Source organism: Bradyrhizobium manausense (assembly GCF_018129685.1).
In the GTDB taxonomy this organism is placed as follows: Bacteria; Pseudomonadota; Alphaproteobacteria; order Rhizobiales; family Xanthobacteraceae; genus Bradyrhizobium; species Bradyrhizobium manausense_D.
The window spans coordinates 168,006-225,676 of record NZ_JAFCLG010000003.1 but is presented as its reverse complement, the minus strand read 5'-3'; the positions used below and the strand labels follow the sequence as shown (position 1 = coordinate 225,676).

Annotated in this window: 44 protein-coding genes and 1 pseudogene (2 of these 45 cut by a window edge); 23 read left to right on the top strand and 22 right to left on the bottom strand. The window is 64.5% G+C overall.

The genetic code is table 11. The annotated features are described in order from the left end of the window. A protein-coding gene (locus JQ621_RS11375; protein ID WP_212234696.1) for an HAD family hydrolase crosses the window boundary here: on the top strand, window positions 1–241 show its 3' portion. It extends 572 nt beyond the left edge of the window; 241 of the gene's 813 nt are visible here — the last part of the coding sequence; the start codon falls outside the window, past its left edge; it ends in the stop codon at window positions 239–241. A gap of 92 nt (window positions 242–333) precedes the next feature. On the opposite strand, the gene JQ621_RS11370 is transcribed toward JQ621_RS11375, so the two are convergent. Together JQ621_RS11370 and malQ are read right to left on the bottom strand one after the other, a co-directional pair. Continuing rightward, the gene (locus tag JQ621_RS11370; RefSeq protein ID WP_212234694.1) at window positions 334–2,136 is read right to left on the bottom strand and encodes a glycoside hydrolase family 15 protein; all 1,803 of its coding nucleotides are present in this window, start codon (window positions 2,134–2,136) and stop codon (window positions 334–336) included. A gap of 30 nt (window positions 2,137–2,166) precedes the next feature. Next, window positions 2,167–4,143: a 4-alpha-glucanotransferase gene (gene malQ / locus JQ621_RS11365; RefSeq protein WP_212234692.1), complete on the bottom strand. Its 1,977-nt coding sequence runs from the start codon at window positions 4,141–4,143 to the stop codon at window positions 2,167–2,169. Window positions 4,144–4,345: 202 nt separating this feature from the next. Between malQ and JQ621_RS11360 the strand changes: the two genes are divergently transcribed. The 6 genes from JQ621_RS11360 to treY are packed head-to-tail and all read left to right on the top strand — an operon-like array spanning window position 4,346 to window position 18,355. Continuing rightward, complete coding sequence (locus JQ621_RS11360) at window positions 4,346–6,292, top strand: maltotransferase domain-containing protein (RefSeq protein ID WP_212234690.1); 1,947 nt, start codon at window positions 4,346–4,348, stop codon at window positions 6,290–6,292. 11 nt (window positions 6,293–6,303) lie between these two features. Then, entirely contained in the window at window positions 6,304–9,597 is a 3,294-nt protein-coding gene (treS, locus tag JQ621_RS11355; protein ID WP_212234689.1) for a maltose alpha-D-glucosyltransferase, read from the top strand. Then, on the top strand, window positions 9,590–11,737 hold the full coding sequence (gene glgB / locus JQ621_RS11350; protein ID WP_249125177.1) for a 1,4-alpha-glucan branching protein GlgB: 2,148 nt from the start codon (window positions 9,590–9,592) through the stop codon (window positions 11,735–11,737). Before treS ends, glgB begins: the two co-directional genes overlap by 8 nt. Window positions 11,738–11,740: 3 nt before the next feature. Next, the gene (gene glgX, locus JQ621_RS11345; protein ID WP_212234684.1) at window positions 11,741–13,819 is read left to right on the top strand and encodes a glycogen debranching protein GlgX; all 2,079 of its coding nucleotides are present in this window, start codon (window positions 11,741–11,743) and stop codon (window positions 13,817–13,819) included. Further along, the gene (gene treZ / locus JQ621_RS11340) at window positions 13,816–15,570 is read left to right on the top strand and encodes a malto-oligosyltrehalose trehalohydrolase (protein ID WP_212234682.1); all 1,755 of its coding nucleotides are present in this window, start codon (window positions 13,816–13,818) and stop codon (window positions 15,568–15,570) included. Before glgX ends, treZ begins: the two co-directional genes overlap by 4 nt. A gap of 1 nt (window position 15,571) precedes the next feature. After that, complete coding sequence (gene treY / locus JQ621_RS11335) at window positions 15,572–18,355, top strand: malto-oligosyltrehalose synthase (RefSeq protein ID WP_212234680.1); 2,784 nt, start codon at window positions 15,572–15,574, stop codon at window positions 18,353–18,355. A gap of 2 nt (window positions 18,356–18,357) precedes the next feature. On the opposite strand, the gene JQ621_RS11330 is transcribed toward treY, so the two are convergent. After that, window positions 18,358–18,675: a polyhydroxyalkanoic acid system family protein gene (locus JQ621_RS11330; protein WP_212234678.1), complete on the bottom strand. Its 318-nt coding sequence runs from the start codon at window positions 18,673–18,675 to the stop codon at window positions 18,358–18,360. A 180-nt stretch (window positions 18,676–18,855) separates the two neighbouring features. Between JQ621_RS11330 and JQ621_RS11325 the strand changes: the two genes are divergently transcribed. Continuing rightward, a complete protein-coding gene (locus JQ621_RS11325) occupies window positions 18,856–19,020 on the top strand; it encodes a DUF3309 family protein (RefSeq protein WP_211384334.1) in 165 nt (54 codons plus the stop codon). Window positions 19,021–19,116: 96 nt separating this feature from the next. Here the strand turns inward: JQ621_RS11325 and ligD are convergent, their stop codons facing one another. Further along, window positions 19,117–21,786: a DNA ligase D gene (gene ligD / locus JQ621_RS11320; protein ID WP_212234676.1), complete on the bottom strand. Its 2,670-nt coding sequence runs from the start codon at window positions 21,784–21,786 to the stop codon at window positions 19,117–19,119. A 115-nt stretch (window positions 21,787–21,901) separates the two neighbouring features. Here ligD and ku point away from each other — a divergent pair, with 115 nt between their 5' ends. After that, the gene (gene ku / locus JQ621_RS11315; protein WP_212234674.1) at window positions 21,902–22,783 is read left to right on the top strand and encodes a non-homologous end joining protein Ku; all 882 of its coding nucleotides are present in this window, start codon (window positions 21,902–21,904) and stop codon (window positions 22,781–22,783) included. 116 nt (window positions 22,784–22,899) lie between these two features. On the opposite strand, the gene JQ621_RS11310 is transcribed toward ku, so the two are convergent. The 6 genes from JQ621_RS11310 to JQ621_RS11285 form a co-directional block, all read right to left on the bottom strand. After that, window positions 22,900–23,589: a response regulator gene (locus JQ621_RS11310; RefSeq protein ID WP_212234672.1), complete on the bottom strand. Its 690-nt coding sequence runs from the start codon at window positions 23,587–23,589 to the stop codon at window positions 22,900–22,902. Then, on the bottom strand, window positions 23,586–26,309 hold the full coding sequence (locus JQ621_RS11305) for a sensor histidine kinase (RefSeq protein WP_212234670.1): 2,724 nt from the start codon (window positions 26,307–26,309) through the stop codon (window positions 23,586–23,588). Before JQ621_RS11305 ends, JQ621_RS11310 begins: the two co-directional genes overlap by 4 nt. A gap of 40 nt (window positions 26,310–26,349) precedes the next feature. Then, on the bottom strand, window positions 26,350–26,955 hold the full coding sequence (locus JQ621_RS11300) for a K(+)-transporting ATPase subunit C (RefSeq protein WP_212234668.1): 606 nt from the start codon (window positions 26,953–26,955) through the stop codon (window positions 26,350–26,352). A 139-nt stretch (window positions 26,956–27,094) separates the two neighbouring features. After that, complete coding sequence (gene kdpB, locus JQ621_RS11295; RefSeq protein WP_212234666.1) at window positions 27,095–29,209, bottom strand: potassium-transporting ATPase subunit KdpB; 2,115 nt, start codon at window positions 29,207–29,209, stop codon at window positions 27,095–27,097. Window positions 29,210–29,226: 17 nt separating this feature from the next. Beyond that, the gene (gene kdpA, locus JQ621_RS11290; protein WP_212234664.1) at window positions 29,227–30,930 is read right to left on the bottom strand and encodes a potassium-transporting ATPase subunit KdpA; all 1,704 of its coding nucleotides are present in this window, start codon (window positions 30,928–30,930) and stop codon (window positions 29,227–29,229) included. A 113-nt stretch (window positions 30,931–31,043) separates the two neighbouring features. Then, entirely contained in the window at window positions 31,044–31,133 is a 90-nt protein-coding gene (locus JQ621_RS11285) for a K(+)-transporting ATPase subunit F (RefSeq protein ID WP_212234662.1), read from the bottom strand. Between the two features lie 444 nt (window positions 31,134–31,577). On the opposite strand from JQ621_RS11285, the gene JQ621_RS11280 reads away from it, so the two are divergent. The 8 genes from JQ621_RS11280 (at window position 31,578) to JQ621_RS11250 (ending at window position 36,701) form a co-directional block, all read left to right on the top strand. After that, window positions 31,578–32,045 carry a hypothetical protein gene (locus JQ621_RS11280; RefSeq protein WP_212234661.1) on the top strand — a complete coding sequence of 156 codons (468 nt, stop codon included), beginning with the start codon at window positions 31,578–31,580 and terminating at the stop codon, window positions 32,043–32,045. A gap of 150 nt (window positions 32,046–32,195) precedes the next feature. After that, window positions 32,196–32,444, top strand: a complete 249-nt coding sequence (locus JQ621_RS11275) for a hypothetical protein (protein ID WP_212234659.1) — start codon at window positions 32,196–32,198, stop codon at window positions 32,442–32,444. Window positions 32,445–32,468: 24 nt separating this feature from the next. After that, on the top strand, window positions 32,469–33,386 hold the full coding sequence (gene dapA / locus JQ621_RS11270; protein ID WP_212234657.1) for a 4-hydroxy-tetrahydrodipicolinate synthase: 918 nt from the start codon (window positions 32,469–32,471) through the stop codon (window positions 33,384–33,386). Window positions 33,387–33,513: 127 nt separating this feature from the next. After that, complete coding sequence (locus JQ621_RS11265; RefSeq protein WP_212234655.1) at window positions 33,514–33,705, top strand: hypothetical protein; 192 nt, start codon at window positions 33,514–33,516, stop codon at window positions 33,703–33,705. Between the two features lie 40 nt (window positions 33,706–33,745). Next, a complete protein-coding gene (locus JQ621_RS11260; protein WP_409334219.1) occupies window positions 33,746–34,105 on the top strand; it encodes a hypothetical protein in 360 nt (119 codons plus the stop codon). An 81-nt stretch (window positions 34,106–34,186) separates the two neighbouring features. After that, window positions 34,187–34,321 (top strand): hypothetical protein, encoded by a 135-nt coding sequence (locus tag JQ621_RS35770; RefSeq protein WP_283813178.1) that lies wholly within the window; start codon window positions 34,187–34,189, stop codon window positions 34,319–34,321. A gap of 142 nt (window positions 34,322–34,463) precedes the next feature. Further along, complete coding sequence (gene upp, locus JQ621_RS11255) at window positions 34,464–35,099, top strand: uracil phosphoribosyltransferase (protein WP_212234645.1); 636 nt, start codon at window positions 34,464–34,466, stop codon at window positions 35,097–35,099. Window positions 35,100–35,132: 33 nt separating this feature from the next. Further along, window positions 35,133–36,701 carry an AMP-binding protein gene (locus tag JQ621_RS11250; RefSeq protein WP_212234643.1) on the top strand — a complete coding sequence of 523 codons (1,569 nt, stop codon included), beginning with the start codon at window positions 35,133–35,135 and terminating at the stop codon, window positions 36,699–36,701. Between the two features lie 6 nt (window positions 36,702–36,707). On the opposite strand, the gene JQ621_RS11245 is transcribed toward JQ621_RS11250, so the two are convergent. Next, window positions 36,708–37,874: an acyl-CoA dehydrogenase family protein gene (locus JQ621_RS11245; protein WP_212234641.1), complete on the bottom strand. Its 1,167-nt coding sequence runs from the start codon at window positions 37,872–37,874 to the stop codon at window positions 36,708–36,710. A 189-nt stretch (window positions 37,875–38,063) separates the two neighbouring features. Between JQ621_RS11245 and JQ621_RS11240 the strand changes: the two genes are divergently transcribed. After that, a complete protein-coding gene (locus JQ621_RS11240) occupies window positions 38,064–38,915 on the top strand; it encodes an HpcH/HpaI aldolase/citrate lyase family protein (protein ID WP_212234639.1) in 852 nt (283 codons plus the stop codon). A gap of 9 nt (window positions 38,916–38,924) precedes the next feature. Here JQ621_RS11240 and JQ621_RS11235 read toward each other — a convergent pair whose 3' ends face one another. Continuing rightward, the gene (locus JQ621_RS11235; RefSeq protein WP_212235022.1) at window positions 38,925–40,226 is read right to left on the bottom strand and encodes an MFS transporter; all 1,302 of its coding nucleotides are present in this window, start codon (window positions 40,224–40,226) and stop codon (window positions 38,925–38,927) included. Window positions 40,227–40,580: 354 nt separating this feature from the next. Between JQ621_RS11235 and JQ621_RS11230 the strand changes: the two genes are divergently transcribed. The 3 genes from JQ621_RS11230 to JQ621_RS11220 are packed head-to-tail and all read left to right on the top strand — an operon-like array spanning window position 40,581 to window position 44,351. Beyond that, window positions 40,581–41,795 (top strand): ABC transporter substrate-binding protein, encoded by a 1,215-nt coding sequence (locus tag JQ621_RS11230; protein WP_212234637.1) that lies wholly within the window; start codon window positions 40,581–40,583, stop codon window positions 41,793–41,795. Window positions 41,796–41,802: 7 nt separating this feature from the next. After that, window positions 41,803–43,536, top strand: a complete 1,734-nt coding sequence (locus tag JQ621_RS11225; protein ID WP_212234635.1) for an FAD-dependent oxidoreductase — start codon at window positions 41,803–41,805, stop codon at window positions 43,534–43,536. A 20-nt stretch (window positions 43,537–43,556) separates the two neighbouring features. Continuing rightward, entirely contained in the window at window positions 43,557–44,351 is a 795-nt protein-coding gene (locus JQ621_RS11220; protein WP_212234633.1) for an IclR family transcriptional regulator, read from the top strand. Window positions 44,352–44,507: 156 nt separating this feature from the next. Here the strand turns inward: JQ621_RS11220 and JQ621_RS11215 are convergent, their stop codons facing one another. Genes JQ621_RS11215 through JQ621_RS11205 form a run of 3 tightly spaced genes read right to left on the bottom strand, consistent with a single transcriptional unit; the run spans window position 44,508 to window position 48,241 of the window. Continuing rightward, window positions 44,508–45,287, bottom strand: a complete 780-nt coding sequence (locus tag JQ621_RS11215) for an SDR family NAD(P)-dependent oxidoreductase (protein ID WP_212234631.1) — start codon at window positions 45,285–45,287, stop codon at window positions 44,508–44,510. Between the two features lie 23 nt (window positions 45,288–45,310). Then, window positions 45,311–46,576, bottom strand: coding sequence for an NAD(P)/FAD-dependent oxidoreductase (locus JQ621_RS11210; RefSeq protein WP_212234629.1), 1,266 nt, complete (start codon window positions 46,574–46,576; stop codon window positions 45,311–45,313). Between the two features lie 3 nt (window positions 46,577–46,579). Further along, on the bottom strand, window positions 46,580–48,241 hold the full coding sequence (locus tag JQ621_RS11205) for a thiamine pyrophosphate-binding protein (protein ID WP_212234627.1): 1,662 nt from the start codon (window positions 48,239–48,241) through the stop codon (window positions 46,580–46,582). Window positions 48,242–48,564: 323 nt separating this feature from the next. Here JQ621_RS11205 and JQ621_RS11200 point away from each other — a divergent pair, with 323 nt between their 5' ends. Next, window positions 48,565–49,881, top strand: coding sequence for an MFS transporter (locus JQ621_RS11200; RefSeq protein WP_212235021.1), 1,317 nt, complete (start codon window positions 48,565–48,567; stop codon window positions 49,879–49,881). Between the two features lie 13 nt (window positions 49,882–49,894). Here the strand turns inward: JQ621_RS11200 and JQ621_RS11195 are convergent, their stop codons facing one another. The 3 genes from JQ621_RS11195 to JQ621_RS11185 all read right to left on the bottom strand — a co-directional run bounded on the left by JQ621_RS11195 (window position 49,895) and on the right by JQ621_RS11185 (window position 53,051). After that, the gene (locus JQ621_RS11195) at window positions 49,895–50,053 is read right to left on the bottom strand and encodes a hypothetical protein (RefSeq protein WP_212234619.1); all 159 of its coding nucleotides are present in this window, start codon (window positions 50,051–50,053) and stop codon (window positions 49,895–49,897) included. A 144-nt stretch (window positions 50,054–50,197) separates the two neighbouring features. After that, entirely contained in the window at window positions 50,198–51,691 is a 1,494-nt protein-coding gene (locus JQ621_RS11190; protein ID WP_212234617.1) for a carboxylesterase/lipase family protein, read from the bottom strand. 22 nt (window positions 51,692–51,713) lie between these two features. Further along, window positions 51,714–53,051, bottom strand: a complete 1,338-nt coding sequence (locus tag JQ621_RS11185; RefSeq protein ID WP_212234615.1) for an MFS transporter — start codon at window positions 53,049–53,051, stop codon at window positions 51,714–51,716. A gap of 213 nt (window positions 53,052–53,264) precedes the next feature. On the opposite strand from JQ621_RS11185, the gene JQ621_RS11180 reads away from it, so the two are divergent. Continuing rightward, window positions 53,265–53,915, top strand: coding sequence for a TetR/AcrR family transcriptional regulator (locus tag JQ621_RS11180; RefSeq protein ID WP_212234612.1), 651 nt, complete (start codon window positions 53,265–53,267; stop codon window positions 53,913–53,915). A gap of 151 nt (window positions 53,916–54,066) precedes the next feature. On the opposite strand, the pseudogene JQ621_RS11175 reads toward JQ621_RS11180, so the two are convergent. From JQ621_RS11175 to JQ621_RS11160, 4 genes and pseudogenes are all read right to left on the bottom strand, one after another. Continuing rightward, window positions 54,067–54,249 (bottom strand): annotated as a pseudogene (locus JQ621_RS11175) (ABC transporter permease); the annotation flags it as partial. A 179-nt stretch (window positions 54,250–54,428) separates the two neighbouring features. Next, window positions 54,429–55,616 carry a mannonate dehydratase gene (gene uxuA, locus JQ621_RS11170; RefSeq protein WP_212235020.1) on the bottom strand — a complete coding sequence of 396 codons (1,188 nt, stop codon included), beginning with the start codon at window positions 55,614–55,616 and terminating at the stop codon, window positions 54,429–54,431. A gap of 18 nt (window positions 55,617–55,634) precedes the next feature. Beyond that, complete coding sequence (locus JQ621_RS11165) at window positions 55,635–56,684, bottom strand: L-idonate 5-dehydrogenase (protein WP_212234610.1); 1,050 nt, start codon at window positions 56,682–56,684, stop codon at window positions 55,635–55,637. Further along, on the bottom strand, window positions 56,681–57,671 hold the 3' portion of the coding sequence (locus JQ621_RS11160; protein WP_212234608.1) for a TRAP transporter large permease. It continues 416 nt past the right edge of the window; 991 of the gene's 1,407 nt are visible here — the last part of the coding sequence; the start codon falls outside the window, past its right edge; the stop codon is at window positions 56,681–56,683. Before JQ621_RS11160 ends, JQ621_RS11165 begins: the two co-directional genes overlap by 4 nt.

Here is a 57,671-nt window from a genome sequence, read left to right as displayed (position 1 = left end):
CGACAAGGGCACCTTCGTGCAGGCGATGGCCAAGCGCCTCGACATTTCCCTGGATGCGGTCGCCACCATCGGCGACATGCAGAACGATCTTGCGATGTTCCGCGTCAGCGGCACCTCGATCGCCATGGGCAACGCCACCGACAGCGTCAAGGACCAGGCCACCAACGTCACCGCGAGCAACGAGCAGGATGGTTTTGCCGAGGCGATGGAGATGATTTTGAAGCGGAATGGGGTGGGTTAGCTAGCGCCAGAAGGCTTTCGCCCGCCGCGCGTTGTTCACCTCTCCCCGGCGGCGAGAGGTGAAGCCCGCCGGGCACCGATCAACCTCGCGTCTCATGACTTCGACCGCTGCATCGCCGGCTTGTCGCTGGCATGCCTTGCCGCTGAGAGATTATGCGCGGTGTTGATCAGCGCGATGTGGGTCAGCGCTTGCGGGAAGTTTCCGGTCTGCCGGCGCGCGATGGAGTCGTATTCCTCGGCCAATAGCCCGACATCGTTCGCAAGCGCTGCGACGCGATCGAACAGCGCCTGCGCCTTGTCAAGGTCGCCTGAAAGCACGTGGGCGTCGGCAAGCCACAGGGTGCAGGCCAGGAACGCGCCCTCGATCGGCTGCTTCTCCTCGGAGATCTCCCGGGGATCGTGCCTGAGCACGAAGCCATCACGCATCATGTGTCTTTCGACCGCCGCGATGGTGCCGCGGATGCGCGGGTCGTCGGCCGCCAGGAAGCCGACCGCCGGCAACAGCAGGAGGCTGGCATCGCACAGTTTCGAGCCATAGGACTCGAGGAAGGCACCCTCATCCGCGTCAAAGCCCTTGCTACAGACGTCGCGGTGGATGGCCTCGCGCAAGGCGCGCCACTGCAATAGTGGCGCCTTGAAGCCAAAGGTCTCGGCGCTCTTGATGGCGCGGTCGAAAGCGACCCAGGTCATCACCTTGGAGAAGACGTAGTGCCTGGGCTGCCCTCGCCGCTCCCAGATGCCATGATCGGGCCGGTCCCAGACTTCGGCGAGATGATCGAGCACCGCGCGTTCCAGCGCCCAGGTCTCGTCGTCGAGCTTGAGCCTGGCCATGCGCGACTGATGGAAGGCGTCGATCAATTCGCCGTAGACGTCGAGCTGAAGCTGCGCATGCGCGGCATTGCCGACGCGCACCGGCTTGGCACCCTCATAGCCATCGAGCCAGCCCGCCTCCCATTCCAGCAGCCGCCGCTGTCCCCAGATGCCGTACATGATCTGCATATTGGCGGGCGACCCGGCTGCCGCACGCAGGAGCCAATTGTGCCAGGCCGAGGCTTCCTCGGTGTAACCCGAATTCATCAGCGCCAGCAGCGTGAAAGTGGCATCGCGCAGCCAGCAGAAGCGGTAGTCCCAGTTCCTGGCACCGCCGAGCTTTTCCGGCAAGGACGCGGTCGGTGCGGCGACGATGCCGCCGGTCGGGCCAAAGGTGAGCGCCTTGAGCGTGATTAGCGAGCGCATGACGAGGTCGCGATATTCGCCGTCATGCGTGGAGCGGCTGGACCATTCCTGCCAGAACTTCTCCGTCTCCTGCAGCGCGATCTCCGGGTCGATCGCCTCAGGGGGATCGAGATGCGATGGGCCGTAGGTCAGCACGAACGGCACGGTCTCGCCGGCCTTCACCTCGAACTCGGCGACCGTCGTCAGATCCTCGCCACGCGTCTCGACCGGCGTGCGCAGCACGGTCATATCCTGGCCGGCGACCGCGAGGAGCGAATGATCGATCCGCCGCACCCAGGGAATGTCGACGCCGAAGCCGAAACGGATCACGAGTTCCATCCGCATCTTCACCGTGCCGCGGATTCCGCGCACCAGGCGAACGATGTCGGAGGCTTTGCCGCGCGGCGGCATGAAATCGATCAGCGCGACGATTCCGTTCCCGGTCTCAAAACGCGTTTCGAGGATGAGGGTGTCGCCGAGATAGCGGCGTGAGATGCAGGTCACGTCCTCGCCCGGCGCGACGAGCCAGCGGCCGTTCCTGTGCGTACCCAGGATCGCAGCAAAGCAGGCGTCGGAATCGAAGGCCGGCCAGCACAGCCAGTCGATCGAGCCGTTACGTCCGACCAGCGCTGCGGTCTCGCAGTCGCCGATCAGCGCATAGTCCTCGATCTTCTCTGACAATGGTTTGCGAGCCTGAAAAATACCCGCGCATCAACTCCCGCCGGCCAGCGAACGTTCCCGCGTCGCCGCCTTCAAAGCCGGAAGATCGACCTTGGAGGCGATCTTGTCGAGCGTCACAGGCAGGCGCTGGCGCCAGTTCGGATGCTCGTCGATCGTTCCGGGAATGTTGGGCTGGTCGATCACGCCGAGCAGATCTTCCATCGACACCGCAAGCAGCCGCGATGGCGTCCGCGACAGGAAGCCGAGCACCGAATAGAGATCGTTGGTGGTGATGCCATTCTGGCGCAGGATCTGGTCGAGCGCGCCGAGCGCGTCCCAGCGCGCCTGCTCGTTCTCGCCGGGATCGAGGCCGAGCGAGAGCTTCATCCTGAGATCGCTGAACGAGCGCCAGCCGGCATAGGTGCAGAGGTCATGCGTGTTCAGCGTCACCAGCGCGTTCGGCCGATAGTGGTCGATGTTGCGGAAATGGCCGGCATCGTCGCGCTCGAACATCATGACGAGATAGGACCAGATGCCGAAATCCTGCATGGTCTCGCGAAAGCCTTCCGGCACGGTGCCGAGGTCTTCGCCGATCACGATGCATTTGTGCGTGACGCTCTCACGCACGACCGCGGCCAGCAGCGCTTCGAGCGGCATCTGCACATAGGCGCCGTTGTCGGGCTTGAAGCCGCGCGGCACCAGATAAAGCCGCTTCAGCCCGAGCACGTGATCGAGCCTGATCGCGCCGGCATGGCGCATCGAGGCGGCCACCATGTCGGCGAACGGCACGAAGGATTGCGCCTCCAGGCCACCTGCATTGAAACCGGCGAGGCCCCAATCCTGCCCGACGGTGTTGAGCACGTCGGGCGGCGCGCCGACTGCGAGATGGCGCGAAATCGCCGCCTGCTCGTTCCAGGCATCGAAACCATTGGACTGCACACCGACGGCGACATCGAGATAGAGCCCGACGCGCATGCCGAGCTCGGCGGAGAGCTCCTTGGCCGCGTGCAATTGACTATCCGCCGTCCACTGCACGAATTCGACGAACTCGATGTCGTGCCTGTCGGGGCCACTGCGCAAGCTCGCGCATTTGGCATCGTCCGGCTGCTGCCATTCCAACGGCCATTCCCACCACGGCGACACGAAGCGGTGGCGCAACACCTCGAAACAGGCAAAGCGCGACAACAACGGCCCGCGGTCCGCGCGGAAGGCATCGAACTGGTTGCGACGAACGCCGGTCGCGGTCTTCACGAAACTGTCAAAGGCGGCACGGAGGCCCTGCCATTTGAGCGCCGCCATATCGGCATAGGGAACACGATCGCCTTCACGCAGCCGCGCGGCAGTCGCGGCCGCATCAGGGATGAGGCCGGCCGAGAATTCCGGGATGGCCTCGACGTCGATATAGAGCGGATTGAGAAACAGCCGGCTGTTCGGCGAATAGGGGCTGCAGTCGGCCGGATGGTCGTCGAACAGGACATGCAGCGGATTAAGCCCGACGCCGTCGGCGCCAAGTTGCTTGGCGAGCCTGACGAGGCCCGAAAGATCGGTGAAATCGCCGATGCCCCAATTGCGATCGGAGCGGACGCTGTAGAGTTGCACGGCGAGCAGCCAGCCGCGGTCGAAATCGCCGCCAAAGGCCCGCTCGGGTGCCACGATCATCGGCACCTCCTCGCTCGCGCCTGCCGCGTCGGTCAGGGTCAGCCGGTGATAGCCGAACGGCAGGCCGGCGGGCCAGGCAATCACCGGCTCACGCGTCTCGCCTTGCCCGATCACATCAGGTTCGCCGATTTGGCCGCTGCCGGTGATTTTCCATTGCAGCGGCGGTGTGCCGATAGCCGCAAGCTCGGTGCGCGGATGACCTAGCGCGCGAACCACGACCGGCCCGCTGACGAAGCGATAGACCCGCTTCTCGGGCAGCGCGTCGAGGATGGATTTGAGCGCCTCGGGCGCGGTGACCCGCAGCTTTCCAAGGGCATCGACGAATTCGGACTGAACGCCCTTGGTCCGGGCTTGAGCTAAAAGATCCATTCGGCACGCAGCTTGCAAGCCTTCATCAGGCCGGGGTCATTGATTTTAACGAGGCAGCGTAAGAGGTTAGCAAAGGATAACTCGCAAGCCGCACCTCCCGTTCCCATGGGAACCAATGCCACACAAGCGGCTTTCTATAGTGCTACCAAGTAGGTTCCCGACAAGGGAAACGGGCCCCTGCACTCTTGTCAATGGCATCACCGTGAACAAGACAATTCAAACTGTCGAAAGTGCCGCTTCCGGCAGCGCTTTCCTCATCGAAAATATCTTTCCGTTGATCGATGGCGGCCGCTTCGCCGTGAAGCGGATCGCGGGCGATCGGGTCGAGGTATGGGCCGACATCTATCGCGATGGCGATGCCACCATCAGCGCCGCGCTGATCTGGCGCGGCGAGCAGGACCGCGAATGGCGCCGTGAGCTCATGACGCATCATGGCGATGACCGCTGGTCCGGCGCGTTCACGCCGGCGGAACCAGGTCAATATGTCTATGCCATCGAAGCCTGGACCGATGAATTCGCCACCTGGCGTCACGGGCTCGAGCGCAAGCATCTCTCCGGCGGAGACGTCACGCTCGACGCGATCGAGGGCGCAGGCCTGCTGACGAAGGCGCATGGCGCGGGTCAGGACGCGGCGGCCGTGATCGTCAGGAAGTGTGAGGACTATCTCGGCAGCGGCGACATCGCTCCGCTGCTTGCGGCCGAACTCGGCGAGGCCATGGCCGAAAGCCAGGCGCGGCCCGACCTGACCCGTTCGCCGAACTTCCCGCTTGTTATCGACCGCGACAAAGCGCGCTTCGGTGCCTGGTATCAGATGATGCCGCGCAGCCAGAGCGCGGTTGCCGGCCAGCACGGCACACTCCGCGACTGCATCGTTCGCGTGCCCGACATCGCCGCGATGGGCTTTGACGTGCTGTATTTCACACCGATCCACCCGATCGGCGAGACCCGCCGCAAAGGCCGCAACAATGCTGCCGTCGCGGCCCAAGGCGAACCCGGCTCACCCTATGCGATCGGCTCTGCCGAGGGCGGGCACGATGCGCTGCATCCCGAGCTCGGCAGCATCGAGGATTTCCGCGCGCTGGTCGCGACCTGCCTGGAATACGGCCTCGAACTCGCACTCGATTTCGCCGTGCAATGCTCGCCGGATCATCCCTGGCTGACGCAGCATCCGGAATGGTTCAAATGGCGGCCGGACCGCTCGGTGCGGACGGCGGAGGGGCCCTACTCCGACATCGTCATCCCCGACTTCGCCTCGGTCGACCGGGTCGGGCTGTGGAACGCGTTCCGCGACGCCATGTTGTTCTGGATCGACCATGGCGTCACCATTTTCGCGATCGACAATCACGACACGGCGCCGCTGCCATTCTGGGAGTGGCTGATCCACGAGGTTCGCCAGCGGCATCCCGAGGTGATCCTGTTCTCCAAGACGTTTGCGCGGCCAAAGCTGATGAAGGGCCTCGCCAAGCTCGGCTTCGCGCAGTCCTTCAGCTATTTCCCGTGGCGCACGGGGAAGTGGGAGCTGGAGCAATATCTCGGCGAGCTCACGCGCTATCCCGAGCGGGACTTCTATCGACCGAACCTGTTCGTCAACACACTGGACCTGCTGCCCTACCATCTCCAGAGCGGCGAGGCCTGGATGTTCAAGTCGCGTATCGCGCTGGCGGCAATGCTGTCGGGCAATTACGGCCTCTACAGCGGGTTCGAGCTGCTGGAGCATGAGGCCGTCCCCGGTCACGAAGAGTACCAGGATTCCGAGAAATACCAGATCCGCCAGCGCGACTGGGACAAGCCCGGCAACATCAAGCCCTATATCACTGCGCTCAATCGCATCCGCAACGACAATTCGGCGCTTCAGCAGACCAACAATCTGCGCTTCCTTGCCGTCGACGACGGCGAGACCATCGCCTTCGCCAAGGAGGCGGCTGAACCCGTCAATACAATCGTGGCGGCCATCGCACTTTCGCGCCATGCGCGCGAGTTCTGGCTGCCGCTCGGCGACCTCACCATCGACGTCGGCGGCGAGCGCCGCCCCGTCACCGCTCTCGAAAATCTCATGACAGGCGAACAGTCCCGCATCGAATGGGGCGGGATCAAATTGCGTATCGATCCCGACCGCGATCCGGCGCTGCTGTTCCGCTGCCTGGCGTAAGGGATCACGCCATGAATGTCTTGTCTTCCGTCGACACCAAGAAGGCCGAGGCTGCCGAGGTCGTGGATGAGCTATGGTACAAGGACGCCATCATCTACCAGCTCCATGTCAAGGCCTTCGCCGACAGCAACAATGACGGCATCGGAGATTTCGCGGGCCTGACCGAGAAGCTGCCCTACCTGCAGGATCTCGGCGTCACCGCGCTGTGGCTGCTGCCATTCTATCCCTCGCCTGGCCGCGACGACGGCTACGACATCGCCGATTACGGCACGGTCAATCCCGATTTCGGGACCATGAAGGACTTCAAGCGCTTCATCCAGGAAGCGCAGAAGCGCGGCCTGCGCGTCATCACCGAGCTCGTCGTCAACCACACCTCCGACCAGCATGACTGGTTCAAGCGCGCGCGCCGCAGCCCCGCGGGCTCGAGTGCCCGCGACTGGTATGTCTGGAGCGACACCGACCAGAAATACCAGGGCACGCGGATCATCTTCACCGACACCGAGAAGTCGAACTGGACCTGGGATCCCGAGGCCGGTGCGTTCTACTGGCATCGCTTCTTCTCGCATCAGCCCGATCTCAATTTCGACAATCCACGCGTCGTCAGCGCCATCATCCAGGTGATGAAGCGCTGGCTGGATGCCGGTGTCGATGGCTTCCGGCTCGATGCCATCCCCTATCTGTGCGAGCGCGAGGGCACCTCGAACGAGAACCTCCCGGAGACACATGCGATCATCAAGCGCCTGCGACAGGAGCTCGATGCCTATTCCAAGGGAAAGCTGCTGCTGGCCGAAGCCAATCAATGGCCGGAGGATGTGCAGGAATATTTCGGCCGCGGCGACGAATGCCACATGGCCTACCACTTCCCGCTGATGCCGCGCATCTACATGGCGATCGCGCAGGAGGACCGCTTCCCGATCACCGACATCCTGCGCCAGACGCCTGATATCCCGGCAAGCTGCCAATGGGCGCTGTTCCTGCGCAATCATGACGAGCTGACACTCGAGATGGTCACCGACGTCGAGCGCGACTATCTCTGGACCACCTACGCCAACGATCCCCGCGCCCGCATCAATGTCGGCATCCGCCGGCGGCTCGCGCCGCTGATGGACAATGACCGGCGCAAGATCGAGCTGATGAACTCGCTGCTGCTGTCCTTCCCCGGCACGCCGATCATCTATTACGGCGACGAGATCGGGATGGGCGACAATATCTATCTCGGCGACCGCAACGGCGTGCGTACGCCGATGCAGTGGAGCCCGGACCGTAATGGCGGCTTCTCCCGCGCCGATCCCGCACGCCTCTACGCGCCGCCGATCATGGACCCCGTCTACGGCTATGAATCTGTCAACGTGGAAGCGCAGTCGCGCAGCTTGTCCTCACAGCTCAACGCCACCAAGCGGCTGATCTCGGTGCGCAAGTCGACGCTGGCCTTCGGCCGCGGCACCATGACCTTCATCCGCCCGGCCAACCGCTCCGTGCTCGCCTATGTCCGGCAGTATCGCGACGAAGTCATCCTCTGCGTCGCCAATCTGTCGCGCGCGGCACAGGCGACCGAGCTCGACCTGTCGCCCTGGAAGGACCGCATCCCGCAGGAAATGCTCGGTCGCAGCCGCTTCCCGGCGATCGGCGAATTACCCTACATGATCACGCTGGGGCCCTACGGCTTCTATTGGTTCCAGCTCCAGGAGCGCGACAAGTCCGAGCCGGTGACGCCGAGCGCAGTGCCGGAATTCGAGACGCTGGTGGTCCCGGTCAATTCGAACTGGGTGTCGCTGGCGCGCGAGCGCGGCGTGTTCGAGCGCGACGTGCTGCCGGGCTTCCTGTCGCGGACGCGCTGGTATCCCGAGCACAATCCCAAGCGCATCCAGGCTACGCTGACCTCGGCGGTGCCGTTCAGCGACATCGGCGACAACAGGCCCTGGATCGCGTTCTTCGAGACGACGCAGGACGACAAAACGGCGCGCTACGTGCTGCCGATGCAAATCGAGTGGGTCCGCTTCGACCGCGAACGCTTCAATCCGAAGGCGCTCGCAGCTGTGCGCCAGGGTGCGCGCGAAGGCACACTGCTCGACGTCGCCACCGACCAGATCTTCATCGGGCTTTTCCTGCGAGGCCTGTCGCAGAAGCTGGTGGTAGAGGAGAACAATCTGCGGCTCGAGTTCAAGCCGACCAGCCTGTTCGCCGATTACACCGTCAAGGAGCCCGCGCGCATCCGTGCGGTTGAGCAGTCGAACAGCACCGCGCTGGTCGACAACCAGTATGTCGCCAAGATTTATCGCCGGCTCGAATGCGGCGTCAGCCCCGAGATCGAGATCGGCCATTATCTCACCGAGGTCGCCCGCTTTGCCCATGCGCCGGCGCTGCTCGGCAGCGTCGAGCTGGCCGAAGGCGACAATCGCAGCGCGATCGGCGTCCTGCACGCCTATGTCGAGAACCAGGGTGATGGTTGGGCCGTCACCACGGGCTATCTCGACCGCTATGTCGACGAGCAGCGGGTGCTCCCGCCGGGCGAGATGCACCCGCGGACCCAGGAGCAGGCGCCCTATCTGCACTTCATGGCCCAGATCGGCCGGCGGCTCGCAGAGCTGCACATGGCGCTCGCCGCGGCCAAGCCCGCCAATCTCGCCCCCGAGCCGATCGGCGCCGCGCACGTCAAGCGCTGGACCTCGGACCTCAAGGCGCGCGCCGAACGGGTGTTCGAGCGCCTCGCTGACATCAGGGATGGCCTGCGCGAGGCCGACCGTCCGCTGATCGATCAACTGGCCGCGGCATGGGCAGCCCTGTCCGACCGCCTCAATGCGCTCTTGCCATCCGACATCGGCGGGTTGAACATCCGTCATCATGGCGACTTCCGCCTCGGGCAAACTCTGATCGTGAAGGATGACATCTTCATCATCGATTTCGACGGCGATCCGCGGCTGCCGCTGGCCGACAAGCGGCGCAAACTGCCCGCCGCGCGCGACGTCGCGGGCCTGGTCCGCTCGATTGATCTTTCGGTTAACGCGGCCCTTAACCGGGCGCTCTCAGGCGGCAGTGACGAGCACGACCGGCTTGCCGCCGCGCTCGGCGAGTGGCGTGAACACGCTACGGCGAGCTTCCTGTCCGCCTATCGCGAGGCCATGACCGATCATCGGCTCTGGCCGAAGGACAAGCATTCGGCGGAAAGCATGTTAAGGTTTTTCCTGCTTGATCAAGCGTTCGACGAGGTAGAGTACGAGCTGTCGCACCGACCGGAGGGGCTCCATGCGCCGCTGACCGGCCTGCTTCGCATTCTGTCCAATGCCGAGAGCGAAGCCCATGCCTAAACTGCCAGCCGAAGCCTACGCCATCATCGAGGGCCGCCACTCCGACCCCTTCCACTATCTCGGCCTGCATCCCGAGGGCGACAAGAGCGTGGTCCGCGCCTTCCTGCCCGATGCCTCTGATGTCGAGGCGGTCGGTGAGCATGGCGAGGTCGCCCGGCTCGACCGCGTTCACGCGTCGGGCCTGTTCGTCGGCGCGCTGCCGAACGGCTCGCAGCGTTACCAGCTCCGCGCCAAATTCGGCGACAACGTCGTCGAGTTCGAGGACGCCTATCGCTTTCCCCCGATCCTGACGGATTTCGACCTCTATCTGCTCGGCGAAGGCACCCATCAGCGCCTCTATGACAAGCTCGGCGCGCATCCGATGCGGCTGGAGGGCATCGATGGCATCGGCTTCGTCGTGCTGGCGCCGAATGCGCGGCGCGTATCCGTGGTCGGCGATTTCAATTTCTGGGACGGGCGGCGGCACCCCATGCGGGTGCGAGGCGCCGGCTATTGGGAATTGTTCATCCCGAACGCCAAGGCTGGCGACCATTACAAATTCGAGATCATCGGGCCACACGGCCATTTGCTGCCGCTGAAATCCGATCCGATGGCGTTTGCCAGCGAAGTCAGGCCGAAGACCGCCTCCATCGTGTTCGACGAAGCGCAGCTGCCGCGCCCGCGCCCGGCGCCGGATGGCATCAACGCGCTGTCGGCGCCGATGTCGATCTACGAGGTTCATCTCGGCTCATGGCGGCGCAAGGACGGCAATGAATGGCTGACCTATCGCGAACTCGCCGAGCAACTGCCGGCCTATGCCCGCGACTTGGGTTTTACCCATCTCGAATTCCTGCCCGTCAGCGAGCATCCATTCGACGGCTCCTGGGGCTATCAGCCGACCGGGCTCTACGCACCGACCAGCCGCTTCGGCACGCCGGAAGACTTTGCCGCGCTGATCGATGCCTGTCATCGCGAAGGCATCGGCGTGCTGCTCGACTGGGTGCCCGGCCACTTCCCCGATGACCCGCACGGGCTCGGCAGCTTTGACGGAACGGCGCTGTACGAGCACGCCAATCCGCTGCAGGGTCGCCACCTGGACTGGGGCACGCTGATCTATAATTACGGCCGCACCGAAGTGACGAACTTCCTGGTCTCGAACGCGCTGTTCTGGCTGGAACGCTACGCCATCGACGGGCTGCGCGTCGATGCGGTCGCGTCGATGCTCTATCTCGACTACAGCCGCCCGCCCGGCGCCTGGATTCCGAATCAGTATGGCGGCCGCGAGAACATCGAGGCGATCAACTTCCTGCGCCGCTTCAACACCGAGCTGTTCGCACGCTTCCCGCAGGCGACCACGGCGGCGGAAGAATCCACCGCATGGCCGCAGGTCTCGCGTCCGGTCGAATTCGGCGGGCTCGGCTTCGGCTATAAGTGGAACATGGGCTGGATGCACGACACGCTGAACTACATCAGCAAGGATCCCATCCACCGCAAGCATCATCACGGCGAGATCCTGTTTGGCCTGCACTACGCCTTCTCGGAAAACTTCATCCTGCCGCTGTCGCATGACGAGGTCGTTCACGGCAAACGTTCGCTGCTCGGCCGCATGCCCGGCGACGAATGGCAGCGCTTCGCCAATCTGCGTGCCTATTACAGCTTCATGTTCGGCCATCCCGGCAAGAAGCTGCTGTTCATGGGCGGCGAGATCGCGCAAAGCCGCGAATGGAATCACGACCAGTCGCTCGACTGGCACCTGCTCGAATACAAGTATCATTCCGGCGTCCAGGCGCTGATCCGCGACCTCAACCGGCTGTATCGTGCCGTACCTGCGCTGCACCAGATGGACTGCGACCCAGCCGGCTTCGAATGGCTGATCACCAATGATGCCAACCGCAACGTGTTCGCCTGGCTGCGCAAGGGTCTTGACGAGAACGCGCGATGTCTTGTGGTGATCAATTTCTCGCCCAATGTCTACAGCGACTACCGCGTCCCCGTGCCCTTTGCCGGCAAATGGAAAGAGGTGCTCAACTCCGACTCCGCCCATTATGGCGGAACCAATGTCGGGAACATCGGCGAAGTGCAGACCATCGATGGCAAGGCACCCGAGCTCCGCCTCACCCTCCCACCGCTCGCTGCGATCTTCCTTGTTCCGGAAAGCTGACCGATGCGCCTGACTGCTGGATCGCCCGCACGGCTCGGTGCAAGCTGGGACGGACGCGGCACCAACTTTGCGCTGTTTTCCGCTCATGCCGAAAGGATCGAGCTGTGCCTCTTCGACAGCCAGGGCCGCCGTGAGCTCGAGCGCATCGAGCTACCGGAGCGAACCGAGGACGTCTGGCACGGCTATCTCAACGACGTGTCACCGGGACAGCTCTACGGCTATCGCGTGCACGGCCCGTACGAGCCTGAACACGGCCACCGCTTCAATGCCAACAAGCTGCTGCTTGACCCCTATGCCAAGCGGCTTGCCGGCCGGCTGGTCTGGAGCGATGCGCATTTCGCCTATCGCACCGGCTCAGCGCGCGAGGATCTGTCTTTCGACCGGCGCGACAATGCGCGCGGCATGCCAAAGGGCGTCGTGGTCGATGAGACCTTCAACTGGGGCCGGCGCGAGATCCGGCCCAACATCCCCTGGGAAGACACGATTATCTACGAGGCCCACGTCAAGGGCCTGACGCAGAAGCGCGACGACGTGCCGCCGAATTTGCGCGGCACCTATGGCGGGCTGTCGTCACCGGCGATGATCGAGCACCTGAAGAAGCTCGGTGTGACGACCGTCGAGCTGCTGCCGATCCACAGCTTCGTCGACGACCGCGTGCTGGTTGAGAAGAAGCTCGTCAATTACTGGGGCTACAACACGCTCTCGTTCTTCGCGCCGGAGCAGCGCTACGCCCAGGACAATGCCCTCGATTCCTTCCGCACCACCGTCGCGCGTCTGCACGATGCCGGCATCGAGGTGATGCTGGATGTCGTCTATAACCACACCGCCGAGGGCAATCACCTCGGTCCGACGCTGTGCTATCGCGGCATCGACAACGCTTCCTATTACTGGCTGAACCGCGAGAACCCCCGCTATTACGACGACTTCACCGGCTGTGGCTCGTCGGTGAATCTGACACATCCGCGCGTGCTGCAGATGGTGATGGACAGCTTGCGCTACTGGGTCGAGGTCTGCCATGTCGACGGCTTCCGCTTCGACCTCGCCACCACTCTCGCGCGCGGCCCGAACGGTTTTGAACGCGGCAGCTCGTTTCTCACCGCGATCCGGCAGGATCCGGTGCTCGCCACCGTCAAGCTGGTCGCTGAACCCTGGGACCTCGGCCTGGGCGGCTACCAGGTCGGCGCATTCCCTTCGCAATGGTCGGAGTGGAACGATCGCTATCGCAGCGCCATGCGCCGCTACTGGAGCGGCGAAGGCAGCCTGATCGGCGACATCTCCAGCCGCATGACGGCCTCATCCGACCTGTTCAACCACGACGGGCGGCGGCCGCGCGCCAGCATCAACCACATCACCGTCCATGACGGGTTCACGCTGGCCGACCTCTTCAGCTACAACGAGAAGCACAATGAGGCCAACGGCGAGGACAATCGCGACGGCTCCAGCGACAACCACAGCAACAATTGCGGTGTCGAAGGTCCGACCGACGATCCTAAAATCCTCGCCTTGCGCCGCCAGCTTCGCAAGAACGTGCTGGCTTGCCTGATGCTGGCGCAGGGCGTTCCGCTGCTCCTTGCCGGCGACGAGGTCGGCAACACGCAATCCGGCAACAACAACGCCTATTGTCAGGACAACGAGGTCGGCTGGGTCGGCTGGGACAATCTCGGCAAGGACGGCGACGACATGGTCGATTTCGTCTCTGGTCTCGCCGAGATCCGCCGGAAATTCTCGCAGCTGCGCAGCCATCGCTGGCTCGACGGCCGGCCGAAGGACGGCATCTCCTACGGCGCGCTATGGCTGACGCCTGACGGCAACGAGATGACGGAGAGCGACTGGACATTCCCGGATGGGCGGTTCCTCTCTTATGTGATGGGGCCAATGGAACCGGGCAGCGCCGCGATCTTTATTGTCTTGAACGCCGCCCCCGAAGAGATCGCATTCAAATTGCCCAAAATGCCCGAATACAAGAGCTGGCAGCAGATCCTGAACACGACGGATGCCAAGCTGAACAACGTTGATTTCCAGTCGGGAAGCGACAGCAAGGCGCCACCACGCTCCGTGCTCGCCTTCGCGGGGGCACCATGAGGCCATCGTTCGGCGCGAAGCCGACCAGGGACGGCGTGTCATTCCGCTTGTGGGCGCCCGGTGCGCGCCGCGTCGATCTGCTGCTCGAAAGACGACACGCCATGCAGCGCCGGCAGGATGGCTGGTATGTCGCCGACATCGCCGGCCTGCCGGTCGGAAGCACCTACAGGTTCCGCATCGACGACGAGATCGACGTACCCGATCCGGCTTCGGCGTTCCAGCCGGAGGATGTGTTCGGCCCCAGCGAGGTGATCGATCACGACGCTTTTGATTGGCGCGCGAGAGACTGGCGTGGCCGCCCCTGGGAAGAGACGGTGCTGATCGAGACCCATGTCGGCACCTTCACCAACGATGGCACCTACCGCGCGATGATCGACAAACTCGATCATCTCGTCTCGACCGGCATAACCGCACTGGAGCTGATGCCGCTGGCCGATTTCGCCGGCCGTCGCGGCTGGGGCTATGACGGCGTGCTGTGGTACGCGCCCGACAGCGCCTATGGCCGGCCTGATGAGCTGAAGACGCTGATCGACGAAGCGCATCTGCGCGGGCTGATGGTGTTCCTCGACGTCGTCTACAATCACTTCGGCCCCGAAGGAAATTATCTCGGCCGCTATGCGCCAAGCTTCTTCACCGACGCGCACACGCCCTGGGGCAGCACGATCGATTATCGCGTGCCGCAGGTGCGTGCTTTCGCGGTCGAGAACGCGCTGTCCTGGCTCACCGACTATCGCTTCGACGGCTTAAGACTCGATGCCGCCAACCACATCATGGCGATCCCCGGCGAGCAATCGATGCTGCACGACCTCAGCGTCGCTGCCGGTGAGCTCGCCAAGGCCACGGGGCGGCACATCCATCTGGTGCTGGAGAATGGCGACAACCGTGCCAGCGTGCTCGATTCCGCGCAGGAGCCGCCCAACGGCAAATATCGCGCACAATGGAACGATGATTACCACCACGTCTGGCACGTGATGCTGACCGGCGAGCACGCCGGCTATTACGGCGACTACCAGACGCCGCGCATGGACCTCGCACGCGCGCTCGCCTCGGGCTTCGTCTACCAGGGCGAGATTTCGGAGTTCTGGGGCAAGAAACCGCGCGGCGAGCCGAGCGGCGAGCTGCCACCGGCGACCTTCGTCAACTTCCTGCAGAACCACGACCAGATCGGCAATCGGCCACTCGGCGACCGGCTGGAGCATCTGGTACCTCCACGGCAGATCGAAGCTGCGCTTGCCGTGACGCTGCTCGCGCCGATGGTGCCGATGCTGTTTCAAGGCGAGGAATGGGGCTCGAAGGCGCCCTTCCCGTTCTTCTGCGATTTTCAGGGTGGCCTCGCCGAGGCCGTGCGCGAAGGCCGCAAACGAGAATACGCCTGGGCCTACGACGTCTACGGCGACGACGTGCCGGATCCGCTTGATCCCGCGACACCACAATCGGCGGTGCTCGACTGGACCGGTCGCTCGCCGGAGCAGGACGCGCGGCTTGCGCTGGTGCGCGAGTTGCTCGCGCTTCGCCGCAAGGAGATCATGTCGCGGTTGAAGGGCGCGCGATTCGGCAATGCCGAGGCTGAAGACAACGGCTTGCTCACGGCGCACTGGCGCATGGGCGACGGCACCACACTGGGCCTGATTGCCAATCTATCGGACAAAGACATCACCCATCCCAACGATATTGCGGGCACGCCGATCTGGGGCGACGTGGCCGGCGGCCGACTTCCGCCCTGGTCGGTGGTCTGGCATATCGGAGGTTGATATGACTTCCGCGATCCCTCTGGCGACCTACCGGCTCCAGCTCACCGCGGATTTCGACTTCGACAAGGCGGCCTCGGTCGTGCCTTACCTCAAGGCGCTCGGGATCACGCATCTCTACGCCTCGCCGGTGATGAAGGCCCGCAAGGGCTCGACCCACGGCTATGACACCGTCGATCACAGCCAATTCAATCCCGAACTCGGTGGCGAGGCCGGCTTTGCCCGGCTGAGCGAGGCGCTGAAGGCGCACGACCTCGGCCTCATCATCGATTTCGTGCCGAACCATGTCGGCGTGCACTTTGCCGACAATCCGTGGTGGCTGGACGTGCTGGAGTGGGGACAGGCCTCGCCGCACGCGGTCTCCTTCGACATCGACTGGGATCAATTGCCCCACCGCGCCCGCGTCGGCGTGCTGCTGCCGATTCTCGGCGCATCCTATGGCGAGTCGCTCGAGCGCGGCGAGATCGAGCTGCGCTACGATCCCGACGAGGGCAGCTTTTCCGCCTGGTACTTCGAGCACCGCCTGCCGATCGCGCCCGAGCGCTATGGCGAGATCTTGCGGATGATGGTGAAGGAGGCGGACGCCGCCGATACCGTGGCCGGCAAACGCTTGCTCTCGCTCGCCGCCCGCTACAAGGGCCTGCGCCAGCCCAGCCGCAAGGACGCTCCCGCCTTCAAGGCCGAGCTGAAGGAAATCGCGGGCGCTGCGGACATCATCGCGCACGGCCTCGACGCCTATCGCGCGGCAAAAGATCGTCCGGCGCAGACATTGGCGCTGCATCATCTGCTGGAGCGGCAGAACTACAAGCTCGGCCACTGGCGGCTCGCCTCCAGCGACATCAATTATCGCCGCTTCTTCGACGTCAACGGGCTCGCCGGCCTGCGCGTCGAGGACGCCAGCACATTCGCCGCCACGCACCGGCTGGTGAAACAACTCGTCACCGAGGGCAAACTGCAAGGCATCCGCCTCGACCATATCGACGGCTTGCGCGATCCCGCGCAATATTGCCAGCGGCTGCGCCGGCTGGTGCGCGATGCGCAAGGCGCAACAAGACCGTTCTACACGGTGATCGAGAAGATCCTGTGCGAGCAGGAGAAGCTGCCGCATTTTGCCGGGGTTCAGGGCACCACCGGCTATGAATGGATGAACGCGATCACCCAGGTGCTGGTCGAGCCGAAGGGGCTGGAGGCGCTGGACGAGACCTGGCGGCAGATCAGCAACCGGCCGCCGCGGCTTGCGCCCTACGTCAAGGAGGCCAAACGGCGCGTGCTGGAGACGCTGCTGACCAGCGAGTTCATCGTGCTGACGCGCCTGCTCGCACGCATCGCCAACGGGCACTACTCCACCCGCGATTTCTCCGCCGACAGCCTGCGGCAGGCGCTCGAACTCTACGTGCTTCACTTCCCGGTCTATCGCACCTATCTGACGCATAGCGGCCCGACCGCGCTCGACCGAAAACTGATCGACGACACCATCGCGCGCGCGCGCGCGGAATGGTTCGCCGCCGATGAAGGCATTTTCGACTTCCTGCGCGATGCGCTGACGATGGACCTGCTCAAGCCCGGCCGCCCGCCGCACGGCGCCCCGCGCGTGCGCCGCTTTGCGCTGAAGGTGCAGCAGTTCACCGGGCCGATGATGGCCAAATCGCTCGAGGACACAGCGTTCTACCAATACCACCGGCTGCTCGCGTTGAACGAGGTCGGCGGCGATCCCGCGAGCAAAGGCCTCGCCATTCCCGCCTTCCACGAAGCGATGCGGGCCCGCGCCCGGGAATGGCCGCAAGGCATGACGGCGACCGCCACCCACGACACCAAGCGCGGCGAGGACGCCCGTGCACGGATCGCGGCGCTGAGCGAAGTTCCCGGCGAATGGGCGAGCTCCGTGGCGCGCTGGAAAGTGCTGAATGCGCCGCATCTTGCGCTCAACGGCAATCTGCGCGCGCCGTCGACAACGTTCGAGTACATGCTCTACCAGACCCTGATCGGCGCCTGGCCTCACGAGGAACCGGATGCCGGTTTCGCCGAGCGAATCCAGGCTTATGCGCTGAAGGCCGCGCGCGAAGGCAAGGAAGAGACAAGCTGGCTCAATCCGCATCAGGCGTATGAGGACGGCATCAGCAGCTTCATCGAGAAGATTCTCGATCCCACACGGTCAGGGGAATTCCTGGAGGGGCTTCAGGCGCTCGCCCGCCGCATCGCGTTACTCGGGGCGCTGAACTCGCTCAGCCAACTGACGCTGAAGGCGACACTGCCTGGCGTACCCGACTTTTATCAGGGGACCGAGTTCTGGGACCTGTCGCTGGTTGATCCCGACAACCGCCGCCCGGTGGATTTTGTCGCGCGCCAGGCAGCGCTGAATTCGCTGGAAACATCGGATTGGCGGAACCTGATCAATACCTGGCCGGACGGACGGCTCAAACTGGCCTGGACGCGACATCTGCTGAAGCTTCGTACCGAGCTCGCCGGCGTCTTTGCGCGGGGCGAGTATCAGCCGCTCGACGTCCGCGGCGCGCACGCCGATCATGTCATCGCGTTTGTCCGCCGCCATGGCCGCGAAGCCGCGATCGTCGTGGTTGGACGCCAGTTCGCGCCGCTCACGCAAGCTGGCCGGCAATGGCCTGTGCCGGAGGGACTTGACGCGACCGTCGACATTTCCGGCTATGCCGCGCCGGACCTTGCGGGCAACGAACTGCCGGTTGCCCAGGCGTTCCGTGACCTTCCTGCGGCAGTCATCCCAGCCCGCACGGCAAGCGCCGTCCGGCCTGCGCGGCATCGCGTCGGCGCGTGAGGCTACTTGCCACCGTCCTTCGTCAGCAGCAGCTGTCCGCGCTTGCGGATCATCGTCTGTGCCATCTCGGCAAAGCGCTGCAATAGCCACGGCAGCACCACCTCGACCTTCACATGATCATCGGCGACATCGACCCGGCCGCTCGCAATCTGTCCCATTGCGCGGATGCGGAAATTCATGGTGTCGCCGCTCCAGCGCTCCTCCTCGACCTGGATCACGGGGATGCTCGCCGCGGCGCGGCCGAGCCCGGTCTTGAGCCGGCGCACGGCCTCTTCGCGGCCCAGGCGGTGCGGAATGGAAACGACAAGCGGTGCTGACATGGCCCTGCCCTGTGCTGACTGATCCTCACATAGTCATGCCGGGCAGGGCTGCAAAGGTTCCATGCAAGTTGGGACCTGTCGTCCCGTTTCAAATTCGGAACTTTCAAACCTGCGGCAAGTTGCCCTCCCGCAACGGACAGGTGCAAACGACCCTTTCGAGAAGGGCTGGAGGAGATTCGCATGTCTATCGGTACCATCATTCTGATCATCTTGGTCATCGCGCTGCTCGGCGGCTTTAGCGGCATCGGCGGCGGCCCGTTCTACGGCACCGGCTATTACGGCGGCGGCGGTCTCGGGCTCATCATCGTCATTCTGCTGATATTGCTGCTGATGGGGCGGATCTGACGACGCTGTCGTAGGGTGGGTTAGCGAAGCATAACCCACCTCTTCGGCCTCAGCGGATACAAACAATGGTGGGTTACGCCTTCGGGCTAACCCACCCTACTTCTGTTTCGCAGCAAGCTTCTTCATCGCCGCCTTGATCGACGAGGCCGCATCATCATAGCCATCCCACGCCTTCGATCGCGACAATAGCCCCGGCACGGTTCTCACCGTGAACTTGTTCGGATCAAGATCGCTCTTCACCTGTGCCCAGGTCACCGGCATCGACACCGTCGCGCCATCGCGGGCACGCGGCGACAGCGGAGCCACGGCCGTCGACATCCGATCGTTGCGCAAATAGTCGAGAAAGATCTTCCCGCTGCGCAGCTTCTTCGACATGTTGAGCAAATAGCGCTCGGGATCGTCATCCGCCATCCACTGGCAGACGCCTTGCGCAAACGCCTTGGCTTCCTTCCAGCTCACTTTGTCACGCGCGCCATGGAGAAGCGGCACCACCACGTGCAGGCCCTTGCCGCCCGTGGTCTTGCAAAAGCTCTCCATTCCGACATCGCCAAGCCGCTGCCGCATCTCCTTGGCCGCCTCGACGACGTCGGCAAACTTCACGTCCGGCGCGGGATCGAGATCGAACACCAGCCGGCCCGGCGTGTCATAGGCGCCAGGCGCGCAATTCCAGGGATGCAGCTCGACACCGCCGATCTGCGCCACTGCGGTAAGGCCCTCAACGCGATCGATCTGCAAGTAAGGCTTGCGATCGCCGGAGACTTTTGCGAGCTCGAGCAGGTTCGAAGTCCCTTGCATCGCATGACGCTGGAAGAATTTTTCGCCGCCGATGCCGTCGGGGGCGCGCAGGATCGAACAGGGCCGCCCCTTGATATGCGCGATCATCCAGACGCCGACAGCTTCGAAATAGCGCGCGAGATCCAGCTTCGTGACGCCTTCACCGTCGCCACCATCAGGCCACAGCTCCTTCTCCGGCTTCGAGATGACGACGCCCATGACCTCGGCGGTGCCCTTCCCTTTCGCGGACTGCGCTGTAACGCGCTTTCTGGCAGACGGCTGCGCGAGCTTGATATCGACAGGCGTCTCCGCCTCGACCTCCTCGGCCGGCTTGTCCTGCCGCAGGCCCTTGAAGGCGGCCTGGCGGATGTTGCCGTCGGCGGTAAAGCCGGCGAATTCAATCTCCGCCACCAGCTCCGGCTTGACCCAATGCACATCGCGCGTCTTCTTTGGCGCGTTTTTGCCGCCAAACGGGCTTTCGCTCGATGCAGCCTCTTTCAGCAACGGCATGATGCGCTTGACCTTGTCGGCGCCGAAACCGGTGCCGACCATGCCGACAAAAGCGAGATGATCGCCACGATGCACGCCGGCCATCAGCGAGCGGAATTTTCCATTGGTGGTCTTGTAGCCCCCAATCACGACCTCATGGCCGGCCCGGCACTTCGCCTTGGTCCAGCCCTCGGTACGGCCGGAGCGATAGGGCGCACCCAGCTTCTTGGACACCACGCCTTCGAGCTCGAGCTTGCAGGCCGATTGCAGCACCGCATCGCCGCCATTCTCGAAATGCTCGACATAGCGGATCTGGCTGGACTTCTTCTTGCGGGCTTCCAGCAGCGCCTTGAGGCGCGCCTTGCGCTCGCCGAGCGGCAGGCGGCGATAATCGAGGCCTCCGGCGAACAGGAGGTCGAAGGCAAAGAAGACCAGCTCCTCGGTCTTGCCATCGGATAACGCAGCTTGCAGCGAAGAAAAGTTCGGCGCGCCGTTGTGGTCCAGCGCGACGATCTCGCCGTCGATCAAGGCGTCGGGAAGCCCGCCGGCCTCCTTCGCAATCGACGCGAACTTGCCGGTCCAGTCGAGACCCTTGCGCGTCTTCAGCGTCGCTTCGCCGTCCTCGACACGAAGCTGGACGCGGTAGCCGTCGAACTTGATCTCGTGGCACCAGCCGTCGCCTGCCGGTGGCCGCTCGACCGGCGTGCAGAGCTGCGGCACGACGAAGTCCGGCATCTCCGAGATTTTCTTGGCCGTCGTCGCTATGGTCGTTTGCTGCTTCGAGGACCTGGTCTTTTCAATCCTGGCGCTCTTCAGCGCGGTGCGAGGTGCCGGCTTGACCGTGCGTCCCTTCGCCTCGTCGGCGCGGTTGGATTGCCAGACGGCGTCGGCCTTGCCGGAGCCCTTCGCCAGCATGAACGGCTTTGGCGCGCGGCCCTTGCCTTCGGCGATCTGCTGCATGGCGCGGCCGGAGGCCACCGATTTGTCCTCCGTCAGGATATCTTCGTCCTCGCTGGCATATTCGTCGCGATGCTTGATCAGCAGCCAGTTGGTGCGCCTCTCGCCACCGCGGTTGCGCATGCGCACGAGCACCCAGCTGCCATGCAGCTTGTCGCCATGCAGGGTGAATTTGAGGTCGCCCTTCTTGAAGCCGGCTTCGGGATCATCGGATTCCCAGGTGCCGCGGTCCCACAGCATGACCGTGCCGCCGCCATATTGTCCCTCCGGAATCGTTCCTTCGAAATCGCCATAGTCGAGCGGATGGTCCTCGACCTCGACGGCCAGCCGCTTGTCGTGCGGATTGAGCGAAGGGCCCTTCGTCACCGCCCAGGATTTGAAAACGCCGTCGAATTCGAGCCTGAGGTCGTAATGCAGCCGGGTTGCGTCATGCTTCTGGATCACGAAGCGCCGCTGTTTCGAGGGCGCCACTGCGGCCTTGCCCGACGGTTCGGGCGTCTTCTCGAAATTACGCTTCTTTCGGTAAGTGGAGAGTTTTTGCAGCACGACCGGTCCCGCTTCTCTTTCGGTATTCAGCCTACACGGCAAAAGTCCCGCCCGGAACCAAAACCCGATGGCGCGGTTGGGGTTCCAAAACGCGTTGAAATCACTGGAGAATGATATGGCCCCGCGCGCCTATTGGAAGGGAACGCTGAAACTGTCGCTGGTGAGCTGCCCGGTCGTGCTCTATCCGGCGACCACCGCGGCCGAGAAGACTCGGTTTCACATGATCAACCGCGAGACCGGCAACCGGCTCAAGCAACAGATGGTGGATGCCGAGACCGGCGACGTGGTCGAAAGCGACCAGAAGGGGCGCGGCTACGAGCTGCGCAAGGGCAAATATGTCGAGATCGAGCCGGAGGAGCTCGAGGCCGTCCAGATCGAGAGCAATCACACCATCGACATCGAAAGCTTTGTGCCGCGTGAGGAGATCGACCAGCGCTATCTCAACCATCCCTATTACGTCGCCCCCGACGGCAAGGCCGCGATCGACGCCTTTGCCGTGATCCGCGACGCCATGAAGGACCAGGACCGCGTGGCGCTCGCCAAGATCGTGCTGACCAATCGCGAGCATATCATCGCCATCGAGCCGCGCGGCAAGGGCTTGCTCGGCACCACGCTGCGTTTTCCCTATGAGCTGCGCGACGAAGATCAATTCTTTGACGACATCAAGAGCCCGAAGATCACCAAGGATATGGTCGAACTCGCCGGCCATATCCTGCACACCAAGGCGGCGCATTTCGATCCGGGCAAGTTCAAGGACGAATACGAGACCGCGCTGAAGGCGCTGGTGAAACGCAAGGCGAGCGGCAAGAAGATTGAACTCCCCGAGCCGGAGGAGCGTCCGAGCAACGTCATCAACCTGATGGATGCGCTGAAGCAGAGCCTGAAGGGGCGCGGCGGCAAGACGGCGGCAAAGTCGCGTGCGCGGCGTTCAACGGGGCGGCAGCGACCTGCGAAGAAGGCGCACCGGGCGACGGCTCGGCAGAGCAAGGCAGGCTAGCTCTCGTTCCCGTCATTCCGGGGCACCTCGAAGAGGCGAACCCGGAATCTCGAGGTTCTCAGGTGCGCAAGCGCACCATAATTCAATGCTTCGCATCGCCGCGGAACGACGATGACTCAATCTCCCGACTTCAGCCGGTACCCGATCCCCGTCTCGGTCAGCACATATTGCGGCCGCTCCGGATCGGCTTCGATCTTCTGGCGGAGCTGACGGACATAGACGCGCAAATATTGCGCGTCGGTGAGCTCGTCCCAGAGCTCCTTGAGCAGGAAGCGGTGGGTCAGCACCTTGCCGGCGTGCTGGACCAGCACGCGCAGGAGGTCATATTCCTTCGGCGACAGTTTGACCTCGCGCTCGCCGAGCTTGACGATGCGGCGGACGAGATCGACCGAGAGATCGCCGGTGCGAAACACCGGACGCTCGCCCTGCACCTGCAACTGGTGCCGCAGGGCTGCGCGCAGGCGCGCCAGAAGCTCGTCCATGCCGAACGGCTTGGTCAGATAATCGTCGGCGCCGAGATCGAGCGCCTGTACCTTGCCGGCCTCGTCGCCGCGACTCGACAACACCACGATCGGCACGTTCTCGTTGCGAGCGCGGATCGTTCGCAGCAGCTCGTGACCCTGGATGTCGGGCAAGCCGAGATCGAGGATGATCAGCGCGGGCTCTTCGCCGAGCTTCTCGAGCGCGATCTTCCCGTTCGACGCCTCCAGTATTTCGTAGCCCTGCGTCGTAAGCCCCATCCGCAGCAATTTGCGGATTGGCGGCTCGTCGTCGACCACCAAAACCTTGATCGGGGCAGCACTCATGCGGCGGTATCCAATGCCTTGGTCTGCGCCGGAACCGGCAGACGGATGGTGAGAACAGCGCCGCTTCGGTCGCTGCGATTGGCGGCGGAGATCGAGCCGTGCATCGCCTCGACGAAGCCGCGCGAGATGGCGAGGCCAAGCCCGGTGCCGGGCCGGACATGGTCGCCCTTCTGCACGCGGTAAAACTTGTCGAACACGCTCTCGAGTTCGTCGGGCGGAATGCCGGCGCCTTCGTCGGCGATATCAAGCACCACCTGGTCGCGCTCGCGGCGGCTCTTGATAGCGATCGTCGTCTCGGACGGCGAATATTTCGCAGCATTGTCGAGCAGATTGAACAATACCTGCTCGAACAGCACGGCATCGAGCTCCAGCATCGGCAGATCGGCGGCCAGAACCAGCTCGACCTTGTGGGCAGTGAGGATTTTTGAGGCCCGCCGCAGCGCGCTGCCGACGATCTCGCCGAGATCGTGCAGCGCCGTGTTGGGCACGATGGCACCGGACTCGAGCTTGGTCATATCGAGCAGATTGGCGATGAAGCGGTTGAGCCGCTCGGACTCGTCGATCACGGTCGCAAGCAAATCGCGCTTCTCGGTGTCGGACAGCGCACCGGCGAGATCGCGCATGGTCGAGGCTGCACCCAACACAGAGGCGAGCGGCGTCTTCAGGTCGTGCGAGATCGAGGTCAACAGGGCCGAGCGCAGCCGCTCGGATTCGACCGTGCGCTTGACGCGGTCCATGTCCTCGACGAGCAGCACGCGCTCGATTGCGAGCGCGCCCTGATCCACCAGCGCGTCCAGCAGCCGGCGCTGGTCCGGCGTCAGCAGCGGACCGGTGCGGTCGTTGTCGATGCCGATGACGCCGATCGGACCGCGCCCGGTGCGCATCGGCAGGAACAGCCGCTTGGCGCCCGGCAGCGTATCGGAACCGCGACCGGCGGGGCGGTCGTTGCTCCAGGCCCAGTTGGCGGCGGCAAGATCGGCCTGGTCGAGCTGATCCTCCGGCGGATAGCCTGACTTCACCGTCAAGAGCCCGTCCTCGGGCAGCAACAGCACCACACGCACCTTCAGCATCAAAGCGATCTGATAGGCCGAGGCCCACAGCACATCGTCGAGCGTGGCCGTGCCGGCAAGCTTGCGGCTGAAGGCATAGAGCTGCTCGGTGGTCCTGATGCGGCCAATCGCGGTGTCGGCCTGCGTGCGCACGCGCGCGGCGACATTTGACACGATCATCGCAACCACCATGAACAGCACGAAGGCGGCGACATTGGTCGGATCGGTGATCGTGAACGTGTAGATCGGTGGCAGGAAGAAGAAATTGTAGGACAGCGAGGCCGCGACAGTCGCAAGCAGGGACGGCCAGAGCCCGTAACGCACCGCAACCGCCACCACCGCAGTCAGCAGCACGAGGTCAACGTTCTCGATGCCGAACCGTGGCTGGATCAACTCGGCCGCACCGAGGCCGAGCAGCACGATGCCGAGCGCCTTCAGATAGGGCAGCGGATTGAACGGCTCGGACCGCGCGGCGGTCTGGACCGCCGTGTTGGGCACCCCCTCCTCCGCCAATTCGTCGCCGGGAATGACGTGGACACTGATATTGCCGGCGCGGCGCACCAGATCGTGCACGACCGAGCCGCGCGTCATCTCGAACCAACGCGAGCGCGTCGACTTGCCGATCACGATCTGGGTGACGTTGTTGCCTTGCGCGAAATTGATGACGTCGTCGGCGATGCGCCGGCCGACGGCCGGGATGGTCAGCGCCTCCGCGCCCAGCGATTCCGCCAGCCGCAGCGTATCGGCAAGCCGGTCGCGCTGCTCGTCGGAGAGCTGGAGCGAGCGCCGAGTCTCGATCGAGATCGCGGTGAACGGTGCGTGCAGCCGGTCGGCCAGCCGTTTGGTGTAGCGCACGAGCCCCGCGGCACGCGGGTCTTCGCTGACGCAGACCAGGATACGTTCGCCCGCGGCCCAGGGACCGGCGATGGCGTTGGCCTGCATATGGTTGAGGAGCTGTTCATCGACCCGATCGGCCGTGCGCCGCAGCGCGAGCTCGCGCAGAGCCGTGAGGTTGCCCGGCGAGAAATAATGCTCGAGCGCCCGCTCGGCCTGCTTCGGCACATAGACCTTGCCCTCGCGCAGCCGCTGGATCAGGTCGTCGGGCGTGAGATCGATCAACTCGATCGCATCGGCGCGGTCGAACACCGAATCCGGAACCGTCTCGCGCACGCGCACATGGGTAATCTGGGCGACGACGTCGTTCAGGCTCTCGATGTGCTGGATGTTGACGGCGGTATAGACGTCGATGCCGTGGGAGAGCAGCTCCTCGACATCGAGATAGCGCTTCGGATGGCGGCTGCCGGCCGCATTGGTGTGGGCGAGTTCGTCGACCAGCGCGATTTTCGGCCGCCGCGCGATCACGGCGTCGAGGTCCATCTCCTCGACGATCTGGCCACGGTAGTCGAACTTCTTGCGCGGGATCACTTCGAGCCCCCGCACCAGCGCCTCGGTCTCGGCGCGGCCATGGGTCTCGACGAAGCCGACCACGACATCGACACCGGCCTTGCGCCTGGCGTGGGCGCTTTGCAGCATCTCGTAGGTCTTGCCGACGCCGGGAGCGGCGCCGACGAAGATTTTCAGCTTGCCGCTCGCGCTCTCCTCCCGGCGCGCGGCTTCCAGCAGCGCCTCCGGCGACGGACGTTGTTCGGGATCGCGGCGCTGTTGAACCATCAGGCCAATATAATCGCCCTTATATTCCTAGCCTAGAGCGCTACTTCGCGGACGCACGATCCAGCGCGAGATTGAGCGCCAGAACGTTAACCCTGGGTTCGCCGAGCAGGCCAAGGAGACGGCTCTCGGTGTTCGAGGCGACGAGCGCCTTAAGCGAGTCTTCCGACATATTGCGCGCCTTGGCGACGCGCGGCAGCTGGAATTGCGCCGCTTCCGGCGAAATATGGGGATCGAGACCGCTGGCAGAGGTCGTGACCAGATCGACGGGTACGGCGGCGTTCGGATTTTCGGCCTTCAGCTTGTCGACGTCCTCCTTCAGCCGGTCGGCCAGCGCCTTGCTGGTCGGGCCGAGATTCGAGCCTCCGGAATTGGCGGCGTTGTAGGGCGCCGGGACGGTCTTGGTCGAATCATTGGGGTCCGGCGCCAGCGTCGCCGAGGGACGGCCGTGGAAATATTTGTCGTCCTTGAATTCCTGCCCGATCAGGGCGGAGCCGACCACCTTCCCGTCCTTTTCGATCAGGCTGCCTTGCGCCTTGGCGGGAAAGATCGCGCCGGCAATGCCGGTCATCGCGAGCGGATAGGCCAGGCCCGTGATGGCGGTGAGCACCAGCAGGAGGACGATGGCGGGGCGAATTTCTCTGAGCATGTATATCTCCTATTTGTCGTCGTCATTGCGAGCGAAGCGAAGCAATCCAGAGTCTTTCCGGAGAGGCAGTCTGGATTGCTTCGGCGCCAGCGCAAAAATTGCTCCGCAATTTTGTCGCGGGCTCCTCGCAACGACGGGGTTAGGCCAGGTGCAAGGCGACAACGACGAGGTCGATGGCCTTGATGCCGATGAAGGGAATGACGATACCGCCGAGCCCGTAGATCAACAGGTTGCGGCGGAGCAACGCACCGGCACCGACGGCTCGATAGGCTACGCCTTTCAGCGCCAGCGGGATCAGGCCGATGATGATGAGCGCGTTGAAGATGATCGCCGACAGGATGGCGCTCTGCGGGCTCGACAGGTTCATGACGTTGATCACGCCAAGCTGCGGATAGAACGCCAGGAACATTGCCGGGATGATCGCAAAGTATTTTGCGACGTCGTTGGCGATCGAGAAGGTCGTCAGCGCACCACGCGTCATCAGGAGCTGCTTGCCGATCTCGACCACCTCGATCAGCTTGGTGGGATTGGAGTCGAGGTCGACCATGTTGCCGGCCTCGCGCGCGGCCTGCGTGCCGGTGTTCATGGCGACACCGACATCGGCCTGCGCCAGCGCCGGCGCATCGTTGGTGCCGTCGCCGCACATGGCCACCAGCTTGCCCTTGGCCTGCTCGTCGCGGATCAGCTTGAGCTTGTCCTCGGGGGTTGCCTGCGCCAGGAAATCGTCGACGCCGGCTTCCGCCGCAATCGCGGCTGCCGTCATCGGATTGTCGCCGGTGATCATGACGGTACGGATGCCCATGCGACGCAGCTCGGCGAAACGTTCGCGGATGCCACCCTTGACGATATCCTTGAGCTGGATGACGCCGAGCAGACGGCCGTCCTTCGCAACCGCAAGCGGCGTGCCTCCGGCCTTCGCAATTTCGTCCGCGATGGTCTGGATCTCGCGACCGATATCCGACAGCGCAGCAGGTTGGATGGCCCGAGCCGTATTGCCGGACGCCACGGCCAGCGGCGCGCCGCCGCCGACATGGTTGAGCATCGCATCGACCGCGCCCTTGCGGACCGACGATCCGCCGGCATCGACGCCGCTCATGCGGGTCTGGGCCGTAAACGGGATGAAGGTCGCGCCCAACTCGGCCATATCGCGGCCACGGATGCCATACTTCTCCTTCGCCAGCACGACGATCGAACGGCCTTCCGGCGTTTCGTCGGCAAGCGAGGCGAGCTGGGCGGCGTCCGCCAGCTCCTGCTCCGTCACACCCCGCACGGGGCGGAACGCGGTCGCCTGGCGGTTACCGAGCGTGATGGTGCCGGTCTTGTCGAGCAGCAGCGTATCGACGTCACCGGCGGCCTCGACGGCGCGGCCGGACATGGCCAGCACGTTGAAGCGAACGAGACGATCCATGCCGGCGATGCCGATGGCAGAGAGCAGAGCTCCGATGGTTGTCGGGATCAGCGTCACGAACAATGCGACCAGCACGACCACCGAGATCGAGCCGCCGGCATAAGCGGCATAGCTCGGGATGGTGACGGTGGCGAACACGAAGATGATGGTGAGGCCGGCGAGCAGGATGTTGAGCGCAATCTCGTTCGGGGTCTTGGCCCGCTCGGCGCCCTCGACCAGCTTGATCATGCGGTCGATGAAGGTCGAACCCTGGGCTGCCGTGATGCGGACACGGATCCAGTCGGACAGCACCTGGGTGCCGCCGGTCACTGCCGACCGGTCGCCACCGGACTCGCGGATGACAGGGGCGGATTCGCCGGTGATGGCGGCTTCGTTGACGGACGCCACGCCCTCGATCACCTCGCCGTCGGACGGGATGGTATCCCCTGCCTCGACCAGCACGATGTCGCCGACCTTCAGGCTCGTGCCCGGCACGAGCTTGTAGTCCTGGCCTGCACCATTCAGGAGCTTGGCCTGGCTTTCGGTGCGGGTCTTGCGCAGCGAATCCGCCTGCGCCTTGCCGCGCCCTTCGGCCACGGCTTCAGCGAAATTGGCGAACAGCACAGTGAACCAGAGCCAGAGGATGATCTGGAAGGTGAAGCCGAGATTTGCGCCGCCGGTGACGAGGTCACGCAGGAAGATCACCGTGGTGAGCGCGGCCACGATCTCGACCACGAACATCACGGGGTTCCTGACCATCAGCCGCGGATCGAGCTTGGTGAACGACGCGCGGATCGCGGGTACGACGATCCTGGGATCGAGCATCGCCGAGACCGAGGCGCGCTTTTGCAGTTTCATGGTTTCCATGGAGGTCACTCCAACAATCAGAAGAGGTTGCCGGCGTTCATCGCGAGATGCTCGACGATGGGGCCGAGCGCGAGCGCCGGGAAGAAGGTGAGGCCGCCGATGATCAGGATCACGCCGACAACGAGGCCGACGAACAGTCCGCCGGTCGTGGGGAACGTCCCCGCCGATGGCGGAATGGATTTCTTGGCGGCAAGCGAACCCGCGATCGCCATGGCCGGCACGATCATGAAGAAGCGACCGACGAACATCGCGGATGCGAGCGTGAGGTTGTAGAAGAAGGTGTTGCCGGTGAGGCCCGCGAAGGCCGAGCCGTTGTTGCCGGTCGCCGACGTGAAGGCGTAGAGCACCTCGGTGAAGCCGTGCGGGCCGGCATTGGCCATCGAGGCCACCGCCGCCGGATAGACCACACCGACCGCGGTCCAGCCGAGATACATCAGCGGCAGCACCAGGATCGCGAGCATCGCCATCTTGACCTCGCGCGCCTCGATCTTCTTGCCGACATATTCCGGGGTGCGGCCGACCATCAGGCCCGCCACGAAGATCGCCAGCACGACGAACAGCAGCATGCCGTAGAGGCCGGCACCGACGCCGCCGACGATGATCTCGCCGAGCTGCATGTTGATCAGCGGAATCATGCCGCCGAGCGCGGTGAAGCTGTCATGCATGGCGTTGACCGCGCCGCACGACGCAGCGGTGGTGATCACGGCAAACAGCGAGGACGCGACGATGCCGAAGCGGACTTCCTTGCCTTCCATATTGCCGCCGGTCAGGCCGAGCGTATGGAGCGTCGAAGTGCCGTCGGCCTCCGCCCAATAAGTGACGGCGACGCCGGCAATAAACAGCACGCCCATCACCGACAGGATCGCCCAGCCCTGGCGCTGATTGCCGACCATGCGGCCGAACACATTGGTCAGGGCCGCGCCGAGCGCGAAGATCGAGATCATCTGAACGAAATTCGACAGCGCGGTCGGGTTCTCGAAGGGATGCGCGGCATTGGCGTTGAAGAAGCCGCCGCCATTGGTGCCGAGCATCTTGACCGCGACCTGCGAGGCGACCGGGCCGACGGCGATGGTCTGCTTAGCGCCTTCCAGTGTGGTAGCCTCGACATAATCGCCGAGCGTCTGCGGCATGCCCTGCGAGACCAGAAACAGCGTGTAGACCACGCAGATCGGCAGCAGCACATAGAGCGTGCAGCGGGTGACGTCGACCCAGAAATTGCCGACCGTGCGCATCGATGCGCGCGAGAAGCCGCGGATCAGCGCCACCGCAAGCGCGATGCCGGTCGCCGCAGACAGGAAATTCTGGTGGGTCAGGCCCAGCATCTGTACGAGATAGGAGATCGTGCTCTCGCCTCCGTAGTTCTGCCAGTTGGTGTTGGTGATGAAGGAGATCGCGGTGTTGAAGGACAGATCCTCCGCGACCGCGCCCTGCCCCGCCGGGTTGAACGGCAGCACGGCCTGCAATCGCATCACGCCATAAATGATGAGGAAGCCGCCGACATGGAACAGCAGCATGGCGACCGTGTAGGTCAGCCAATGCTGCTCCCGCTTCTCGTCGACGCCGGAGACCCAGTAGATGCCGGCCTCGATCGGGCGCAGCACCGGCGAGAGAAATGTCTTCTCGCCGTTGAAGACTTGCGTCATGTACCAGCCGAGCGGCTTGGTCAGCGCGACGATGATGACGCAGTAAAGAATGATCTGGAGCCAACCGATCATAGTCATGGAATCAACCCTTCAGGCTTGGTATCCGCCAGCGCCGCAGCTGCAGCGCCACAAGCAGGCAGCCGGCGAACACAGCGTCGGCCGGCGGCAGTTCGACAAAGTAGCAGCACGGCTCAGAACCGCTCCGGCCGCAGCAGCGCATAGGTGAGGTAGACCAGGAGGCCGAACGAGACGACACCGGCGAGCGCATAATCGAAGATCATGGTTCGCTCCGTTACAGTCGTTCGCAGGCGTAAGTGTAGCCGATCGCGAGGGCGAAGAAGCCGAAGCCCAGCGCCAGCATGAGAATGTCCATCATCGGAAAACTCCTCGTTGCGCTCTGTTCGAGCGGCAACCATGTCTCTGTTCCCCGGCAGGCAGCTTGCGTTGGATCAAGCGTAACGCATGTGCAGCAGTTGCCGACCGGGACTTTCACCGCATTGAAGTGCCACCACGGACATAGGTTTTCGAGACGGGGGCTATGGCGAAGTTATAGGAATCCCATAAAGGGCGGGGTCGCCGGCGGCGCGTCATGTCCCTCAAGCACGAGCCCCGTCTTTATGAGATTCCTATATCGCGGGCCCTGTCCCCATCTCGTTTTCCAATGCCCATGCCGCCATCCTGGAGAGGCCGGCCGACTGACCGACGCCACTTCCAGCAGGCCTGACATGACCGTTGCTTTCCGGAAATACGATACCGCCTCCCTCGGCGACCGCCTGCGCAATGCGCAAGGCATGAGCGGTCCGTTGATGCGCGAGATCATCGACCAGGCCTGCCGCCGCTTTCCTTCGCTCGGACCGTCCGAGCGCACCGCTCGCCTCGCCCGACTGATCGACGCGGAGGCCTGGGTCGATGCTGCGCTGGCATTGATGGAACTGGAACTGCCGCTATGGCACGTCCGCCGTATCGCCTACGATGAAGGCGAGTGGCATTGCGCGCTCTCGCGTGAACGCGAACTGCCGGACTGGCTCGACGCGGCTGTCGAGGGATGCCATGGCGAGCTTGCAATCGCGCTGATGTCTGCTTTCCTAGAGGTCCAGGCACTCGCCGTGGAAGCACCCCGTCCGAGCGTTCCCAACGTGCGTCCCGCCCGGGATCCGCTCTTTGAGCCGGCGTCTTGCGAGAATTTCAGCTAAGCGGATCTTCGGCCTGGCGCGGAGCCTTATGCCGCTCCTATGAGATCGCTGCGCGCTCTCTCTCGAAATCCTATCCAATGACAAAGATATTGATCGGGCGATGACGGGACGAGATTCCCGCAGCGCATGTCAATTGGAAGGAATATCTCCGTGAAACTCGTCGAACCTCCCTCGTGCAGCTCCCTCTCAAGCATAGTCTTTATCGGGCAGAACCACCGCGGACAATGGATCGCGCAGGAGCAGAACGGGCTCTATGGCGGCTTGTTCGTCAGCCGCGCCCAGGCCATCAAATACGCGCTGTCCGAAAACGGACAGCATGCCGAGACCATCGTCGAACTGCCGCGCGAGATCGAGCTCGACATGGGCAAGAACCCCAGCGTCTCGCAGCGCGCCGCCTGAGCCGCGCCTTCAGGCGAGACAATCATGTTCATCCCTCCCTCGGCCTGGTTTACCGGTTTCATTCCGGATCTGCCGACGCCGTTCGATGCGTCTGATAGTGTCGATCTCAAGGCGTTCGCCGCGCAATGCGAGCGCCAGATCGCGGCGGGTGTTCCCGCGCTCGTGGTTTGCGAAACGGCGGGCGAAGCACCAACGCTCTCGCCAGCCGAACAGACGCTCGTCATTCGCACCGCGGTCGACGTCGCCCGCGGTCGCTCGCGGATTATCGCGGGCGCCATGTCGAATGCGACCAGCCGCGCCGTCGAGCTCGCACGGCGCGCGGAGGCGGCCGGTGCCGACGCCGTCATGTGTGCGGTGCCGTCCTACAACAAGCCGATGCAGGAGGGGATGCTCGCGCATTTCCGCGCGATCGCCGCCTCGACCGGACTGCCCGTGATCCTGCACGACATTCCCTCCCGCACGCTGCGCCCGCTCGCCGACGAGACGCTGCTGCGTCTGGTCGAGTCCCGTCGGTTCGTGGGCTTGCGCGATGGCAGCGGCGACGTCACCCGGCCGATGCGCCTCGGCCGGCTGCTGCCGGCGGGCTTTCGCCTGCTGTCCGGCGACGACGCCACCAGCTTCGGCTACCTCGCCGGAGGCGGCGACGGCGCAATCTCGGAGATCTCCAACATTGCGCCGGATCTCTGCCGCACGATTTTCGCGCAAGTCAGGCAGGGCCGCCTGCAAACGGCGCGCTATCTGCACAAGCGCCTCCTCCCGCTGATCGCCTGCCTCTCCAGGGAAAGCCCGGCCGCGCTCAAATATGGGCTGAGCGTGCTCGGCCTGATGTCCGCAGATACACGGCTGCCGATCGTCCCGTTGGACGCAGCCGCGCGGCGCGAGGTGGTGCGGGCCTTCGCGGCGATCGCCGACGAAGAGCTGATCGACGAGGTCGGCGCATAGAAGGTGCCTTTATGGCGCGCCTATATCGCCGCGCCGCCGCCCGTCTCGCATTCCTATGCTGCAATGCGCATCATAAGCGGCAAATCGGGGCGACCGTCTCGTCGCCCCGCGGACAAGGACGACCGACATGTCGATGCTGACCCAGGGCTTTGAACGGCCCTCCAACTGGATTGAACGCCCCACTCTGATCTCCGGGACACGCAAGACCCGGCTCAAGCGCGTCGCGCTACGCGCGCTGGCGGTGCTCACGATGGGCGGCGTGCTCACGGCACTCATTGCGCTGAAGACCGCAGTCTTCGTCTGGAACCTGCACGCTTGAGGGCGTCATCATGACCTTGCAGATGTGTGAGGAGGCCGCCATGGCCGCGATTGCTCTTCAAACGACGCACCACCGGTCCGAGATCCGGCCGGTGCAAATCGCCACGCTTTCGCTCGATCCCGATGTCGTCAGCGCTTCGATCCCCGCCTTCTTTATCGGCCGCAACCAGGCGGGCCTCTGGGTCGCCCGCGCGGCGAACGGCCGCATCGGCGGACTTTTCCTGTTCAAGAGCTCGGCCATCGATTTCGCCAATCGTCATAGCGCACCGGCACGGTGCGCGCTGGTGTTTCCGACCGGGACTTTTGAGCTCGACATCGAAAACCGGGGCAATCCGCTGATCAGTCTGGCGGCGCAAGTCAAACGGCTTTTTGCGCGCTTCGCCGCGAGGTCACGCGCATGATCGAACTCAAGATCGTCCTGTTGCTTGGGTTGATGGCCACGCTTCTGCTCGGTCTGCGCCTCATGGCGGGGACCGCCTCGAATGGCTAGCATGCAGCTGCTCAAAGGACATCTCGAGCACGCGGCCACGACCATCCTGACTATGGCGCTGAGCCTGGTCTGGGGCGCAGTCCTGACGATCGTGATTACGCTTGCCGCACGAGGAATCGGCGTCTAGATCCGAATTGACCATGGCCGCCTACGAGGCAAGCAACCTGGCGCGAACGGCGGCGGCACCGCCCGGCTAGGCCGCCTGCTCCTTGCGGAAAACGCGGGGGCCGATCTGGCGCGGTTTCCAGGAACCGTGTTAGATCGGATGCATGAGCACAAGCAGCGTCAACGTCGTCGCCCACCCCCTGGTCCAGCACAAGCTTTCCCTGATGCGGGAGAAGGACCGCTCCACCAAGAGCTTTCGCGAGATCCTGAACGAGATCGGGATGTTGCTCGGCTACGAAGTGACGCGCGATTTGCCGCTGGAGCTGGTCGAGATCGAGACGCCGATCGCCCCGATGCAGGCGCCGAAGATCGCCGGCAAGAAGCTCACGCTGGCGCCGATCCTGCGCGCGGGCGTCGGCTTCCTCGACGGCATGCTGGCGCTGATGCCCTCGGCCCGTATCGCCCATATCGGGCTCTACCGCGATCCCGAGACATTGCAGGCTGTGGAATATTACTTCAAGGCGCCGCAGGACCTGTCCGACCGCACCGTGATCCTGATGGACCCGATGCTCGCGACCGGCAACTCGGCCTGCGCCGGCGCCTCTCTGCTGAAGAACCGCGGCGCCCGCGACATCCGCTTCGTCTGCCTGCTGGCCGCACCCGAGGGCATCGCGCAGTTCCAGAGCGAGCATCCCGACGTGCCGATCTGGACCGCAGCGATCGATGAACGGCTCAACGATCACGGCTACATCGTGCCGGGTCTTGGCGATGCCGGCGATCGGATGTTCGGCACCAAGTAGACACGTCTGCGCGATCGGGTTACTCCGGTTGCCATGCATGCCGACGATGTTTCACTGCAATCGCTGATTGGATCGCGGACCGCTGCCGGTCGCGCCTTCATGTTCGACGGCCAGCCCGTCTCGCGCACCGAGTTTTCAGGCAAGATCGAGCGGACGGCGGCCTGGCTGGCCGCGCAGGATATCGGCAAGGGCGATGTCGTCGCGGTCTGGCTGGTCAACCGGGTCGAATGGATCGCCCTGCTGTTTGCCGCAGCCCGGCTGGGTGCGATCGTCGCCGCCGTCAATACACGCTATCGCAGCGCGGAGGTCGCGCATCTCCTGAAACTGTCCGGCGCAAAATTGCTGGTGGTCGAGGCGGCGTTTCGCTCGACCGATTTCGCGTCCATTCTCGCCGGCATCGCCAAAACTGACGTCCCCGCCTTGCAAGCGGTCGCGGTGGTCGGTGCGGATGCGATCGCGGCACAATGGCCCTGCAAGCGCTTCGATGCCTTCGAAACGTCCGATCCGCCGGCTCCCGCCCAGGATGACGTCAACCTGCCCGTGCTGCTCTACACCACATCCGGCACGACCAAAGGGCCGAAGCTGGTTGCGCATTCGCAGCGAACGCTCGCGACCCACGCCAAGGCCGTGGCCGAAGCGCTGCAGCTCTCCCCCCAGCGTCACCAGCTGCTGGCGATGCTGCCGTTCTGCGGCACGTTTGGCATGACGAGCCTGCTCGGTTTCATTGCCGCCGGTGCGACCATCCACGTGCTCGATGCCTTCGAGGCTGCGCCGGCGCTGAGGATCCTCAGCGAGCACAAGATCACGCACTCTTTCGGCTCCGACGAGATGTTCCGCCGCATTCTTGCGCTGACAGATGCGCCGCGGCCATTCCCCCATCTCGAAGTCTGCGGCTTCGCCGCGTTCCAGCCCGGCTGGCGCGAACTGGCTGCGGAAGCCGAAGCGCGCGGCCTGCCGCTGTTCGGCCTCTATGGCTCAAGCGAGGTGCAGGCGCTGTTCTCGATTGCCCGCCCTACCGATGCGTTCGCGGAGCGCATCGAGGGAGGCGGCTGGCCGATGTCATCAGACGCACAGGTCCGCGTGCGCGATACCGAGACCGGCGAGCTTGCGGCGCAGGGCGTCTCCGGTGAGATCGAGATCAGCGCGCCGTCGCGCTTCCTTAGGTATTTCAACAATCCGGAAGCGACGCGTGAGGCGATCACTGCGGATGGCTTCTTCCGCACCGGCGACATCGGCCGCTTGCGCGGCGGCGCCTTCGTCTATGAGACCCGTGCGGGCGACGCGATGCGGCTCGGCGGCTTCCTGGTTGCGCCCGGCGAGATCGAGGACGAGCTCAAGTCCTGTGCCGGCGTGGCCGACGCCCAGGTCGTCGCGGTCGAGCTGAGAGGCCAGGCGCGCTGCGTCGCCCTCGTCATTCCGGCTGGAGCAGCACCCCGGCAGGAGACGCTGGTCGCGCGCCTGCGCGACCGGCTTGCCAGCTACAAGCTGCCGGCACGGATCTACGTCGTCGATGCATTCCCGGTTACCGACAGCGCCAATGGCGTCAAAATCCAGCGCGCCAAGCTCCGCGCCATGGCGATGGAGCGGATCGCCACCGAATAGAAACGTTTAGTACGACTTGGCAAGGCCCAGCACCTTTTCCGCGATGAAACTGAGCGCGAGCTGCGGGCTGACCGGCGCGATGCGCGGGATCAGACTTTCGCGCAAATAGCGCTCGACGTGGAACTCCTTGGCGTAGCCGAAACCGCCATGTGTCATCACGGATTGCTCACACGCATGGTAACCGGCTTCGCCGGCGAGATATTTTGCGGCATTGGCCGCAGCGCCGCACGGCATGCCCTTGTCATATTGCCAGGCCGCCGACATCACCATCAGCCAGGCCGCTTCCAGCTCGACCCAGTTCACCGCGAGTGGATGCTGGATACCCTGGTTCTTGCCGATGGGACGGTTGAACACGACGCGCGTCTTGGCGTATTCGCTCGCGCGCGCCAACGCGATCTTGCCAAGACCGACCGCTTCGGCTGCGATCAGGATCCGCTCGGGGTTCATGCCTTCGAGGATGTACTGAAAACCCTTGCCCTCTTCGCCGATCCGATCGTCCATCGGGATTTCGAAGTCTTCGAAGAACAGCTCGTTGGAATCGACGACCTTGCGGCCCATCTTCTCGATCTCGTGGACCTTGATCTTGTTGCGGTCGAAATCGGTATAGAACAGGCTCAGGCCATGGGTCGGCGAGCGCACCTCTTCCAACGGCGTGGTGCGCGCCAGCAGCAGGATCTTGTGCGCGACCTGCGCGGTCGAGATCCAGACCTTCTGGCCGTTGACGATGTAGCGGTCGTTCTTGACGACGGCGCGGGTCTTCAGCTGCGTGGTGTTGAGGCCGGTGTTGGGCTCGGTGACGGCGAAACACGCCTTCTCGCGGCCCTCGATCATCGGCGGCAGCATGCGCCTACGCTGCTCCTCGGTGCCGAACACGACGACGGGATTGAGACCGAACACGTTGATGTGCACCGCGGAGGCGCCGGACATGCCGGCGCCGGACTCGGCGATGGTCCGCATCATGATCGCAGCTTCGGTGATGCCGAGGCCGGAGCCGCCATACTCTTCGGGCACGCAGATCCCGAGCCAGCCGGCATCGGCAAGCGCCTTGTGGAAATCATGCGGGAAGCCGCCGTCATGGTCCTTCTTCAGCCAATAGGCATCGGGAAAGCCTTCGCAGATCTTTGCGATGGCGTCGCGAATGGCTTCCTGCTGATCGGTGAGCGCGAAATCCATGGTGTTGTCCCGCCCTCGCTTGCATTCGTTGGCTTCGAAAACTGAGTAGATAGACGAGAATTTGTCTGTCAAGTGCGTGTATCATGCCTAAGCTCATGCGACGCGCCGGTGCAAACGCGCGTTATTTCGTCAGGAGGAAAGCGCGATGGTCGGGCTCTGTTTCGAGGACTCTTCCGTGAGGCCGGTCTGATGCGTTCGATGCTGTTCGTGCCGGGCGATTCCCCGCGCAAATTCGAGAAGGCGAGCGAAGGCAAAGCCGACGCGCTGATCATCGATCTCGAGGATTCCGTCGTCGCCGAGAAGAAGGCGGAGGCCCGCGGGCTGACGCTGGCGATGCTGAAGAGCCGTCCCGGCCCGCACCAGCTCTATGTCCGCGTCAACGCGCTCGACACCGGCGCGACGCTGACCGATCTCGCCGCGGTGATGCTGGGCAGACCCGACGGCATCGTGCTGCCGAAATCGCAAGGCGGTGACGACGTGCGCCAGGTCGCGACCTGGCTCGAAGCTCTGGAAGCTGCCTCCGGCGTCGCGGTCGGCACCACCCGCATCGTCTGTGTCGCGACCGAGACCGCCAGCGCGATCTTCGGCCTCGGCACCTACAAGGGCTGCTCCCCTCGCCTCGCCGGCCTGATGTGGGGCGCTGAAGATCTCTCGGCGTCACTGGGGGCCACCGAGAAAGCGAGCGGCGGCGTGTTCCACAGCCCCTATCGCCTCGCGCGCGATCTCTGCCTGATGGCGGCGGCCGCCGCGGAAGTGGCTCCGATCGACACTGTCTATACTGACATCGACAATCTCGCGGGCCTCGAGCAGGAAACGCGGACGGCCCGACGCGACGGGTTTTCCGCGAAGGCGCTGATCCATCCAAAGCACGTCGACATCGTCAACGCCGCCTTCACCCCGACACAGGCCGAGCGCGAGTGGGCTGAGAAGGTCATCGCGGCCTTCGCCGGCAATCCGCACTCCGGAACGCTGCGGCTCGACGGCCAGATGATCGACAGGCCGCATCTACGCGCAGCGAAGAAGATCCTCGGTCAGCAATAGCAACGGCTCTCACGATCTCAGCGTGTCGCGCGCGGTCTCCGGCGTCATCAGCGTCGCGATGATGGTGATGATCGAGAGCCCGATGATGTAGAGCGAGACCGGCCAGTAGGAGCCGGCCCAGGCGAGCAGCGCCGTCGCGATCAGCGGCGAGAAGCCGCCGCTCAGCGCTGCTGCGACATTCGCGCCGAGCGACGCGCCGCTGTAGCGCACCTGGGTGCGGAACAGCTCTGGCATGAACGCAGCCTTGGGTCCGAACAGCAGCGCATGCGTCAGCGTCATCGTCACGACGAGCGCGAGCGTGATCAGCACCGGCTCTCTTGTTTCGAGGAACCAGAACAGCGGAAACGCCAGCGCGACCGTGAACACGCCGCCGGCAAGATAAAGCGCCTTGCGACCGAAAATATCGGAGAGCCAGCCGGCAAGCGGCAACGTCGCAAACTCGACGAGCGCGGCGTAGACGACCGCATTGAGGATCACCTGGCGCGAGATGCCGAGCTTTGCCGTGGCATAGGCGACGACGAAGACGGTGAGCAGATAAGCAAGCCCGACTTCCGACACCGTGATCCCGATCGCCAGCAGGAAGCTGCGCCAGTCGCGTCGCAGCACGTCCCACACCGGCTGCGCCAGCACGTCCTTGCGCTCGACCAATTCCTTGAAGTGTGGCGTCTCCGCCAGCTTGAGCCGCACGATGAAGCCGATGCCGACCAGCAGGATGCTGATCAGGAACGGCACGCGCCAGCCCCAGCTCAGGAAGTCGGCTTCGGGCAGCTGCGTCATCAACCCGAAAATGCCGGTGGAGGCGGCGACGCCGACGGGGAAACCTATCTGCACCAGGCTGCCATAGAAACCGCGCCTGACGCCGGCGTGCTCGGCCACCATGACAACCGCGCCGCTCCATTCGCCGCCCAGACCAATGCCCTGGATGAAGCGCAGGATGACGAGCAGGATCGGCGCCCAGACGCCGATCTGGCTGTAGGTCGGCAGGCAGCCGATCAGGAAGGTGCCGAGCCCCATCGCGATCATGGTCGCGACCAGCATGGTCTTGCGGCCGACCCGGTCGCCGTAATGTCCGATGATGGCGCCGCCGATCGGCCGCGCGACGAATCCGACCGCATAGGTGGAGAATGCCGCCAGCGTGCCGACGAAGGGATCGAAACTCGGGAAGAACAGCTTGTTGAGCACGAGGGCTGCGGCCGTGCCGTAGATCAGGAAGTCGTACCATTCGATCGCGGTGCCGAGCGCACTCGCCCACACCACATGCGCCGTCGTCGATCGCTCCGTTTCGCCGGAGATCCCCGTTGCTACAGTCATCGCCTTCAGCCCCAAAAAGATTCCGAATGCATCATGGCCAATCATGGTGATGGTTGCAACTTGTGGGGGCATCACCTCTGTCCGTGATCACGATGCGAGATTCTCGCACCGCCGCCTCCGCACCGTCGTCCCGGCGAAGGCCGGGACCCATCACCAAAGGGAGGAGTTTGGCGAGAACTCATGCTCCGGTACTGCGACCGTTCGGCATCGAGAGATCGCGCGGTATGTGTCCCGGCCTTCGCCGGGACGACAACGGGCCATTGATTCGCCATTGACAAACTTATTCGCTAATATCTAACTTGCCTTTAGAACAACCCGCCGCGCCAAGCGGCCCATAAAGGAGAGGAAACTTCGATGAGAGGGCTTTTGGCCTGCGCCACGCTCGCGGCCCTGACGACGGCTGTCATGACCACAGTCGCGAACGCGCAAGTCTCCGACGACGTGGTGCGGATCGGCGTGTTGACGGATCTGTCGAGCTGGGGCCGCGACAACTCGGGACCCGGCTCGGTCGAAGCGGCCAGGATGGCGGTGGAGGAGTTCGGGCCGACGGTACTCGGCAAGCCCATCGAGATCATCAGCGCCGACCACCAGATGAAGACCGATGTCGGCGTCAATATCGTGCGTGGCTGGTTCGACAACAGCAAGGTCGACGCCGTCGTCGACATCCCCAATTCCGGCATCGCGATCGCCGTGCACAACATGGTGCGCGAACGCAACAAGATCGCCCTCCTCTCCGGCCCCGGCGCGAGCTCGCTGACCGACGAGCTGTGCAGCCCGAACACGGTGCATTTCACCTACGACACCTATGCGCTGTCCAAGGTGACGGCCTCCGCCGTGATTAGGGAAGGCGGCAAATCCTGGTACTTCATCACGGCGGACTACGCCTTCGGCCAGCAGCTCGAGAAGGATGCGACGCGCTTCATCAACGAGATGGGCGGCAAAGTGCTCGGCGGCGTCAAGCATCCGACCAACACGGCCGATTTTTCATCGTTCGCGCTGCAGGCGCAGAGCTCGAAGGCCGACGTCGTCGCCTTCGCCAACGCCGGCCAGGACACCGACAACGCCATCAAGCAGTCCGGCGAATTCGGCCTGGTGCAGGGCGGCCAGAAGCTGGTCGGCCTGTTGATGTTCGACACCGACGTGCACGCGATCGGGCTGAAGGCCGCGCAGGGCACCTACATGACCACAGCGTCGTACTGGAATATGGATGAGCAGACCCGTGCGTGGTCGAAAAAATTCTTCGCGCGCACCAATGTGATGCCGACCATGATCCAGACCGGCGTCTATGGCTCGGTGCTGCATTATCTCAAGGCCATCAAGGCCGCCGGCACCCACGATCCGGCCAGGGTCATGGCCAAGATGCGCGAGCTGCCGATCGAGGATACCTTCGTTCACGGCGGCAAATTGCGCGAGGACGGCCGCGTCATCCGCGACATGTATCTCGCCAGGGTGAAGACGCCCGAGCAGTCCAAGGAGCCCTGGGATTATCTTGACATCATCAAGACGGTGAAGGGCGAGGACGCCTATCGTCCAGTCTCCGAGTCCAAATGTCCGCTGCTGAAGAAGTGAGGCCCTGATGACCGGCAACGAGCATCACGCAGACGAGACTTACGAGTGCGATGTGCTCGTGGCCGGATCGGGCTGCTCCGGCATGTCGGCAGCGATCACCGCGCGATACCGCGGCCTCGACGTGCTGATCGTCGAGAAGGAGCCGCGCTTCGGCGGCACCACCGCCCGCTCCGGCGGCTGGCTGTGGATTCCCGGCACGTCGCTGGCCAAGGCCTACGGGATCGCGGAGACGCCGGAGCAGGCCCGCACCTATTTGCGCCACGAGGCCGGCAACAATTTCGATGCGGCGCGCGTCGATGCGTTCCTCAGCGCAGGCCCCGAGGCGGTGGATTTCTTCACCACCAAAACGTCCTTGCGTTTCGACATGCCGCTGGTGTTTCCGGATTATCACGCCGAAGCGCCCGGCGGCGCGCAGGGCGGCCGCTCCATGGTGACGCGCCCGTTCGACGGCCGCGAGCTTGGCGAGCAGATCAAGACGCTGGGCATGCCGCTGCCCGAGCTCACGGTGTTCGGCATGATGCTGGGGTCAGGCAAGGAGATCATCCATTTCATGCGCGCGACGAAGTCGCTGACCTCGGCGGTCTACGTCGCAAAGCGCCTGTCGCGGCATCTGATGGACGTGCTGCGCCATGGCCGCGGCATGACCTTGACCAACGGCAATGCGCTCGCAGGACGCCTCGCCAAATCCGCGCAGGACCTGAAGATTCCCATGTGGCTGTCCTCGCCGGTGCGCGAGCTGACGGTCGAGAACGGCACCGTCACCGGCGCAATCGTGTCGCGTGAGGGACGCGACGTGCGCGTCCGGGCGCGGCAAGGCGTCGTGCTCGCCTGCGGCGGCTTTCCGCATGATGTCGAACGGCGCAAAAAGATGTTTCCACATGCGCCGACCGGCGCCGAGCATTTTTCGCCGGGACCGACCGGCAACACCGGCGACGGCCTGCGTCTTGCGGAGAGCGCCGGCGGACATGTCGAGGATCGCCTGCCGAACGCGGCGGCGTGGGTGCCGGTGTCGCTGACGACGCGCAAGGACGGCTCGAAGGGCGTGATGCCGCATTTCATCGACCGCGCCAAGCCCGGCGTGATCGCGGTGATGCGCGACGGCAGGCGCTTTGCCAATGAAGGCAATTCCTATCACGACTTCGTCCAGGCCATGGTCAAGGCCGCAAAGCCCGGCGAGGAGATCGCGGCCTATCTCGTCTGCGACCACAAGACGCTGCGCAAATACGGCCTCGGCTGCGTGCCGCCTTTCCCGATGCCGCTCGGACACCATCTGGCGACAGGCTATCTCATGCGCGGCGACACGCTGGAGGCGCTTGCGGCGAAAGCAGGCATTGATGCAAAAGCCTTTGCCGACACGGTCAGGCAATTCAATGCGACCGCGCCGCAAGGCCAGGACGCAGCGTTCGGCAAAGGCTCGAAGGCCTACAACCGCTACCAGGGCGACGCCATGCACGGCCCCAATCCCTGCATCGCGCCGATCGAGAACGGCCCGTTCTACGCCATCAAGATGGTGATCGGCGATCTCGGCACCTATGCCGGCATCGTCACCGACGAGAACGCGCGGGCACTCGACGCCGAGGGCCGGGTGATTCCCGGGCTCTATGCCGCCGGCAACGACATGGCGAGCATCATGGGCGGCAACTATCCGGGCGCCGGCATCACGCTTGGGCCGGCGCTGACCTTCGGCTACATTGCCGGGCGACACCTTGCCGACAGCGCCGCCGGGCGCGACACGGCGTAAGCCAGGCGCATCGGAGGCGCATGAAGAGAGAAAGCCGCGGCATTCAGTCGATCGAGGTCGGCGGAGAATTGCTCCGCGCGCTCGCCAGGTGCGGCGAGCCGATGATGCTGCGCGATCTCGCGCGTGAGGCCGGCATGGCGCCAGCCAAGGCGCATCCCTATCTCGCCAGCTTCTCGCGCATCGGCCTGATCGAGCAGGACGAGACCACCGGCCGCTACGAGATCGGCGCGCTTGCGCTGGAGCTCGGCCTGATCAGCCTGCGCCGCCTCTCGGGCGTCCGCATCGCGCAGCCGAAGATCGCGAGCCTCGCCAGCCAGATCGGCCACGCCGTCTCGCTCGCGGTCTGGGGCACACATGGCCCGACCGTGGTGCAGCTGGAAGAGCCGGGCCAGCCCGTGCACATCGTGATGCGCGCGGGATCGGTGATGGCGCTTCTGGAGACCGCCACGGGGCGCGCCTTCGCGGCCTTCCTGCCGGAGAAGACGATCAACGCCGCGCTCGCAAGCGGGCTCGATCGGCAGGGCGTCGGCTACAATCCGAAGCGACCGGTGAAAGGCGCGAAGGTCGCCGAGATGCTGGCGGAGGTGCGCAAGCACGGCCTCGCCCGCGCGCTCGGCGATCCCCTGCCCGGCGTCAACGCGTTCTCGGCGCCGGTCTTCGATCATGCCGGCCATGTCGCACTCGTCATCACCGCGATGGGACCGGAAGGCACGTTCGACGCGCGCTGGGACAGCCCGATCGCTCATGCCCTGCGCGATTGTGCCGGCGACATCTCGAAGCGCCTGGGTTACGGCATGACGGCGGCGGCGGAGTGAGAGGCAAACTCCTTGCACAACAACAGCTGTCATGCCCCGCGAAGGCGGGGCATCCAGTACGCCGCGGCCTCTCGATTCAATCAAAAGCGTCTCGGAGTACTGGATCGCCCGGTCAAGCCGGGCGATGACACGTGGTGTGGGGCGACCTTCCGCCCCCTACTTGTCCTTCACCGGCACCGTGTAGTTCAGGATCAGCCGGCCGCCATCGGGATAGATGGTCTGTCCGGTGATGTAGGACGCATCGTCACTGGCGAGGAACGCGACGACGGAAGCAACCTCGCTCGGCTCGCCGCCACGGCCGGCGGGCGTACGCGACATCACGGTCTTGCGGGCCTCCTCGGAGGTGTAGATCGACGACGCCACCATGTCGGTCAGGATCGTGCCCGGGCCGACCGCCACAACACGGATGTTGTGCGGGGCGAGTGCGACGGCCGCAACTGATGTCAGCTGCTTCATGCCGCCCTTGGACATGGCGTAGGTCGCAAGCGCCGGGATCGCCAGCAGCGCGTTCACCGAGGACATGTTGACGATGACCCCGCCGCCGCCTTGCGCGATCATCTGCTTCGCCGCGGCCTGGACGCCGAAGAACGCGCCCTTCAGGTTGATGCCGATGATTTCGTCGAATTCCTCTTCAGAAATCTCCAGGAAATCCCGGTTGCGCGCGACGCCGGCGTTGTTGACCATGATGTCGAGCCGGCCGAATTCCTTCGCGGCGGTCGCCACCAGTTGATCCACGTCGGCGCGCCTGGCGACATTGCCGACAATTGTGCGCAAGGCGTCGGGTCGCCCGAGTTCGGCGGCCGTTGCGGCGAGGCCCTCGGCATCGACATCCGAGATGACGACCTTGACGCCGTCATCGAGGAATCTCCTTGCGCAGGCTTTGCCGATGCCGCGCGCCGCGCCGGTGATGGCGGCGACCTTGCCGGATAGTTTCATGGGGACAGCTCCATCATGCGATCTCAGAGGAAACGGCTGGGCGAAAACGGTGCGAGCGGGATTTCCGGCTGCTTGCCGCTCAGGAGCTGTGCGACGAGACGGCCGGTGCGGGCCGAACCGACGAGGCCAATATGACCGTGGCCGAAAGCATAGACGATGTCGCCCGAGGCACGTGCGTAACCGATGCAGGGCCGGCCATCCGGCATGCTCGGTCGATGGCCGAACCAGGTCTTGACCCGCGAGGGCGGAATATCCCTCGGCAGCTTCGGAAACATGCTGACGAGGTGATCGCGCAGGATCTCGGCGCGCTTCCAGTTCGGCGCGGCCGCGAGGCCGGCGATCTCGACGGTGCCGGCGGCGCGCAGGCCCTTATTGGTCCAGTTCACCACCATTTTCGCATCGGACGCCATCATCGAGCTGCGCGGACCTGATTCCGGATTCTCGATCATGACGTGATAGCCGCGCTCGGTTTCGAGCGGCAGGGGATCACCGACGGATGCGGTGAGCTTCTTTGAATGCGCGCCGGCCGCGACCACCGCGGCATCGCAGGCAATCTCGCCGGCCTCGGTGAGAACAGCGACGAGCTTGTTGCCGTTCAGCTTCAGCCCGGTCGCCTTCGTGCGCACGAGCTTCGCACCTTTCGCCAGTGCATGCTGGGCGAGCGCCGCAACATAAGCGCCGGGGTCGCGGCAACGACCGGCCTCCTCGACCACCACGCCAAAGGTGTAGCGCGGATGCAGATCGGGCTCGCGCTGACGCATCTCGTCGGCGCTCAGCTCCATCCACCGGACACCGACCTTCTCGCGCAAGCGCCAGCCGAGATCGTTGTCGAAATTGCCGCGCGACGGAAACACGTGCATCACGCCGTTGCGCTCGACCAGCTCGGGCACGCCGGCTTCTTCGGCGAGCTTTCGATGCAGCAGCGGCGCATCCCTCAGCAGATCGCGGAGCGCGAAGGCCGTCGTCTCGACCCGCGCCTCGGTCCATCCCGAGAGCAGATATTCGATCAGCCAGGGCAGCGCCTTCGGCAGATAAGACCAGCGGATCGCGAGCGGGCCGAGCGGATCCATCAGATAGCCCGGCACCTTCTTCCACACGCCGGGCTCGGCCGGCGGGATCACCGAATGCGACGACAGCCAGCCGGCATTGCCGTAGCTCGCCGCCTGCTCGCCACCGGGCTCGCCCGCGTCGATCAGCGTGACGCGGTGGCCCTCGCGCAGCGCCTCGATGGCGCTGATCACGCCGATCGCGCCGGCTCCGATGATGGCGACGTGACGGCCTTGCGTCATCGCTTACGCCTTCACCGCCGGCGTGAAATCCTTTCCGACCGAGATCGCCCTGGGGTCGATGATGCAGTGGAGGATCGACGGCTTGCCCGAGGCCAGCGCACGCTCGAACGCCGGCGCGAACTCTTCGGTGCGCTCGACACGCTCTCCATGACCGCCGAACGCCTTCGCATACATCGCAAAGTCCGGGTTCTTCAGCTGGGTGCCGACGACGCGGCCGGGATAGTCGCGCTCCTGGTGCATGCGAATGGTGCCGTATTGCGAGTTGTCGACGACGATCACGATCAGCGGCGCGTCGTATTGCACGGCGGTGGCGAATTCCTGGCCGTTCATCAGGAAGCAGCCGTCGCCGGCAAAGGCGACGACGACACGATCAGGATATTGCCGCTTGGCCAGCACGCCGGCCGGCACGCCATAGCCCATCGAGCCCGAGGTCGGCGCAAGCTGCGAGGCGAAGCTGTGGAAGCGGTGATGGCGATGGATCCAGCCGGCATAATTGCCGGCGCCGTTGCAGACGATCGCGTCCTTGGGCAGACGATCGCGCAGCCACGTCATGACCTGGCCATACTGGAACGTGCCCGGCAGCTCGCGCGCCTTGTCGGTCCAGGCCAGATAATCGGCATGAGCCTTGGCGGCTTCGCCCTTCCAGGCGACAGCGCCCGAGGGCTTCAGCGTCTCCACTGCGGCAGCGAAGGCCGCGGGCGTCGCCTGGATCGCGAGCGCGGGCTGATAGATGCGGCCGAGCTCTTCCGAGCCCGGATGCACGTGGATCAGCTTCTGCTTCGGGTTTGGAATATCCAGCAGCGTGTAGGACGAGGACGGCATCTCCGACATGCGGCCGCCGATCAGCAGGATGACATCGGCGTTGTCGATGCGCGCCTTCAGGCCCGGGCTCGGGCCGATGCCGAGATCGCCGGCATAATGCGAATGATCGGCGTCGATCAGAGAGGCACGGCGGAACGAGGTCGCCACCGGCAGGTCGAAGCGTTCGGCAAAGCGCGCGATGCTCCTGGTCGCTTCATCGGTCCAGCGCGAGCCGCCGAGAATGACGAGCGGCGCCTTGGCGCTCGCAAGCATCGCGTTGACCTGCTCGATATCGGCCGGTGCCGGCCAACTCACTGCCGGCTCGATGCGCATGGCGTCGGCGACAGCGGCGGTCTCGGTCAGCATGTTTTCCGGCAGCGCGATCACGACGGGACCCGGGCGGCCCTGCATTGCGACGCGGAAGGCGCGCGCGACCAGTTCGGGAATGCGGTCGGGGCGATCGATCTCGACCGCCCATTTCGCCATGGTGCCGAACACGGCCTTGTAGTCGAGCTCCTGGAACGCCTCGCGCTCGCGCATGCCGGTGTCGACCTGGCCGACAAACAGGATCATCGGCGTCGAATCCTGCATCGCGATGTGAACGCCGTGGCTGGCATTGGTGGCCCCGGGGCCGCGGGTGACGAAGCAGACGCCCGGGCGTCCCGTGAGCTTGCCATAGGCTTCCGCCATCATCGCGGCGCCGCCTTCGGCGCGGCAGATCACGACGTCGATCGGGCTGTCATGCAGTGCATCGAGCGCCGCAAGGTAGCTCTCGCCCGGCACGCAGGTCACGCGGTCGACACCTTGCGCGACCAGCTGGTCAATCAGGATCTGGCCCCCGGTGCGGGTGTTTCTGATGGTCATGACAGCTCCCTGGTGGTTCGCTTGAGGCTCGCGCCGATTTGTTCCCGGGGTGGCGTAGGACAGGCGGAAATCGGGCGCAAGGCCGAAACAGCTGCCCCGCGCCACGGCCATGTCATGTCTCTGCTGCGCGACGAAGCCGCGGCCGGGACGGTGCATTGCGCCGGATCGGGGATGGCGTGCCTTGAGCAGACCGGGACGCTGATATGCGCGCGGGCTTTCGGTGTTGACGTGGTGCGATGCACGTTTAAGGAGATGAGACAAAGACTGCAGGGGTGGCGACGTTCGCCGGGCTGGTTCCCGTTGCCGTCACCCATGCAGGACACATGACGACCTCGCCTCACGCGACCTCTCCAAGCACGACATCGAAATCGGCTTCCGCGCCCCCTCATCTCGCCATCGTCCTGTTCTCGCTCGCGATGGGCGGCTTTGCGATCGGAACCACCGAATTCGCATCGATGAGCCTGCTGCCGTTTTTCGCGGCCGACCTTCATATCGACGAGCCGACCGCCGGGCACGCGATCAGCGCCTATGCGCTCGGCGTGGTGGTTGGCGCACCGCTGATTGCCGTGCTCGGCGCAAAGTTCGCGCGGCGTACGCAGCTGCTGATGTTGATGGCCGTGTTCGCGCTCGGCAACGCCCTCACCGCGCTGGCACCCAGCTTCGGCGCGATGATCGCGGCCCGCTTCCTCTCGGGCCTGCCGCACGGCGCCTATTTCGGCATCGCCGCGCTGGCGGCCGCCTCGCTCGTGCCGCAAGATCGCCGCTCGCAGACGGTCGGCCAGGTGATGCTGGGCCTGACCATCGCCACCATCATCGGCGTGCCCATGGCCAATCTGATCGGCCAGGCGCTGGGCTGGCGCGCGAGTTTCGGTCTCGTGTCGGTGCTGGCGCTGCTCACGGTGCTGCTGTGCGCGCTGTTCGCGCCGCGCGACCAGGCCGGGCGGTCGGATCCGCTGCGCGAACTCGGCGCGCTCAAAAGCCGCCGCGTCTGGAATACGCTCGCGATCGGCGCCATCGGCTTCGGCGGCATGTTCGCCGTCTACACTTATCTGGCGACGACATTGATCGAGGTCACCAAGGTCAGCACCGGGGCCATTCCGTTCTTCCTGGCGATCTTCGGGATCGGCGCCACGCTTGGCAATCTGTTCGTGCCACGCTTCGCCGACCGCGCGCTGATGCCGACCGCGGGCGTCATCCTGGTGTTCGCATTCGTGGCCCTGCTGGTGTTTCCGCTGGTCGCCGGCAATCCCTGGCTGCTCGCAATCGACATTTTCGCCATCGGCGCCAGCGTCGCGCTCGGCGCCGTGCTGCAGACGCGCTTGATGGACGTCGCGGGAGACGCACAGGCGCTCGCCGCCGCGCTGAACCACTCGGCGTTCAACACCGCCAACGCGCTCGGCCCCTTCCTCGGTGGCCTCGCCATTCGCCAGGGGTGGGGCTGGACCTCCACCGGCCCCGTCGGCGCCGGGCTCGCCGTTCTGGGCTTGCTGATCTGGTTCGTCGCCTGGCGCGACACTGGTCCCGCGCCGGTCAAGCACGTCTCGGACAGTGATGCGGCGCCGCGAGAGGACGCTCCGCTGAAGCAAGCCCCGCCGCTGGCGCCGCGTGAGCGAAGCCACTCCAAGGAACCGGTGGCCTGACGGATTTCGGCGCTCAGAACAGGGCGGCGTTGAGAGCCTGTCCGTAGATCATCGCGGCGACGAGCGAGACCAGGAGGCCCGCGCCCGAGAAGATCACGAGGATCTTCAGCGTTTCGATCTCGACATTGGTTCCCGTCGCGCGGGATATTGCTCTTGCCAGTGCAGCAATCATCGCCAGCTCCGAAGCCGGCCGCGCGGACGCGGGGCCTAACTTGATCTAGCGTAGATCGGAGCGGCTGCCTGTGAAGCAGATTACAGCTGCTTCGATCGACCTCGCGCTAATCCCGTGAGATCTGCGCGTTCCTGCTCAGGATGCTCATACGGCCTCCCTCATCTTCTTGTTGTCGGAACTTGCGCTCAATTCGGCCCACAGGCGGAACCGCGTGCCTTCGTTCAGCGGCACAACATGAAACGGCTGGGCGAAGATGGCCAGCGGCTCCCTGGACTGCTCGAACCGCGGCCAGGCTTGCGCAACATCAGGCTCGCCCGATGTTACGAAGCGCAGCAGGCTGGTCTGGAACCGCGCTGCGACGTCGATATCTGCGGGGGTCATCGGGCCGCCCTTGCGTTTCAGGATCGGGCGATCGATGAACTCGGGCAGATGCGCCCAGAGGCAGGCATTGTCGGCGCCGTGTGTCGGCCCTTGCGAGAGGAACGGCTCCAGCGCCGGGCCATGATCGAACCGGCTCAGCCACACCGCGCCGCCCGCGGCCGAATGAAGCCGCGCAAGATCGGCCATCGGGCGATGCCAGAACGCATCCGACAGCAGCGCTTCATACGGATCCTCGTCGGGACGCGCTGAGCCGCGATAGCAGGCCAGCAGGCGCTCCCAGCCGGCATCGCCGAACGCGACGCGCACGTTGCGTTCGGTGGTGCGGATCATCGCGGCCGGTGGCGTGCTCTTCAGGAACATCACCATCTCGTCGCGGCATGAGCCGAGCCACAGCGGAATGTGGCGCAGGCGTCCATCGGCGAAGACATCGCGTGGCTCGCGCGGAATGATGGTGCCATCGAGCACCGGACCGAATACGGTGCCTGAGGCGGTCTCGTCGGCGATGCCACGGCCGACGCGCTCGACTGCTCCAAAGAGTTCGTGCAGCGGAACAGTCGAGATCGCGCTGGCGTCGCCCTCGAGCCCGAGTTCGGCCAGCACGCGGCGCGCAACATGATCGGCATGGTCCGCGCTCATGATGTTGCGGCCGGGCGCGCTCAGCGCTAGCGCCCTGGAGAACTTGCCCTTGGCCTGCGGCAGGGTTGCGATGGCAATGACCATCGACGCGCCGGCCGATTGGCCCGACAGGGTCACCTTGTCGGGATCGCCGCCGAAATTCGCGATATTCGCATGCACCCAGTCGAGCGCGGCGAGCGAATCCGAGACGGCGAGGTTGTTGGCCTCGCCCAATCCGTGACGATGCAGCTGCAGGAAGCCGAGCGGGCCGAGCCGATAGTTGATGGTAACGATGATCGCCGGACCACGCGCAGCGAGGAATGCGCCGTCATAGTCGGCTCCGCCGCCGGTGACGAAAGCACCGCCGTGAATAAAGAACAACACCGGCAGCGGGCGATCGGCCCCGACCGGTGTCCAGATGTTGAGGCTGAGACAGGACTCCTCCGCAGAATCGAGATGTCCGGGCTGCGGCGCATATGCACCGTAGTCCGTGCAGCGACGCGGTTCGGTCCACGCCGGCGGCGGCGTTGCCTTGGAAAAGCGCCGCGCGGTTGCGAACGGCACGCCCTTGAAGGTGCGGACGGCCTCCTGCTCGGCCCCGATGATCGGGCCGAGCGTGGTCTGAACTGCGTTGGTCAGCATGCGATCGTGTCCTGTCTTGCGTTCACGCGCGCCGCTTGCCGAGATCGGCGATGTCGACCTTGTGGGTTTCGCGCGCGGTCATCGCGGCGAGGGCCGAAGCCACACAGCAACCGGCGACGAAGATCGCAACCGGAATCCAGCCGTTCGGGCCCTCGCCGACGAGGCTTGCGCTCACCAGCGGCGTGAAGCCAGCGGCGAGAAAGCCGAGCTGGGTGCCGATCGCGGTGCCGGAATAGCGCACGCGCGCCTCGAACATCTCGGCATAGAACGACGGCCAGATCGCGTTCGGCGCCGAGTAGATGATGTAGAGGCCGATCGCCGCGGCGAAGATCGCAGGCGTGCTGCCCGACGTCACCAGCATAAAGTAAGGGAACAGCAGCACGGCGCAGCCGAGTACGCCGCCGATGAACACCGGCTTGCGGCCGATCTTGTCGGCGAGCAAGGCCCAGAGCGGCTGCGCGAACAGCGCGGTGACGTTGCCGAGCACGCCGGCCCACAGCATGGTCGGACGCGCGACGCCGAACTTGCTGGTGGCATAGCCGAGCGCAAACACGGCCGTCAGGGTGCTCACCGTCGCGATCAGCGCGCAGACGATCACGCGCAGCACATCCGGCCCGTAGTCGCGCAGCAGCGCGACGACGGGGAAACGAGCGACCTGGGCCTTGTCCTTGATGTCCTCGAACACAGGCGTTTCCGGCATGGTCCGGCGCACCAGATAGGCAACCAGCAGCACCAGCGCGGAGAGCAGGAACGGAATGCGCCAGCCCCAGCTCAGCAGCTGGTCTTCCGGCATGCTCGACACCGGAATGAACACCAGCGTCGCCAGGATCGCGCCGGCCTGGGTACCGCTCAGGGTCCAACTGGTGAAGAAGGCGCGGTTGGAATTGGCCGAATGCTCCAGCGTCAGCGAGTTCGCCCCGCTCTGCTCGCCGGCCGCCGACAGGCCCTGCAACAGACGGAGCAGCGTCAGGATGATGGGTGCGGCATTGCCGATGGTCTTGGCATCCGGCAACAGGCCGATCGCGAGCGTCGAAGCGCCCATGATCACCAGTGTGAACAGCAGCACCGTCTTGCGACCGATGCGGTCGCCGAAATGGCCGAGGATGACGGCCCCGACGGGGCGCGCGATATAGCCGATGCCGAACGACAACAGCGCGAGCAGCGTCCCGGTTGCGGGATCGACATTGGCGAAGAACACTTTTGGAAAGATCAGCGCCGCCGCGGTGCCGTAGATGAAGAAGTCGTAGTATTCGAGCATGCTGCCGACGAAGCTGACGAGCGCGGCGCGCTTCGGCAGCTTGCTTGGCGTGGTTTCCGCTGCTGTTGGCGCATGCAGCGATGCAGTTGAGATCGAGCTCATCAAAATTCCTCCCCGTGTGCGATGGCGGCTGAAGCTCGCGTCAGGCCCGTCCGGCTTTGCGCGCTTTTCTTGCTTGTGGTTGCCGCACCTTGGTTTCATTGCATAATGTACGAACTAGTACGTTTATGCAAGACCACGCCGGAAAACGTCGGATTGGGCGAAATTTGCCTTCACCTTCAAGGTGATCCATAGAAACTCGCGGGAGAAATAGTAATGCTCAAACGCATGCCGCCCCCATCGAAGCGCACCAACGACCCCGAGCGCACCAAGCGCGACATCCTCGAAGTGGCGATGGCCGAATTCGCCTCGGAGGGTTATTCCGGCGCGCGCGTCGATGCGATCGCGGCACGCACCCGCACCTCGAAGCGGATGATCTATTATTATTTCGGCGGCAAGGAGCAGCTCTACCTCGCAGTGCTGGAAGAAGCCTATCGCAGCATCCGCGCGCTGGAAGACCAGCTCGATATCGCCAGCTGCGACGCGCGCGAGGGCCTGCGCCGGCTGATCGAGGCGACCTTCGACCACGACGAGCGCAATCCGAACTTCATTCGTCTCGTCTCAATCGAGAACATCCACCACGGCAAGCACCTGAAGCAGAATTTGCAACTGCGCCAGCTCAACGCCAGCGTGATCGCGACGCTGGACGGCATCCTCAAGCGCGGCCGCAGCGAGGGCGTCTTCCGCGACGACGTCGACGCCATCGATTTGCATCTGGCCATCTCCTCCTATTGCTTCTTCCGCGTGGCCAACCGGCATACGTTCGGGGCGCTGTTCGATCGGGATCTCAGCGAGCCGAAGGTGCTGGCGAGGAGCAGGACGCAGATTGTGGAGATGATTTTGGCGTGGCTGGGGGCGAAGGAGTGAGGCGAAAGCGCGCCACAACCTCCGCTGTCGTCCTGGCGAAGGCCAGGACCCATAACCACCGAGCGTAGTTTGGCTAAGACTCGGAGTTACCAGCTCACGCGATAACATCTCCCTGGGGTAATGGGTCCTGGCTTTCGCCAGGACGACGACCTCACCCGGCCTTCTTCCCCCGCGCGCTTGCCGCCTGCACCGGCAGGAACGACGCCGCGGTCATCAGCGTCGAGATCGCGGCGATGGTCGGGTCGATCTCGTCACGCAGCGCGGTGAACATGCGCTTGGTCAGCGGCTGATACTGGCCGCCGGAGATGAACAGCGCGACGATGGTCTCGTCCATCAGGAAATGAGGGCAAAGATGGCTTGTTATTAAGCAGGCAGCGAGCTTCAAGAGAGGTCGTCATGCCCGGGCTTGTCCCGGGCATCCACGTTCTCAGTACCGGGAAGCAAGACGTGGATGGCCAGGACAAGCCCGGCCAGGAAGCTGTGGAAGATTCGGCGCCTCTCACTCCACCGCCGTCATCGATGCTCGATCGCCCGGATTGCACCGCGCAGCTCGGCGAGGCCGCGGAGGCGGCCGATGGCGGTGTAGCCGGGATTGGTGCGCTTGGTGGCGGTCAGATCGTCCAGCATGCGGTGCCCGTGATCCGGGCGAAACACGATCCGCTCGTCCGGCGAACGCCGCGCATTCTCCTTCAGCAGCACCTTCAACACCGCAATCATGTCGACGTCGCCGTCGAGATGATCGGACTCGTGGAACGACAAGCCATCGCCCTCGCGTCTGGTCGCGCGCAGATGCGCAAAGGCGACGCGCGGGCCGAAGCGTTCGGCCATCGCGGGCAGATCGTTCTCGGGCCGCACGCCGAGCGAGCCCGTGCACAGGCAGATGCCGTTGGCCCTGGACGGCACGGCATCGAACAGCGCCTGATAGTCATCGGCGGTCGAGGCGATGCGCGGCAAGCCGAACAGCGGCCGCGGCGGATCGTCCGGGTGCAGCGTCAATGACACACCGAGTTGCTCGGCGACCGGCGCGACGCGCCCCAGGAACTCGGCGAGGTGGTGCCGCAAAATCTTGGGCGTGATGTCGCGATACTGCTCCAGCCGGTCACGGAATTGCGGGATGGTCATCGGCTCGGTGGTCGAGCCGGGCAGCGCGCTGGCGATCACCATGACGAGATAATCGATGTCGGCCTGGCTCATCTTTTCGAACAGCGTTTTGGCGCGTGCCTGCTGCTCCGGCGAATAGTCCTGCGCGGCAGCGGGGCGCTTGAGGATATGCAGCTCGAACGCGGCAAAGCGGTCCTGGTCGAAGCGCATGGCGCGAGCGCCGTTCGGCAGCTCCCACTCCAGATCGGTGCGGCACCAATCGACCACGGGCATGAAGTTGTAGCAGATGATCTTGATTCCGGATGCAGCAACGGCCTCCAGGCTCGCGATCCACGCCTCGATGGACTTCGTCGCCTTGGCCCCGAGACGTTTGACGTCGTCGGGGATCGGAATCGATTCCACCACCGACCAGGTCAGTTGCGAGCGGCCGGGCTGGCCGCGCTCGATAAAGTTCTTGCGCTCCTCCACCGCCTTGCGCGTCCAGGCCTCGCCGATCGGCACCTGATGCAGTGCCGAGACGATATCCGTCGCACCGGCCTGCCTGACATCGTCCAGCGACACGGGATCGTCGGGCCCGTACCAGCGCCATCCCTGCAACATCATGCCTGTTCTCCCGGATCAGTTGGCGGTCAGCACGACCTTGACGCTCTGCGAGCGGTCGAGCGCCAGCCGCAGCGCGTCGGGTGCGGTGGACAGTGGCCGTTCGGCGGTAACCAGCGAGAGCACGTCGACGTTTCCGGCACCGATCAGCTCGACCGCGGTCATGAACTCGAGCCCGAAGCGGAACGAGCCGCGCAGGTCGATCTCCTTTGCCATCACGGCATTCGACGGCGTCGGAATCTGGCCGCCCGGCAGATTGCCGATCTGCACGACGATGCCGCCGCGTCGAACGATCCCAATGGCGCTGGCAAGGCCCGCGGCCGTGCCTGACACTTCGAACGCGACATCATAAGGACGCGAAGCGGCCTGGGCCTTCAGGCCCTCTTCGCCGGCGGAGACATTTTCGACGTGAGAGGCGCCGAGCTTGGTCGCAAATGCCAGCGGTGCCGGCGCGATGTCGGCAACCGTGATATCGGCCATCCCGGCGCGGCGCGCGGCGAGCATGGTCAGGAGCCCGATCGGTCCGGCGCCAAAGATGATGCCGCGCTTGCCCTCGATATTGCCGGCGCGCGCGACCGCATGCAGGCAGACCGCGAGCGGTTCGGCCAACGCCGCGGCCTGATAGGGCACATGATCCGGAATCTTCACGCACTGCGCCGGGATCGCGTCGAAATAGTTGGCAAAGCCGCCCTGCATGTGCGGGGTCTTCGACGCCGAGCCCATGAAGTAGATATTTTCGCAGAGGTTTTGCCGGCCCTCGCGGCAGGCGGTGCAATGTCCGCACCAGCGCGACGGGTTGACGGCGACGCGGTCGCCGACCTTCAGGTTGGCCGCGGAGCCCGCGATCTCGACGACCTCGCCGGAAATCTCGTGGCCGAGCACCAGCGGCGATTTCACCACGAAGTCGCCGGTGCGGGCATGGCGAAAGTAATGCATGTCGGAGCCGCAGATGCCGCCGGCGCCGAAGCGAATGCGCACCATGCCCGCGGGGAGCTTGTCGAGCGGATGCTCGACCATGCGCAGATCTTCGGGGCCGAACAGGGTTGCAGCGAGAGCGACTGAGGTCATTTGGAAAGTCCCATGTATTTTGGCAGCCAGAGGGTCAGTTCGGGAATGTAGGTGATCGCGATCAGCGCGAGCATCAGCGGCACCAGCCAGGGCAGGATCGCCACCGTCGTGCGCTCGACCGAGAGTTTTGCCACCCGCGCAAGCACGAACAGCACCATGCCGAGCGGCGGATGCAAGAGGCCGATCATCAGGTTCAGCGTCATGATCAGGCCGAAATGGATCGGATCGATGCCGAGCTTGAGCACGATCGGCAGCAGGATCGGCACCAGAATGGTGATCGCCGCCGTGGTGTCGATGAAGCACCCGACGAACAGGATCAGGATATTGGCGAGCGCCAGGAACACCCATTTGTTATGGGTGATGCTGAGCATCCAGTCCGACAGCAATTGGGCTGCCTGCGACACTGTGAGCAGCCAGGCGAAGATCGAGGCTGCGGTAACGATGAACAGCACCGAGGCCGTGGTCTCGATGGTGTCGAAGGTCGCCTTCGCCACCGTCTTCAGCGTCATGGTGCGGTAGCGCACGAGGCCGAGGAACAGCGACCAGATCACGGCTGCAACCGCGGCCTCCGTCGGCGTGAACCAGCCGAGCGTCATGCCGCCGATCAGGATCACCGGCGCCATCAGCGCCATCACCGCCGAGAAGTCGAAATACCAGTCGATCGCGAGCAGCGTGCCGAGACCGATCACCACCGCCAAGTTGGTCGATAGGCCGGCCAACGTCATCAGCCAGATCGCGAGCGGGAAAGCGAGCACGATCGCGATCTCAAGCCCGGCGGAGCCGAGCTGCGGCCAGGAGAAAGGCGCATCGCTGCCCCAATTGTTCTTGTGCGCGAAGTAAGTGACGGTCGCCATCATCAGCAGCGTCATGACGACGCCCGGGATGACGCCGCCCAGGAACAGCGCGCCGATCGAGACGTTCGCCATCATGCCGTAGATCACGAAGGGCAGCGACGGCGGAATGATGGGCCCGAGCGTGGCGGACGCC

What these genes read in the sequence shown, in the direction of transcription:
- kdpB (WP_212234666.1), bottom strand. Translation starts at nt 29,209, where the DNA reads ATGGAAACCATGAAACTGCAAAAGCGCGCCTCGGTCTCGGCGATGCTC.
- JQ621_RS11280 (WP_212234661.1), top strand. Translation starts at nt 31,578, where the DNA reads ATGACCGTTGCTTTCCGGAAATACGATACCGCCTCCCTCGGCGACCGC.
- JQ621_RS11285 (WP_212234662.1), bottom strand. Translation starts at nt 31,133, where the DNA reads ATGATCTTCGATTATGCGCTCGCCGGTGTCGTCTCGTTCGGCCTCCTG.
- JQ621_RS11325 (WP_211384334.1), top strand. Translation starts at nt 18,856, where the DNA reads ATGTCTATCGGTACCATCATTCTGATCATCTTGGTCATCGCGCTGCTC.
- JQ621_RS11205 (WP_212234627.1), bottom strand. Translation starts at nt 48,241, where the DNA reads ATGACCATCAGAAACACCCGCACCGGGGGCCAGATCCTGATTGACCAG.
- JQ621_RS11200 (WP_212235021.1), top strand. Translation starts at nt 48,565, where the DNA reads ATGACGACCTCGCCTCACGCGACCTCTCCAAGCACGACATCGAAATCG.
- JQ621_RS11190 (WP_212234617.1), bottom strand. Translation starts at nt 51,691, where the DNA reads ATGCTGACCAACGCAGTTCAGACCACGCTCGGCCCGATCATCGGGGCC.
- JQ621_RS11245 (WP_212234641.1), bottom strand. Translation starts at nt 37,874, where the DNA reads ATGGATTTCGCGCTCACCGATCAGCAGGAAGCCATTCGCGACGCCATC.
- JQ621_RS11210 (WP_212234629.1), bottom strand. Translation starts at nt 46,576, where the DNA reads ATGACGCAAGGCCGTCACGTCGCCATCATCGGAGCCGGCGCGATCGGC.
- treS (WP_212234689.1), top strand. Translation starts at nt 6,304, where the DNA reads ATGAATGTCTTGTCTTCCGTCGACACCAAGAAGGCCGAGGCTGCCGAG.
- JQ621_RS11330 (WP_212234678.1), bottom strand. Translation starts at nt 18,675, where the DNA reads ATGTCAGCACCGCTTGTCGTTTCCATTCCGCACCGCCTGGGCCGCGAA.
- JQ621_RS11165 (WP_212234610.1), bottom strand. Translation starts at nt 56,684, where the DNA reads ATGACCTCAGTCGCTCTCGCTGCAACCCTGTTCGGCCCCGAAGATCTG.
- JQ621_RS11260 (WP_409334219.1), top strand. Translation starts at nt 33,746, where the DNA reads ATGGCCGCGATTGCTCTTCAAACGACGCACCACCGGTCCGAGATCCGG.
- dapA (WP_212234657.1), top strand. Translation starts at nt 32,469, where the DNA reads ATGTTCATCCCTCCCTCGGCCTGGTTTACCGGTTTCATTCCGGATCTG.
- ku (WP_212234674.1), top strand. Translation starts at nt 21,902, where the DNA reads ATGGCCCCGCGCGCCTATTGGAAGGGAACGCTGAAACTGTCGCTGGTG.
- JQ621_RS11225 (WP_212234635.1), top strand. Translation starts at nt 41,803, where the DNA reads ATGACCGGCAACGAGCATCACGCAGACGAGACTTACGAGTGCGATGTG.
- JQ621_RS11305 (WP_212234670.1), bottom strand. Translation starts at nt 26,309, where the DNA reads ATGGTTCAACAGCGCCGCGATCCCGAACAACGTCCGTCGCCGGAGGCG.
- JQ621_RS11220 (WP_212234633.1), top strand. Translation starts at nt 43,557, where the DNA reads ATGAAGAGAGAAAGCCGCGGCATTCAGTCGATCGAGGTCGGCGGAGAA.
- glgB (WP_249125177.1), top strand. Translation starts at nt 9,590, where the DNA reads ATGCCTAAACTGCCAGCCGAAGCCTACGCCATCATCGAGGGCCGCCAC.
- JQ621_RS11195 (WP_212234619.1), bottom strand. Translation starts at nt 50,053, where the DNA reads ATGATTGCTGCACTGGCAAGAGCAATATCCCGCGCGACGGGAACCAAT.
- JQ621_RS35770 (WP_283813178.1), top strand. Translation starts at nt 34,187, where the DNA reads ATGGCTAGCATGCAGCTGCTCAAAGGACATCTCGAGCACGCGGCCACG.
- JQ621_RS11235 (WP_212235022.1), bottom strand. Translation starts at nt 40,226, where the DNA reads ATGACTGTAGCAACGGGGATCTCCGGCGAAACGGAGCGATCGACGACG.
- upp (WP_212234645.1), top strand. Translation starts at nt 34,464, where the DNA reads ATGAGCACAAGCAGCGTCAACGTCGTCGCCCACCCCCTGGTCCAGCAC.
- uxuA (WP_212235020.1), bottom strand. Translation starts at nt 55,616, where the DNA reads ATGTTGCAGGGATGGCGCTGGTACGGGCCCGACGATCCCGTGTCGCTG.
- treZ (WP_212234682.1), top strand. Translation starts at nt 13,816, where the DNA reads ATGAGGCCATCGTTCGGCGCGAAGCCGACCAGGGACGGCGTGTCATTC.
- JQ621_RS11265 (WP_212234655.1), top strand. Translation starts at nt 33,514, where the DNA reads ATGTCGATGCTGACCCAGGGCTTTGAACGGCCCTCCAACTGGATTGAA.
- treY (WP_212234680.1), top strand. Translation starts at nt 15,572, where the DNA reads ATGACTTCCGCGATCCCTCTGGCGACCTACCGGCTCCAGCTCACCGCG.
- JQ621_RS11300 (WP_212234668.1), bottom strand. Translation starts at nt 26,955, where the DNA reads ATGCTCAGAGAAATTCGCCCCGCCATCGTCCTCCTGCTGGTGCTCACC.
- JQ621_RS11250 (WP_212234643.1), top strand. Translation starts at nt 35,133, where the DNA reads ATGCATGCCGACGATGTTTCACTGCAATCGCTGATTGGATCGCGGACC.
- glgX (WP_212234684.1), top strand. Translation starts at nt 11,741, where the DNA reads ATGCGCCTGACTGCTGGATCGCCCGCACGGCTCGGTGCAAGCTGGGAC.
- JQ621_RS11215 (WP_212234631.1), bottom strand. Translation starts at nt 45,287, where the DNA reads ATGAAACTATCCGGCAAGGTCGCCGCCATCACCGGCGCGGCGCGCGGC.
- kdpA (WP_212234664.1), bottom strand. Translation starts at nt 30,930, where the DNA reads ATGACTATGATCGGTTGGCTCCAGATCATTCTTTACTGCGTCATCATC.
- JQ621_RS11310 (WP_212234672.1), bottom strand. Translation starts at nt 23,589, where the DNA reads ATGAGTGCTGCCCCGATCAAGGTTTTGGTGGTCGACGACGAGCCGCCA.
- malQ (WP_212234692.1), bottom strand. Translation starts at nt 4,143, where the DNA reads ATGGATCTTTTAGCTCAAGCCCGGACCAAGGGCGTTCAGTCCGAATTC.
- JQ621_RS11230 (WP_212234637.1), top strand. Translation starts at nt 40,581, where the DNA reads ATGAGAGGGCTTTTGGCCTGCGCCACGCTCGCGGCCCTGACGACGGCT.
- JQ621_RS11180 (WP_212234612.1), top strand. Translation starts at nt 53,265, where the DNA reads ATGCTCAAACGCATGCCGCCCCCATCGAAGCGCACCAACGACCCCGAG.
- JQ621_RS11185 (WP_212234615.1), bottom strand. Translation starts at nt 53,051, where the DNA reads ATGAGCTCGATCTCAACTGCATCGCTGCATGCGCCAACAGCAGCGGAA.
- JQ621_RS11240 (WP_212234639.1), top strand. Translation starts at nt 38,064, where the DNA reads ATGCGTTCGATGCTGTTCGTGCCGGGCGATTCCCCGCGCAAATTCGAG.